The organism is Streptomyces harbinensis (assembly GCF_900116145.1).
Classification (GTDB): Bacteria; Actinomycetota; Actinomycetes; order Streptomycetales; family Streptomycetaceae; genus Streptomyces; species Streptomyces carpaticus.
The window spans coordinates 340,062-396,969 of sequence record NZ_FPAB01000002.1; the positions used below are offsets into that span (position 1 = coordinate 340,062).

Consider the following 56,908-nt stretch of genomic DNA (forward strand, 5'->3'; position numbering starts at 1 on the left):
TGGCGGTGCTCACCCTCAGCGTTCCGGACGGCCGCCGCGCGCTCCCCGTCTTCACCTCCACCGCAGCGCTCGCCCGCTGGCGGCCCGACGCCCGGCCGGTCGCCGTCACCGTGCCGCAGGCGCTGGGCGCGGCCGTCCAGGAGGGCGCGGGCACCCTGGTGCTGGATCTGGGCGGTCCGGTGGAGTACGAACTGACCGGCGCCGCGCTGCGGAGCCTGGCCGCCGGTGGCGGCCGGGAGGTGGCCCGTACCCCGGCCGTACGGGAGGCGGTGGCCGCCCTGCTGACGGCCGAGCCCGCCGTACGGTCCGCCCAGCTGGTGGCCGCCCCCGGTGCCGGCGCCGACCACGACGCCACGCTGGCCCTGCTGCTGGCGCCGGACACCGACCCGGCGCCGGTGGTGGGCCGGATCGCCCGGGCGCTCGCCGCCGACCAGGTCCTGCGTGCCCATCTGGTGCGCGGCCTCCAGCTCGCCGTCCTGCCGCCGGGCACCGCCCTGCCCGGGGATCCTCTGCTGCACCGCTGACACCCGGACGGCGCATTCGATGTGCGACGCGCCCGGTCTCTCGTCCAGACTCGCACAAAGATCCACCCAGGTACTGGAGGCGTCATGTCCGCGGAACCCCTGGAGACCGAATCCGAGCAGGCCGAGACCGAGGACGAGGCGCAGCTGTTCACGGCCGAGCTGATAGGCACCCTGATCCTGATCTTCTTCGGGGTGGGCTCCGCCGTGCTGGCCGGCGAGTTCGTGGGGTCCTTCGGTATCGCACTGGCCTTCGGCTTCACGCTGCTGCTGCTGGCGTTCATCATCGGGCCGGTGTCGGGCAGCCATCTGAACCCGGTCGTCAGCCTCGCGATGTTCCTGTCGGGCCGGATGACGTTCCGCAGGACCGTGATCTACTGGCTGGCCCAGTTCATCGGGGCCATCGCGGGCGCGGCGCTGCTGTTCCTGGTCGCGCGGCAGGTGCCGGGGCTGCGGACCAGCCAGGCGTTCGGCACCAACGGCTTCGGCTACCGCTCGGCGGTGGGCCTGTCCACCTTCGGCGCGATCGTCGCCGAGGTGATGCTGACCTTCCTGCTGGTCTTCGTCTTCCTGTCGGTGACGCACAAGGTCACCCTGGTCCCGCTGGCCGCGCTGCCGCTGGGGCTGACGCTGGCGGCGGTGCACCTGGTGGGCATCCCGCTGACCGGGACCTCGGTCAACCCGGCCCGCAGCTTCGCCCCGGCGATCTTCGCGGGCGGGCAGCCGTGGGCGCAGATGTGGCTGTTCTTCGTGGCCCCGATCGCGGGCGCGCTGCTGGCCGTCCTGGTGCGGTATCTGATCCACCCGCACGGCGAGCGGCTGTTCCCCGGCCTGGCCACGCTCTCCGCCGGCTCCGCCAAGGGCGGGACGGCCGGAACGGCCGGGACGACGGAGAGCGGTGGCGCGGGACCGCGGGATTCCTGACGGGGGACGGTCAGCCGAAGACGGGGCCGGTGAACTTCTCGCCCGGGCCCTGCCCCGGCTCGTCCGGCACACTGGAGGCCTCGCGGAAGGCCAGCTGGAGCGACTTCAGACCGTCCCGCAGCGGCCCCGCGTGGTACGAGCCGATCTCGGTGGCGCCCGCGGTCACCAGACCGGCCAGCGCGGTGATCAGCTTGCGCGCCTCGTCCAGGTCCTTGTGGTCCTCGCCGCCCTCGGCAAGGCCCAGATTGACCGCCGCCGAACTCATCAGGTGGACGGCCACGGTGGTGATCACCTCGACGGCCGGAACGTCCGCGATGTCGCGGGTGGCCTCGCCGGCGGCGGCCGGCTCTGCGGGGGCGGGGGTCTGGACGGAGTCGCTCATGGCGACCAGCGTAGGCGGCCGGGAAGCGTCCCTGTTCCCCGGCATCCCCGGGTACACAACGCTTGCACCCAGGGATGCCTGGGTGCAAGCGTTGTGTACCATAGAGAACGACCGGCTGGATACGCACGTGTCCGGCCCGCAAGTGGAGGCTCCGAACTCCCACCTGACCGGCATCCCGCCGGCAGGTCATTGGTCAGGCTGCGCCCCGCGGTGATCGCGGCGGTGCTCCGGTCTGTCAAGGAGCCCCGCCTGTGTGCCGTCCGGGGCGTTTTTCGCGTCCTGAGTGGGGCGGTGGTCACCCGCATATCCGTGCATGGCTGTCCGCCAGACAACCGTGCGGCGCAACCTAGGAGGCCCCATCAGCGCCGAGCCCCGCATCAACGACCGGATTCGCGTCCCCGAGGTGCGACTCGTCGGTCCCAGTGGCGAGCAGGTCGGCATCGTGCCGCTTGCCAAGGCACTGGAGCTTGCCCAGGAGTACGACCTGGACCTGGTAGAGGTCGCGGCGAACGCCCGGCCCCCGGTGTGCAAGCTCATGGACTACGGGAAGTTCAAGTACGAGTCGGCCATGAAGGCCCGTGAGGCGCGCAAGAACCAGGCGCACACGGTGATCAAGGAGATGAAGCTCCGGCCGAAGATCGACCCGCACGACTATGACACGAAGAAGGGTCATGTCGTCCGGTTCCTCAAGCAGGGGGACAAGGTCAAGATCACGATCATGTTCCGCGGTCGTGAGCAGTCCCGCCCGGAACTGGGCTACCGGCTGCTGACGCGGCTCGCGGAGGACGTCTCGGACCTGGGCTTCGTGGAGTCCAGCCCGAAGCAGGACGGCCGGAACATGATCATGGTTCTGGGCCCGCACAAGAAGAAGACCGAGGCCATGGCCGAGGCCCGGGAGGCGCAGGCCGCCCGCAAGGCCGAGCGCCTGGAACAGCAGGGACGCACCGCGTCCTGACGTATCCCGCCACCGCGCGTCGTCCGCGCGGTGCGGGGACGGGAAGCAACTGACGCGCCCGGCCGAGCCGACGAAACGGCTCCCGGGGGCGTCACCGACGAGGAGAGAGCGGCGACATGCCGAAGAACAAGACGCACAGCGGTGTCAGCAAGCGCTTCAAGCTGACTGGCTCCGGCAAGGTGATGCGCCAGCGCGCCGGTCGCCGTCACTACCTGGAGCACAAGCCCTCGACGCTGACCCGTCGCCTCGCCGGCACGACGGAGACCGCTCCGGCCGACGCCAAGAGGATCAAGAAGCTTCTCGGCAAGTGAGGCCGGGCCGTCCGCCCCACCGGGCGGCGGCGCAGGCCCGACGACCGGGACCCATCCGTTTCCGGGTCGCGTGAGGACAGATCCGCGACCCCCCGACAAGGAGTTCATACGTGGCACGCGTCAAGCGGGCAGTCAACGCCCACAAGAAGCGCCGGGCGATCCTCGAGCAGGCCAGCGGCTACCGCGGTCAGCGTTCCCGCCTGTACCGCAAGGCGAAGGAGCAGGTCACCCACTCCCTCGTCTACAACTACAACGACCGCAAGAAGCGCAAGGGCGACTTCCGGCAGCTGTGGATCCAGCGGATCAACGCCGCCGCCCGCGCCAACGGCATCACCTACAACCGCTTCATCCAGGGCCTGAAGGCCGCTGAGATCGAGGTGGACCGCAAGATCCTCGCGGACCTCGCGGTGAACGACCCCAACGCGTTCGCCGTCCTGGTCGAGACCGCCCAGAAGGCGCTCCCCAGCGACGTGAACGCCCCCAAGGCCGCCTGACACCCGTCCGCTGCCGCGCAGCGCACGCAGGCCGGCCGTCCCCGATGAGGGCGACAGTCGATGGACCCGCAGGCGGCACCGCCTGCGGGTCCGGTGCTTTCCGGCCCGGCGCTCCCGTACCCGCGCCCCGTATCCGCGCTGCCCGCGCCTCGCGCCCCGCGCGCGCCGTCCGCATCCGCACCGCCAGAAGTGAGCCGCCGCCCATGGCCCCCGCCGCCGAGCCGATCTCCCCGCGTTCCCCCCGCGTCTCCGCCGCCCGCCGGCTGGCCCGCCGCAGCTTCCGGGGCAAGGAACGCCGCTTCCTGGCCGAGGGCCCGCAGGCGGTACGCGAGGCCATCGCCCACCGCGCGGACGGCGAGGCCACCCTGGTGGAACTCTTCACCACCGCCGAGGCCGCCCAGCGGCACGCCGACGTGGTGGAAACCGCCCGGCGGGCCGGGGTACGGGTGCACCTGGCCGCCGACGAGGTGATCGCGGAGATCTCGCACACCGTCACCCCCCAGGGGCTGGTCGGGGTGTGCCGCTTCGTGGACCGGCCGCTGCACACCGTGCTGGCCGGCCGGCCCCGGCTGGTGGCCGTCCTCGCCCACGTCCGTGACCCGGGCAACGCCGGTACCGTCCTGCGCTGCGCGGACGCCGCCGGCGCCGACGCCGTCGTCCTCACCGACGCCTCGGTCGATCTGTACAACCCCAAGGCGGTACGCGCCTCGGTCGGCTCGCTGTTCCATCTGCCGGTGGTGGTCGGGGTCTCCGTGGAGGAGGCGGTCGGCGCGCTCGCCGCGGCCGGGGTACGCGTCCTGGCCGCCGACGGCGCGGGCGAGCACGACCTCGACGCCGAACTCGACGCCGGCCGGATGGGCGGGCCCACCGCCTGGATCTTCGGCAACGAGGCATGGGGGCTGCCCCCGGAGACCCGCGCCCTGGCGCACGCCGCCGTCCGGGTGCCCATCCACGGCCGGGCCGAGAGCCTCAACCTCGCCACCGCCGCCGCCGTCTGCCTGTACGCCTCCGCCCGGGCCCAGCGCGCGCCCGGCGGCTGCGCCGGCGGCTGACCGCTTCCGCCCGGTTCCGGGGTCAGGTGCGGCCTGGCCCCCGGCCGCCGGAGGAGGGGATTATTGACGCCGGTCCTAGTAAGGTGACGCGCAGGTGGGAGAGGGGCGATCACGGGGATGGACAGCGCAGCGGGGGCCGGGGACGTGGAGATGCGGCCGGACGACCTGCCCGACGGGCTGGTCATCGCCGACGAACTCGGACACATCCGCTGCTTCAACGCCGAGGCGGGCCGGCTGACCGGCTCCGTGCCCACCGCCATGCTGGGCCGCCGCATCCAGGAGGCGCTGCCCCTGGAGCACACCGACGGCCGCCGCTGGTGGCTGGTGACCGACCCGTACCAGGCCTCCGCCGGCCGCTCCGGTGAGCCGGAGCACCATCTGCTGCTGCCCGGCGGCAAGGAGGTGCTGGTCACCACCCGCTATCTGCGCACCGCCCCCGGCGGCCCGCTGCACCGGCTGGTCCTCGGCCTGCGGGACGCCGGTACCCGGCACCGGGACGAGCGCTCGGATGCCGAACTGATCGCCACCGTCGCCCACGAGCTGCGCTCCCCGCTCACCTCGGTGAAGGGCTTCACCGCCACCATGCTCGACAAGTGGGAGCGGTTCACCGACGACCAGAAACGGCTGATGCTCCAGACCGTGGACAGCGACGCCGACCGCGTCACCCGGCTGATCACCGAACTCCTGGACGTCTCGCGCATCGACTCCGGACGGCTGGAGATCCGCCGCCAGCCCGTCCAGCTCGCCGAGGCCGTGCGCCGCCATGTGGAGACCCTGGTCAACGGCGGCCTGCCCGCCGACCGTTTCACGGTGCGGGTCGCCGCAGATCTGCCCGGGGTGTGGGCCGACCCCGACAAGATCGACCAGGTGCTGGGGAACCTGCTGGAAAACGCGGTGCGCCACGGCGCCGGGACGGTCACCATTGAGCTGGACCGGGTCCCGCCCGGCGACCACCACCAGGAAGGTACGGCCGTGACCGTGAGCGACGAGGGCCCCGGCATCCCCGAAGAGGCGATGCACCGGGTCTTCACCCGCTTCTGGCGCGGCAGCGACCGCAGCGGCACCGGTCTCGGTCTGTACATCGTCAAGGGCATCGTCGAAGCGCACGGCGGCACCGTCACGGCGGGCCACGGCGCCCGGGGCGGCGCCCGGTTCCGATTTACCCTGCCCGCGGGCACCCCGGCCTTCATGGTCTGACGGCCCCCGCGGGCCACCTCACACGTCCAGGCGTTTCCGCCGCGCTGCCCGCTCCCCCTTAGACTCGACCCCTGGCACGCACGATGCCGTGGGGCGTCGCAAGGCACCGGGGCCATCCGCACCCCGGGCCGGGCCCCGGCGCGCAGCGCAGTGAAGCGCACAGCCACACGGAAACAATGGGAAGAGATGTCGGCACCCAATAAGTCGTACGACCCGGTCGAGGTCGAGGCACTGAAACCGGAAGAGATCGACCGGGCGCGCGAGGCCGCGCTCGGCGCGATCGCCGCCGCGAGCGACCTCGACGCGCTGCGGGAGGTCAAGGCCGCGCACGCCGGGGACCGCTCCCCGCTGGCGCTGGCGAACCGCGAGATCGGTGCCCTGCCCCCGCAGGCCAAGGCCGAGGCCGGCAAGCGCGTCGGCCAGGCCCGCGGCGCCGTGAACAAGGCGCTCAAGGCCCGGCAGGAGGAACTGGAGGCCGAGCGCGACGAGCGGGTCCTGGTGGAGGAGGCGGTCGACGTCACCCTGCCCTACGACCGCACCCCCGCCGGCGCCCGGCACCCGCTGACCACGCTCTCGGAGCGCATCGAGGACATCTTCACGGCCATGGGCTACGAGGTGGCCGAGGGCCCCGAGGTCGAGGCGGAGTGGCTGAACTTCGACGCCCTCAACATCGCCCCCGACCACCCGGCGCGCACCACCCACGACACCTTCTTCGTGGCGGACGCCTCGGGGACGGGCAAGGACGCGGGCGCGGAGTCCGGCGTCGTGCTGCGCACCCACACCTCGCCGGTGCAGATCCGCTCCATGCTGGACCGCGAGCCGCCCATCTACGTGATCTGCCCGGGCCGCGTCTACCGCACCGACGAGCTGGACGCTACCCACACCCCGGTCTTCACCCAGGTCGAGCTGCTGGCCATCGACGAGGGCCTGACCATGGCGGACCTCAAGGGCACCCTGGACCACATGGTGTCCTCGCTCTTCGGTCCCGGGATGCACACCCGGCTGCGGCCCAACTACTTCCCGTTCACCGAGCCGTCCGCCGAGATGGACATGGTCTGCTACGTGTGCCGCGGCGAGTCCGTGGGCAACCCGGACCGGCCGTGCCGGACCTGCTCCAGCGAGGGCTGGATCGAGCTCGGCGGCTGCGGCGTGGTCAACCCGCGGGTGCTGGTGGCCGCCGGTATCGACCCGGCGAAGTACAGCGGCTTCGCGTTCGGCTTCGGCATCGAACGGCTGCTGATGTTCCGGCACACGGTCGAGGACATGCGCGACATGATCGAGGGTGACGTGCGGTTCACCCGGGCGTTCGGGATGGAGATCTGATGCGGGCCCCGCTTTCCTGGCTGCGGGAATACGTCGACCTGCCGGCCGAGGTCACCGGGCGTGACCTCGCGGCGAAGCTGATCTCGGCGGGTCTCGAAGTCGAGACCGTCGAGCAGCAGGGCGCCGGCCTCACCGGCCCGCTGGTGGTCGGACAGGTGCTGGCCATCGAGGAGCTGACCGGGTTCAAGAAGCCCATCCGCTACTGCCAGGTGGACGTCGGCGACGCCAACGGCACCGGCGAGCCGCAGAACATCGTGTGCGGCGCGCGGAACTTCGCGGTCGGCGACAAGGTCGTGGTCGTCCTCCCCGGCGCCGTGCTGCCCGGCGGGTTCAAGATCTCCGCCCGCAAGACCTACGGACAGCTGTCCGAGGGCATGATCTGCTCCGCCGCCGAACTCGGCATGGGCGATGACCACTCCGGCATCATCGTGCTGCCGCCCGGCCACGAGCCCGGCACCGACGCGATCGAACTGCTGGAACTGGTCGACGAGGTGCTCGACATCGCCGTCACCACCGACCGCGGCTACTGCCTGTCGCTGCGCGGCATCGCCCGCGAGACGGCCACCGCCTACGGGCTGCCGCTGCGCGACCCGGCGCTGCTGGACGTGCCCGCGCCCAACGGCGAGGGCTACCCGGTGACCGTCTCCGACCGGGGCGCCTGCGACCACTTCGTGGCCCGCACCGTCAGCGGGGTGCAGCCGCAGGTGCCGACCCCGCTGTGGATGCAGCGCCGGCTTCAGAAGGCCGGTATGCGCCCGGTGTCGCTGGCCGTGGACATCACCAACTACGTCATGCTCGAACTCGGGCAGCCGCTGCACGCCTACGACCGCACCCGACTGCACGGCGCGATCGGCGTACGGCGGGCCGAGGCCGGCGAGAAGCTGACCACCCTGGACGGCACCGAGCGGGTGCTGGCCGCCGAGGACCTGGTCATCACCGACGAGCGGGGCCCGATCGGCCTGGCCGGCGTGATGGGCGGCGCGCACACCGAGATCGCCGACGGCTCCGGCACGGACACCGCCGCCGGTGACGGCGGAGCGGACAACGCCGGCACCTCGGAGATCGTCATCGAGGCCGCGCACTTCGACCCGGTGACCGTGGCCCGCACCTCGCGGCGCCACAAACTGATCTCCGAGGCGTCCCGCCGCTTCGAGCGCGGCGTGGACCCGCAGGCCGCCGCTGCCGCCGCGCAGCGCGCCGTCGATCTGCTGGTGCTGCTGGCCGGCGGCACCGCCGGGCCCGGCGTCACCCAGGTCTCGGTGCCGCTCACCCCGCGCACCATCAAGGTGGCCGCCGACCACCCGGACCGGGTCGCGGGCGTGGCCTACGGCCGCGAGACCGTCGTGCGCCGGCTCCAGGAGGTGGGCTGCGACGTCTACGGCTCCGACGAGCTGACCGTCACCGTGCCCAGCTGGCGCCCCGACCTCACCGACCCGAACGACCTGGCCGAGGAAGTCATCCGGCTGGAGGGCTTCGAGAACCTGCCGTCCACCCTGCCGCGCCCGCCGGCCGGCCGGGGGCTGACCCGGCGGCAGCGGCTCAACCGGCGGGTCGGCCGGGCGCTGGCCGGGGCCGGTTACGTCGAGGCGCTGAACTACCCGTTCATCGGCACGGCGGTGCTCGACGGCCTCCAGGTGCCCGCGGACGACGCCAGGCGCCGTACCGTCACCCTGGCCAACCCGCTCTCCGACGAGGAACCGGCGCTGCGCACCACGCTGCTGCCGGGGCTCCTGGCGGCGCTGCGCCGCAACGACGGGCGCGGCAGCCACGACCTGGCGCTCTTCGAGACCGGCCTGGTGTTCCTGCCGACCGGCAAGGAGAGCACCCCGGTGCGGCTGCCGGTGACCCGCCGCCCCTCGGCGGAGGAGATCGCGGGGCTGGACGCGGCGCTGCCCGAGCAGCCCAGGCACGCCGCCGTGGTGCTGGCCGGCGCGCGGGAGCAGGCCGGCTGGTGGGGCGGGGCGCGCCCGTCCGGCTGGCGGGACGCGATCGAGGCGGCCCGCACGGTGGCCCGGGAGGCGGGCGCCGAGCTGACGGTGACCGCCGCCCAGTACGCGCCGTGGCACCCGGGACGCTGCGCGGCGCTGTACGTGCGGGTCGACGGTGAGCAGGTGCTCGCCGGGCACGCCGGTGAGCTGCACCCGCGGGTGATCAAGGCACTGGGACTGCCGGAGCGCACCAGCGCGGCGGAGGTCGACCTGGACCTGCTCCAGCGGGCCGGTACGGAGGCGGTGACCGCGCCGCGGATCTCCACTTTCCCGGTGGCCACCCAGGACGTCGCCCTGGTGGTCGACGCGTCCGTGCCGGCCGGCGCGGTGGAGGCCGCGCTGCGCGACGGCGCGGGCGAGCTGCTGGAGTCGCTGCGGCTGTTCGACGTCTTCACCGGCGAGCAGCTGGGTGAGGGCCGCAAGTCGCTGGCGTACGCGCTGCGCTTCCGGGCGCCGGACCGCACCCTGACGGCCGAGGAGGCGACGGCGGCCCGCGAGGCGGCGGTCGCCACGGCGGTTGAGCGCACCGGGGCGGTGCTGCGCGGCGCGTGACGCGTGTCCCGTCCGGCCGGGGGCCGGGATCCGAGCGCTACGGCTCGGGTCCCGGCCCCCGTCGTGTGCGACGCCGTCAGGAGCCGGGGAGCGGGCGGGCGGCGCGGGGGTTGAGGAGGGGCGTCATCAGATCGCCGTGCGCGGCGAGGCGGGGCGGCAGATCGGGGAGGGTGAACGCCAGGTCGGCGGGGTCGGCGCAGTCGGCCACCTCCTCCCAGGTGACCGGGGTGGAGACCGCCGGGGTGGGCCGGGCGCGCAGCGTGTAGGGGGTGGCCGTGGTCTTGCGGGCGGCGTTCTGGCTGTGGTCGATGAACACCTTGCCCGGCCGCAGCCGCTTGGCCATGGTGGCGATCGCCAGCCCCGGCAGTTCGGCCGCCGCCTCGCCGGCCACCCGCTTCGCGTACTCCGACACCTCCCGGGAGTCGGCCGGGCGCAGCGGGCTGAGCAGGTGCAGTCCCTTGGACCCGGAGGTTTTGGGGTACGCCGCCAGGCCGTCCGCCGCCAGCCGCTCGCGCAGCCACAGCGCCACCTCGCAGCAGTCGGTGATGGTGGCCGGCGCCCCGGGGTCGAGGTCGAAGACCAGCCGGTCGGCGACCCCCGGTGTCTCGTACCGCCACTGCGGGGTGTGGAACTCGACCACCAGGTTCGCCGCCCAGACGACGCTCGCCAGATCCTGGAGCACCACCTGCCGCATGGTGCCGCCGCCGGAGCGCGGCACCTCGCAGATCTTCACCCAGTCGGGGGTGCCCTGCGGAACGCGTTTGGTGAAGAAGAGTTCCCCGTCCGGGCCGTCGGGGTAGCGCAGCAGGCTCAGCGGCCGGTCGCGCAGATGGGGCAGGATCGCGCTGCCGTGCGCGGCGTAGTAGTGCAGCACCTCGCCCTTGGTGGTGCCGTCCGGATAGATGACCTTCTCCAGCCGGGACAGCGACAGACGCCGCCCCTCCACCTCGACGACAGGCATAGCCTGAGGATGGCACGAAAGCGGATAAAAGGGGCGAATGATGCGATCACTGTGGAAGGGCACCATCTCCTTCGGCCTCGTCAGCATCCCGGTGAAGGTCGTCAGCGCCACCGAGAACCACTCGGTCTCCTTCCGGCAGGTCCACACCGCCGACGACGGCCGGGTCCGCTACCGCAAGGTGTGCGAGCTGGACGGCGAGGAACTCAGCGGCGACGAGATCGGCAAGGCGTACGAGACCGCCGACGGCTCCGTCGTCCAGCTCTCCGACGACGACCTGGCCGCCCTGCCGCTGCCCACCGCCCGCACCGTCGACATCCTCGGCTTCGTGCCGGTGAGCAGCATCGACCCGTACCAGCTGGACCGCTCCTACTACCTGGCACCGGACTCCGGGGCCATCAAGCCCTACGCCCTGCTCCGCGAGGCGCTGCGCCGCAGCGAGAAGGGCGCCATCGCCAAACTCGCGATGCGCGGCCGGGAGACCCTCGCGCTGCTGCGCGCCCTGGAGGGCGACAGCGAGGCGGTGCTGGGCATGCACACCCTGCTGTGGCCCGACGAGATCCGGCCCGCCACCGGTGTCGTGCCCAGCGAGAAGGTCACCGTGCGGGACGCGGAGCTCGACCTGGCCGACACCCTCATGGACACCCTGGGCTCGGTCGACATAGCCGACCTGCACGACGAGTACCGGGCCGCCGTCGAGGCCCTGGTGACCGCGAAGGTGGAAGGACGCGCCCCCGAGGAGATCACCGAGCGGCCGGCCACCGGCGGTCGGGTCATCGACCTGATGTCGGCCCTGGAGGACAGCGTGCGCACCGCCCGCCAGGCGCGCGGGGAGGGCGGAGGGGAAGGCGAGGAGGCCACCGTCACGCCGATCGGGAAGAAACCGGCCGCGGGGAAGAAGAAGGCGCCCGCCAAGAAGTCCGCCGGGAAGAAGACCGCGGCGAAGAAGACCGCGGCCGGGAAGGACACCACCAAGAAGAAGGCCGCCGCCAAGAAGACCGCGAGCCGCAAACGGGCCTCCTGACGGCGGCGACGCCCTACGCGTAGGCGTAGAAACCGGCGCCGCTCTTGCGCCCCAGGTGACCCGCCGAGACCATCCGGCGCAGCAACGGCGGCGGTGCGTACAGCGGCTCCTTGAACTCCTCGTACATGCTGTCGGCGATCGCGGCCACCGTGTCGAGCCCGATCAGATCCGCCAGCCGCAGCGGGCCCATCGGGTGCGCACAGCCCTGCTCCATGCCGTTGTCGATGTCCTCCCGGCTCGCCGCGCCCGACTCGAACATCCGGACGGCGGCGAGCAGGTACGGCACCAGCAGCGCGTTCACCACGAACCCGGAGCGGTCCTGGGCCCGGATGGCGTGCTTGCCCAGCACCTCCCGGACCAGCGCCTCCGAGCGCCGTACCGTCTCCTCCCCGGTGGTCAGCGCCGGAATCAGCTCCACCAGACGCTGCACCTGCGGCGGGTTGAAGAAGTGGATGCCGATGACCTGCTGCGGCCTGCCGGTGGCCACCGCCAGCTTCACCAGCGGGATGGAGGAGGTGTTCGAGGCCAGGATCGCGTCGGGACGGGTGACCACCTGATCGAGGACATGGAAGATCTCCGTCTTGACCGGCTCGCTCTCCACCACCGCCTCGATCACCAGATCACGGTCGGCGAACTCGCCCAGATCGGTGGTGAACGTCAGCCGCCCCAGGGTCGCCTCGTGCTCCTCCTCGGTGATCTTGCCGCGCTCCAGCGCCTTGTCCAGCGAGTTCACCAGCCGGGTGCGCCCCAGCTCCAGTGCTTCACCGGTGGTCTCCGCGACCCGGACGGAGAGCCCCGCCCGGGCGCACACCTCGGCGATGCCCGCGCCCATCTGGCCGCAGCCCACCACTCCGACGCGTTCGATGTCCTTCACACCGTGCCCCTTCGCTGGTCCGGTCCTGGTCGTCCATGGTTCGGTCGGTCGGCCACGACGTTACCCGGCGAGGGCAGGCGCAGCGGGACCGGCCGGTCCCGGAGGCCGTACCCGGCGGTGATTACGCGGTGTCGCCGTAGATCACGCCGCGGCCGTTGGTGGACAGATAGACCCGGCCGTACACCCGCGGGTCACCGGTGATGGCATCGCCGGTCCATGCCCACTGGTGCTGGTCGTCGTTGATCCGGGTCCAGGTAGCCCCGGTGTCGGTGGACCGGTAGATGCCGCGCACGCCGTTCACCACACCGCTGCTGTACAGGGCCTGGTACGAGGCGCCGGGCGCGGGGGCGCCGAAGCCGATGTTGTCGGCGTCCAGGGAGCCGATCCGGGTGAAGCTCGCGCCACCGTCCGTGGACCGCCACAGGCCGCCGCCGGCCAGCCAGATGTCGCCGGTGCGGCCGGGCACGGCCGCGAACCGTACCTCGCCGGTGGCCGGCAGGCCCTGGGCGGCGGAGGCGGTGAAGGTGGCGCCGCCGTCGGTGGAGACGTAGAACGTGCCCGCGTGGAAGCCGTAGAAGCGGCTCGGATCCACCCGGTCCGCCTCGACGCGGGCGCCCTGCGGGATGCCCTGGGACGCCGACCAGGAGTTCCCGAAGCCCACCGCGTAGTGCACCCCGGTGTTCTCCGGGCTCCACACGAAGCGGCTGCCGTCGGCCGCGGCGGCGACCGTACCGCCGGTGGCGCCGCCGGGGGAGGAGCCCGCCCACCAGTGGGCGCCGTTGTCGGTGGAGAAGCCGATCAGCGGATCGGTTCCCTCACCGACATGGTTGCCGACCCGGACCACGATGTTCGGGGCCAGCTCCGCGTAGTCCAGGCTGGTGGTGGTGCCGAAGCTGGGCTGCCGGAACATCATCGACGGCACCTGCGTGAGATCGGTGTGCCGGAAGCCGCCGATGTCGCCGAGCCCGCTCAGCAGCGGTGCGCCGGAGGGCGGCGAGATCAGGTCGAGGACCGCCGTCTCCTCGATGCCCTTGACGAACGGGCGGATGGTGAAGGTCTGGTTCCGGTCCCAGCGGGTGAGCTGGGTGGTGCCGTACACGGTGGCGCCGGTGCCGTACAGCAGCCGGTCCGGATCGAACGGGTCGATCTCCATGCCCTCGGTCATCCAGCCCAGCTTCGGGGTCTCCTCCGGGGGCTGCGGGTTCTCGCCGAAGGTCAGCCACGGCACCGAGGACACATCCATCGTGTACCGCTTGGTCCGCTCCGGGTAGTTGCCCCAGGACCAGGCCGCCGTCCAGGAGTCACCGCTGTCGGTGGACCGGAAGATCTGGGTGTCCGGCCACCAGGAGCTGTAGCCGGTGACCATCACGGTGCCCGGGTTCTGACGGTCCACCGTCAGACCGCTGAACCCGAATACGCGGTCACCGCCGGCCGGCACCGGGGACACGTCCGTCCACTGTCCGGTGGCGGTGTCCAGCCGCCACACCTCCCCGTCCGTCCCGGCGTACGGGCCGGGGTTGTCGGCGGTGGCGATGTACAGATCACCGGTCTGCTCGTCGAGCACGCCCTTGTGCGGCAGATAGCCGGTGGGCTGGCCGGGCACCGGGGCCCACGTCGCGCCGCCGTCGGTGGAGCGGTAGACGCTCTCCGCCAGGTCCGCGACGCCGGCGTACAGCGTCTGGGTGGGGGAACCGGGGGAGCCGGTGGCGGGGTCGAAGGTCACCCATACGACGCCGATGATGTCGCTCTCGTAGCCCGATGGGTCGTCGGGGTTGAGCACGTAGTCACCGGGGTTGGGGAAGGAGGTCACCTCCGACCAGGTGACACCGGCGTCCGTGCTGCGCCACAGGCCCTCGCCGCTGGGGGCGCCGAGATAGAGGACGTCGTTGTCGTTCGGGTCGACGACCAGGCGTTCGCCCATGCCCCGGCCCGGCATGTTGCCCCCGAGTTTGAAGGGGAGTTCGGTGTGCTGCCAGGTGTCTCCCCGGTCCGAGGAGCGCAGGACGGCGCCGTTCTTGGGGTCCCAGTCGTTGGTGTACGTGCCCACGGCGGCGTACACCCGGTCGGGGTCGACGGGGTCGCTGGCGATCGAGGCGACGCCCGTGTAGCCCCAGTCGTCCCAGCCGATGGAGTCGAGCAGCGGCACCCACTCCTGCGCGGGCTCGTTCCAGCGGTAGGCGCCGCCGATGTCGGTGCGGGCGTAGAGCAGGTCCGGCTCGGAGCGGTTGAAGACGAAGCCGGGAACGAAGCCGCCGCCGCCGATCTGCGCGTTCTTCCAGGTGTACGCCTCGGCGCCGGCGTCGTCGGCCGTGGCGGCGGGGGCGGTGGTGGTGAGCAGTCCTGCGGCCAGGGCCAGACCGGCCGTGGTCGCGATCACGGGTTTCCATCTGCGCACGTGGGCGCTCCTGTCCTGAGGAGACCGCCGGGAGGGCGGTGAGGGGAGTACAGGGACGTGATCAAGCGATGGGAGCGCTCCCAGAAGTGCGTGTCGCTGATGTTAACTGTCGAATGTTGTTCGCATAAGGGTGTGTCACGGACGGATGGCGGCAAAGATAGTGGACGAAGCTGGAGGTACCGTCGTCCGCGGACGACGGCCGGCCGAGCACGCACGACACACTCCTGGGGGAGCGCAGTGGGACGAGTCAGCCGCAGATTTTTCGGCACCGCCACGGTCGGGGTACTGGCCTCGGTGCTGACGTTCTCCCAGGCATCGGCGAGCGGCGGGCCGCGCGGCCGGTGGCGCGAGCGCGGGGCGTCCGGGGCGGCCGGGCCCGGCAACGCGGCCGGCGGGCTGCGCGGCATGTGGATCGCGACGGTCGCCAACATCGACTGGCCGGCGCGGCAGGGCCAGCCGGCCGCCGACGCGCAGCGGCAGCTGACGGACCTGCTGGACGCGGCGGCCGAGCTGAAGCTGAACACCGTCTTCTTCCAGGTGCGCCCCACCGCCGACGCGCTGTGGCCGTCGCCGCACGAGCCGTGGTCGCACTGGCTGACCGGCACCCAGGGGGAGGACCCGGGCTGGGACCCGCTGGAGTTCGCGGTCACCGAGGCGCACGCGCGCGGACTCGAACTGCACGCCTGGTTCAACCCGTACCGGGTGGCCATGCACGCCGACCTCACCGCGCTGGCCGGGGACCACCCGGCGCGTACCCACCCGGAGTGGGTGGTGACGTACGGCGGGCGGCTGTACTACAACCCCGGCCTGCCCGAGGTGCGCGCCTTCGTGCAGGACGCGATGTGCCACGCGGTCGAGCACTACGCCATCGACGGGGTGCACTGGGACGACTACTTCTACCCGTACCCGGTGGCGGGCGAGACCTTCGACGACGCCGACGCGTTCGCCGAGCACGGCGGGGACTTCGACGACATCGGCGACTGGCGGCGGCACAACATCGACCTGCTGGTGCGGGAGATGCGCGAGCGGGTGGCGGAACTGAAGCCGGGAGTGCCGTTCGGGGTCAGCCCGTTCGGGGTGTGGCGGAACAAGTCCACCGACCCGCTGGGCTCCGACACCCGGGGCGGGGTCCAGACGTACGACGACCTGTACGCGGACGTCCGCACCTGGGTCAAGGAGGGACGGCTCGACTACGTGCTGCCGCAGCTCTACTGGAACATCGGCTACGAGGCGGCCGACTACGCGACGCTGGTGCGCTGGTGGGCGGAGGTCGCCGAGGGCACCGGGGTGCAGCTGTACATCGGCGAGGCGCTGTACAAGGCGGGCGACACCGCCCAGCCGGACGCCTGGCAGGACCCGGCCGAGCTGTCCCGCCATCTGACGCTGTGCCAGGACTACCCGGCGGTCGGTGGCAACGCCTTCTACTCGGCCGCGCACGTGGTGCGCGACCCGATCGGGGCGATGACCCGGGTCTACGAGGACCACTACCGGGGCTAGGTGTATTGGCCGGGGCCGGGGCCGGGGCCGCCGGCCGGCCGGAAAACTGTTCGAGGCGGCGCCGGGGCGGGTGGCAGGGTGGCGCGCATGGCACCTCGTTACCAGATCCGCGCCGATCACGACGCCGCGACGATCGTCGTCTACCAGGCGTACTCGCCGGCCATCGCGGACGCGGCGCTGCGGGCGGGCCGTTTCGTGCCGCCGTTCTCGTTCCACCGCATGACCTGGATCAAGCCGTCGTTCCTGTGGCTGATGCACCGCAGCAACTGGGGCCGCAAGCCCGGCCAGGAACGGATCCTGGCGGTGCGGATGACGCGCGAGGGCTGGGAGGAGGCGCTGTCCCGGGCCGCGCTCACCACCGCCGACCCGGCGGAGGTCGCCCGGGCGGCCGTGCATGTGCAGTGGGATCCGGAACGCTCGCCGCGCGGGGCCGCGCTCAACCACTACAGCATCCAGGTCGGGGTGGGCCGCTCCGTGCTGCGGGCCTACACGGACGACTGGACGGTGAGCCTGACCGACCTCACTCCGCAGGTCCGCAAGGCCGCCGCGCTGCTGCGCGCGGGGCGGGCCGCCCAGGCGCGGCTGCTGCTGCCAGGGGAGCGCGTCTATCCGCTGCCCCGGGCGCTGGAGGACCGGCTCTGCTCAGCCGGCTGACCACGGGCCGCGGCGGCGCCGGGTCGCGCACCGGCGGCGGCCGGCCGCCGCCGGCATCCGGCCCGCGGCCCCGCCCGGGGGCCGCAGGGCGCGGCCGGCCGTCAGGACCAGGGTGGTGAGGAGGACGGCGGTGGTCAGGCGCCGCAGCGCGGTCCGCCGGCGCCCGTGCCAGCCCCCGTGCCGGGCGGCGCCGGCCGGCGGGTCGAAGACGTTGCCCCGGGTGTCGGGGGCCGCGACCGTCCGGGAGAGGTGGTGGCGGTCCATCTGGCGGGCCAGGAACCGCTCGGTGGTGGCGGGCACGAGGGCGGAGAGCACGGCGAGGGCTCGGGCGGCGGGACCGACGTACACCTCGCGCCGGGGCGTGCGCGCCAGGCGGACGATCCGGCGGGCCGCGCGCTCGGGAGTGTAGACGGGGGACAGCGGACGCACCGCCCGGCCGGAGTAGTTGGCGGCGTTCCCGAAGAAGGGCGTGTCCAGGGTGGCGGGCAGCACGGTGCACACATGGATGTCCCGGTGGCCGCTCAGCCGCAGCTCCTGCCGCAGGCTGCCGCCGAGGGCGCGCACGGCGCTCTTGGCCATCACATAGGCGCTGTTGTACGGCACGGGGGCGGCCCCGACGGCCGAGGAGATGTTGACCAGGGTGCCGCTGCCCTGCGCGCGCATCGCGGCCAGGGCCGCCCGCGCGCCGTGCACGTACCCCAGCACGCCGGTGTCCAGCACGCCCCGGACGACGGCCGGCGGGACCGACTCCAGTGGCCCGAACGCGGCGACTGCGGCGCTGTTGACCCACATGTCGATCCGTCCGTACTCCGCCAGTGCCCGGCGGGCCAGTTCGTCCACGGCGGTGGGGTCGGTGACGTCGGTGGGCACCGCCAGCGCCCGGGCCCGGCGGCGCCGGCGGCAGCGGCGGGCCAATTCCTCCAGTTCGGCGGCGCGCCGGCCGGCGAGGACGACTGTCCAGCCCCGGGCGGCGAACCGTTGTGCGCAGGCCCGCCCCACTCCGCTGCTCGCCCCGGTGATCACGACGACGTTGTTCCGCGTCCGCATGCGCGTGCCTTCCCGCAGGAGCCGGTACCGGTGCCGGTCGTGCGCCGGGTGGCGCCCGGGCTGCCGCGGTACCCGAAAAGTGTTTCCATCCATACAAGCAGCACATAAGACTCATATTCGGGAGGCGGGCGGGGACGGGGCCCGTCCTCGCCCGACGAGGCGATGGGACCTGCACATGGCCGTACGGCACCGACTGATCGCCCGCCCGCCCGCAGCGGTGTGGGACGTCCTGAGCGACCCCGTCCGGTACGCCGACTGGGTGGTCGGCACCCGGGAGTCCGCACCGGCCGAGGGCGAGTGGCCCGAGGTCGGCGCCGCGCTCGCCTACACCGTGCGGCTGGCCGGCAAGGACCTGCACGGACGCACCATGGTCCGGCGCTGCGAACCGCCGCGTGCGCTGGAACTGGAGGCCGACAGCGGCCCGCTGGGCACCGCGCGGATCGCCCTCGACATCCGCCCCTGGGGTGAGGAAACCCTGGTGATCATGGACGAGCACCCCCTGCGCGGGCTGGGCGGCGCGCTGCACAACGCCGTCCTGGACGCACTCCAGCAACTGCGGCACCGCGGCATGCTCAACCGGCTGGCGCGGCTGGTGGAGGACGCGGAACCCGCCGCACCGCAGGGCGCGCGGGGCGGGGGAGACGGCGGATGAGCGACGCCGTCGTGGTCGGCGCCGGCCCGAACGGTCTGGTCGCGGCCAATCTGCTGGCGGACGCCGGCTGGACGGTGACGGTCCTGGAGGAACAGCCCGAGCCGGGCGGCGCGGTACGCAGCGACCGGGCCGTCCACCCCGACTTCGTGAGCGACCGGTTCAGCGCCTTCTACCCACTGGCGGCGGCCTCCCCCGTCCTGCGGGCCCTGCGGCTGGACCGGGAAGGGCTGCGCTGGAGCCACGCGCCGCGGGTCCTCGCCCACCCGCTGGCGGACGGCCGCTGCGCCGTCCTCGACCGCGACCCCGTGGCGACCGCCGCCGGCCTGGACGCGTTCGCCGCCGGTGACGGACCGGCGTGGCGGGAACTGCACGCCCTGTGGGACGGCATCCGCGACGACGTGCTGTCCGCGCTCTTCACCCCGTTCCCGCCGGTGCGCGCCGCGACCCGGCTGGCGCTGCGGCTGCGTGCGGCGGGCGGACTGCGGGTGGCGCGGCGGCTGCTGCTGCCGGTCCGCCGGTTCGGCGAGGAGGAGTTCGCGGGGGAGGGCGGGCGGCTGCTGCTGGGAGGGAACGCCCTGCACGCCGATCTGCCGCCGGAGGCCACCGGCAGCGGCGGGTTCGGCTGGCTGATGTCGATGCTCGGGCAGACCTACGGCTTCCCCGTCCCGGTGGGCGGCTCCGGCGAACTGACGGCCGCTCTGGTGCGCAGGCTCCGCCGGCGCGGCGGGACGGTGCGCTGCGGGGAGCGGGTCACCGAGATCGTGGTGCGCGGCGGCCGGGCCGTCGGGGTACGCACGGCGGACGGCACGGCGATCGCGGCGCGGCGCGCGGTGCTGGCCGATGTGACGGCCCCGCTGCTGTACCGGGAACTGGTGGGCGCCGAGCATCTGCCCGCCCGGGTGCTGGACGATCTGCGACGCTTCCAGTGGGACTACGCCACCTTCAAGGTGGACTGGGCGCTCAGCGGGCCGATCCCCTGGGCGGCGCGGGAGGCGTCCGGCGCCGGAACGGTGCACGTGGCGGAGGGGGTGGACGGCCTCACCCGGTTCTCCGCCCAGCTCTCCATGGGCCAGGTGCCCGACCGGCCGTTCCTGCTGCTCGGCCAGATGACGACCGCCGACCCGGCCCGTTCCCCCGCCGGGACCGAGTCGGCGTGGGCGTACACCCACGTACCGCACCGGGTGCGGGGCGACGCCGCCGGGCAGGGGCTGACGGGCCGGTGGGACGAACGGGAACGGGAGGCCATGGCGGACCGGGTGGAGGAGCAGGTCGAACGGTACGCGCCGGGCTTCCGCGCGCTGATCGCGGCCCGCCGCGTGCTGTCCCCGCCGGTGCTGGAGGCGGCCGACGCGAACCTGCACGGCGGGGCGGTGAACGGCGGCACCACCAGCCTGCACCAGCAACTGGTGTTCCGGCCGGTGCCCGGTACCGGCCGGCCCGAGACCCCGGTGCGCGGGCTGTATCTGGCCTCGGCCTCCGCCCATCCCGGCGGCGGGGTGCACGGCGCCTGCGGCGCCAACGCCGCCCGCGCGGCGCTGCGCGCGCACGGCTCCTCCCTGGTACTGACGGCGGCTCAGCGGGCCCTGTCCCGGCGGTCGGCCGGGCGGGGACGGCTGCCGCCGGACCGTACGTGAGGGCGCCGGACCGTACGTGAGGGGTGGGTGGCGGGCCGGGCCGCCACCCACCCCTCCGGCGGGCCCCGCGTCAGCGGTCCGGGGACGCCTCCAGCGGACGGCACAGCGCCGAGCGCCCCGCACGCCAGGCCGCCAGCGTCCACCGGGCCAGCCGCTCCTCCAGATGGGAGGTGGCCCGGATGCCGAAGACCACGTCGGCGGCCAGCCCCGGCTCGTCCTCCAGCAGCCCGCCCACCACCTCGTGCCGCACCACCTGCTCGTGGACGGCGTCGGCCTCGACGTGCTCGTCGTGGAACCGCACCGCCGCCGGCCCGGCACCCAGCCGGCGCAGCGCGGCGGCCATCCGCCGGGACCCGGGGGAGGAGGTCACCTCCACCGCGGCGAAGTGGCCGACCAGCGCGCCCCGCAGCGACCGGTGCAGGCCGAGCAGCGACATCAGGTTGACGGTCGCCAGGGCGGGCGCGGGCGCGGCGTCCAGATAGCGGCCGTAGCCGGAGTCGAGCCCGAGGTCCCGCATCAGCGCCGCGAACAGTTCCGCGTGCACCGCCTCGGCGCGCCCCGCCCCGTACTCGTCGTACTCGATGGCGACCATCGCCGCCTTCGCCCGCCCCCGCAGCCGGGGCACCACCCACACATGCGGGTCGGCCTCCTTGAGGTGGTACGGGGAACGCAGCACCGTGTACTCCCGCACCTGCCACCAGGTGCCCTGCCGGTGCAGGTAGTGGCTGATGCTGTTCCCGTCGTCCGTCACCGGTTCGAGCAGCAGCTCGGCGAGCGTCCCGCCGACGTCGTCGCCGGGGGTCACCTCCCGCCGCAGCGCCGTCAGGAACCGGTCCTCGGCGGCGGCGCGCAGCCGCAGCAGCTCCGGGTCCCACTCGTACCGGTCGTCGACGTCCGCGAAGCCCCGGTAGTGCAGCTCGTAGAGCAGGTACAGGGCCAGCTGGAGGTCGGCGCCCCAGGGGTCGGCGCCGGACAGGTCCCGGGGCAGCGGGCGGCGGGCGCCGCGCAGGGCGGCGATCACCGCCGCCGACAGCTCACCCCGCGCCCCGGGAAGAGCGGGCCCGGCCGGCGGCGCGGCGACCCGTACCGGCAGTGTGGTCATGAGGACTCCTCCGTCTCCTCGCCCCGCGCCCGCGGCCCGCGCGGCCGGTTCCGCCCCTCCGCACGCACCCGTCGGCGGTGGCTGGTGTCGCACCAGGGGTAGTCACGGCTGCGGCGGCACACGCACAGCGCCACCTGGAACCGGTCGGAGGACCGCACACTGCCGTCCGGCAGGACGACCTCGACCGGGCCCTCCACCAGGACGGGACCGCCTTCGTCGAGCCGCAGCCGGCAGGGCCGCTCGGACGCACTGGGCACAGCTGATCACCCGCTCCTTCCGCTGTCCGGGGGTGAGGGCCGCTCAGCCCCGGTTGAGGCCCTTGAGGTCCGGGATGAACTCCTGGACCTTCTGCTTGATGCCCTTCTTCACGACGTTCTTCCGGTCGCTGTCCCCGCGCAGCAGCGCCTTGGCCGTGGACTCGGCCTGCTCCCAGGTGGCGTGCGGCGGGATCGGCGGTACGGCGGGGTCGGTGACGAACTCCAGGACGCAGGGCCGGTCGGCCGCCAGCGCCCGCTGCCAGGCGGGCTGTACCCCGCCGGGTTCGTCGATCCGGATGCCCAGCAGCCCGATGGAGCGGGCGAACTCGGCGTAGGGGACGTCCGGCAGATGCTGGGACGGCTCGAACTGCGGGGCGCCCGACATGGAGCGCATCTCCCAGGTGACCTGGTTGAGGTCCTGGTTGTTGAACACCGCGACGATCAGCCTCGGGTCGCTCCAGCCGCGCCAGTACCGGGCCGCCGTGATCATCTCCGCCAGCCCGTTCATCTGCATCGCGCCGTCACCGACGAGGGCGATCGCCGGCCGGTCGGGATGGGCGAACTTGGCGCCGATGACGTACGGGACGCCCGGCCCCATGGTGGCCAGCGTGCCGGACAGGGAGCCGCGCATCCCCGGCCGCATCCGCAGATGGCGGGCGTACCAGTTGGCGGCCGAGCCGGAGTCCGCCGCGATCATCGCGTCGTCCGGCAGCAGCGGGGACAGGGCACCGGCGACGTACTCCGGGTTGACCGGGTCGGCCTGGGTGGCGGCCCGCCGGTCCATCACCTCCCACCAGCGCGCGACGTTCGCCTCCACGCCCTTGCGCCACTTGCCGTGCTTCTTGCGCTCCAGCATCGGCAGCAACTCGCGCAGGGCGGTCGCCGCGTCGCCGATGAGATTGACCTCGTACGGGTAGCGCATGCCCGCCATGTGCGGGTCGATCTCGATCTGCACCGCCCGCGCCTGCCCGAACTCCGGCAGGAACTGGCTGTACGGGAAACTGGAGCCGATGGTCAGCAGGGTGTCGCAGCCCTGCATCAGCTCGTAGGAGGGCCGGGTGCCCAGCAGGCCGATCGCCCCGGTCACATACGGCAGGTCGTCGGAGAGCACGTCCTTGCCGAGCAGCGCCTTGGCCACCCCGGCCGACAGCACCTCGGCGATCTGCTCCACCTCCGCGCGGGCGCCGGCCGCGCCCTGGCCGACCAGTACGGCCACCCGCTCCCCGGAGTTCAGGATCTCCGCCGCCCGCTCCAGATCCGCCCGGGCCGGGACCGGCGCGGAGCGGCCCAGGCCCAGCGAGGAGGGCACCATCTTGAACGCGTGCGACGGCGCCTCGTACTCCAGTTCCTGGACGTCGGCCGGGACGATCACCGCGGTGACCGTGCGCCGGCCGTAGGCGGTGCGGATGGCCCGGTCGAGCACGTTGGGCAGTTGCTCGGGGACCGTGACGGTCTCCAGGAAGTCGGAGGCGACGTCCTTGAAGAGGTTCGCCAGGTCCACCTCCTGCTGGTACGAGCCGCCCATCGCGCTGCGGTTGGTCTGGCCGATGACGGCCACCACCGGCACATGGTCGAGTTTGGCGTCGTAGAGGCCGTTCAGCAGATGAATGGCCCCCGGGCCCGAGGTCGCCACGCACACGCCCAGCCGGCCGGAGTACTTCGCGTAGCCGACGGCCTCGAAGGCCGCCATCTCCTCGTGCCGCGCCTGGATGAACTCCGGATTGTCCGCAGCTCTCCCCCAGGCGGCGAGCAGCCCGTTGATGCCGTCCCCGGGGTATCCGAAGACGTGCTCGACGTCCCATTCCCGCAGCCGCCGCAGCAGGAAATCCGCCACCCTTTCACCCATGCGTGCGCTCCTCTTCCTCACTCGTGCCGGCGCCGGCCCGCGCCCCGCGGCGTCGCCGTACTGTGGGCCGAACGGGTGAAGCCGCAGGGGGCCGAGCGGTACTCGACGCTGGCGGGTACCCCGTCGCGAACGGTCCAATCACCCGGCTCGTCACCGCGTCGCCGACTGGACGGGGCCCGGGTTGGCGCGGTGCGCGGCCGGGTAGCCGCCTCCGCAACCCGGGGCAGGGGACGGCCGCGCCGAGATGTGGGTTCGGTGGCGAACCGGCAGACTTGAGCCCGGCAACGCATCCTCCCGGGGGAACAACCGCAGAACCGCGCTTTGGTCTCCGAGCTGGGAGAACGTCATGAACGGACCTGCCCGAGCCACTCCCGAACGCCGTCGCCGCCACGACGCCCCCGACACCCGGCCGCAGTTCGAGCGCATCGCCCGGCTGCCGCCCTGCCGGGAGCGCGAGGAACTGTACCGGGAGGTGGTCTGCGCCTGGATACCCATGGCCGACCGGCTGGCCCGGAAATTCCGGCACCGCGGGGAAGCGCTGGAAGACCTCGAACAGGTCGCCGCCGTCGGGCTGATCAAGGCGGTGCGCCACTTCGACCCGGAGCGCGGCGCCGCCTTCGAGAGCTACGCCGTGCCCACCATCGTCGGGGAGATGAAGCGGCACTTCCGGGACCACCTGTGGGACGTGCACGTGCCCCGGCGCACCCAGGAACTGCGCAACAAGGTGCGGGTGGCCGTCCGCGAGCTGAACCAGCGGACCGGCGACCGGGGCAGCGACGTTCCCCGGCTGTCGCGGCACACCGGGCTCACCGAGGAGGAGGTCGAGACCGGCCTGCGGGCCCTGGAGAGCTACAGCGCGCTGTCCCTGAACGCCGAACTGCCCGGCTCGGACGGGGACCACGCGCTCCAGGACACCCTCGGCGCGCCCGACCCCGGCTTCGACCTGGTGGTGAACCGGGAGGCGGTGCGCGCCCCGCTGCGATCCCTGCCCGAGCGCGAGCGCACCATCCTGTACCTGCGGTTCTTCCACGGCATGACCCAGAGCGGGATCGCCGGGCGGCTGGGCATCTCGCAGATGCACGTCTCCCGCCTGCTCACCCGGGCCTGCGAGCAGGTGCGCAAGGAGGTGGAGGACGGCGCGGACACCGCCGGGCGGCCCCCGGCCGGCAGCGGGTCCGGCTGACGGTGCGGGCGGCGGGCCGTTCCGTGCGGGCCGTTCCGGACGGTCCGGCGGGTCAGCGTCCGCCGGAGGCGGCGGAGCGCCCGCGGATGCCGTCCAGGAGGTACCGGGTGCGGCGGTCGTAGTCGTCCCGGGGCGGTCGTTCGCCGTGCTTGAGGACGAGGGCGTTGTCGACGACGAGTGCCTGGAGATCGCCCGCCGTGAACTCCGGCCGCAGCGCACCGGCGGCCCGCGCCGCCGCGACGAACTCCTCGTTGGCCTCGCTGCCGGCCCGGCAGATCTCCATGAGCTGCGGCGCATGCGGATAGATCTGCAACAGCACATCGTTGACGGCGGGCTGTCGGTACTGGAGGTCGCGGAGCGCCGTCAGGTAGGACGTGACGCGCTCGCCGGCGTCCTCGATGGTCCGCGCGCGGTCGATGACGGTGAACAGCTCCCTCGCCACGACCTCTTCGATGACGGCTTCGATGAGGCCGATCCGCCCGCCGAACCGGTTGAAGATCGTCGCCTTGCTCACCCCCGCCGCCTTGGCGACCTCCTCCATCGGGACTGTCAGCCCCTGTCCCCGGAAGGCGCCGATCGCGGCGGCGCGGATCTGTTCCGAATTGCGCCGGGCGTCGGCGCGCAGCCCGGATCCCGAAGGGGTCGCAGCGGCCATGGCTCCCACCGTCCTTTCTGTCCCGCCGTAATTTGACTCGGTGGGTCAGCTTACCTACGGTCGGAGGCACGGGTTAACTTGACCATGGTGGTCAGCTTATGAATCCGCTCCCGCGGGGCGGACGCCGTGGGTACTCAGAAAGGCCGAGAGCATGATCGTTGTCACCGGTGCCACCGGAGGGCTGGGCGGCGCCACCGTCGAACACCTCCTCGCCCGCGTGCCCGCCGACCGGATCGGGGTCAGTGTCCGCGACACCGGACGGGCGCGGCACCTCGCCGACCGCGGGGTGCGGGTGCGGCGGGGTTCCTACGAGGAACCGGCCACGCTGCGCGACGCGTTCGCCGGTGCGGAGCAGGTTCTTCTGGTGTCCGGCAACGATCCGGCCGCCGACCTGGTCGGCCTGCACCGCAACGCCGTCGAAGCCGCGGTCGCGGCCGGCGCCCGGCGGATCCTCTACACCAGCCAGCAGGGTGCGGTGCCCGGCAATCCGTACCGGCCATCCGACATCCACCTCGCCACCGAGGCGATCCTCCGCGACGCGGGAGTCGCCTGGACCGCGCTGCGCAACGGCGCCTACGGCCCGCTCGATCAGGTACTCGGCCCCTGGCGGCAGACCGGGGTGATCGCCCAGCCGGCGGACGGCCCCGTGCCGTACACCGACCGCGCCGATATCGCCGAGGCCACGGCGGCCATCCTGGCCGGTGACCGCTCCTTCGACGGCCCCGTCACCCTCACCGCGCCGGCCGCCGTCACGTTCGACGAGGTCGCCCAGATCGCCTCCGGCCTCACCGGACATACGGTCGAGCGGGTCGTCGTGGACGACGAGCGGTGGGTCGCCGACCGGATCGCGAACGGGGTGCCCGAGCAGCCGGCCCGGCTGCTGCTCACCTGGTACCGGGCCGCACGGAAGGGCTGGTTCGCCACGGCCGGCCCTGAGCTGGCCGAGCTCCTGGGCCGTGAGCCCCGCACGGTCGCCGACCGGCTCGCAGCCGGCCCCGCCGCCTGAAGCCGGGCGGCTTTCCGGGCCGTCACCGAGCGAGCCGGACAGGTCCTAGCCGCCGCGCCGTTCCGTCCGGTGCTCGACCACGGTGTCGGGGCCGGGGGACAGCACGCTTTCGTGGCCGTCCCGGGAGCGGACCCGGTACGGCGGCGCACCGTCGGAGCCCAGGACTTCCACCACTTCGCTGACCCGGTCCTCCCGGCCCACGGTCCTGCCGTGGGTCACCATCCGGTCGCCCGCTTTCGCTCGCATCGTCATCCCTCCCGTCGCCCGTGATGTCCTGGATGTGATGCTTTCGCCACTTTCCAGTCTAGGGCCGGGGCCGCGCCCCGGCGTGTGGGGACCGGGACGGGGTCAGCTGGGTGACCGCGATGCAGGCCAGCACGGCCAGCGCGGTGACCGGAGCGGCCCAGGTCATGCTCTCGCCCAGCAGCAGGGACGCCCACACCAGCGTGAGCAGCGGCTGGGCGAGCTGGAGCTGGCTGGCCCGGGCGATACCGGCCCGCGCCAGGCCCCGGTACCAGACCACCAGGCCGCCGAACTGGGACACCAGCGCCACCCACAGCAGCCCGGTGACGGCGCGCGCGGTCGGCTCGAAGGGCTCGGCGGACACGGCCAGCACCGCGGCGGGCAGGGCGAAGGGCAGCGACAGCAGCAGGGCCCAGGAGATCACCTGCCAGCCGGGCAGCTCCCGGGCCAGCCGGCCGCCCTCGCCGTACGCCGCGGCCGTGACCAGCAGGGCGGCGGCCAGGTAGAGGTCGCCCCGGGCGAGGGAGCCGCCTCCGGTGCCGAGAGTGAAGGCGACGACGGCGGCGGCGCCGGCCCCGGCGGCGGCCCAGAAGGTGCGGGAGGGACGGTGGCCGGAGCGCAGCGTGCCGTACACCGCGGTGGTCAGCGGCAGCAGGCCCACCACGACGGCGGCGTGCGAGGTGGAGGAGGTCTCCAGCGCCAGCGCGGTGAGCAGCGGGAACCCGATGACGGTGCCGGAGGCGACGACGGCCAGCCCCGTCCAGTGCCGGCGCGCCGGAAGCGGGGTGCGGGTGATGCGCAGGGCGAGGGCGGCGCCCACGGCCGCGAGCACGATGCGCAGCGCGGTGGTGCTCCAGGGGCCGAAGCCGTCCATCGCCCAGGCGGTACCGGGCAGGGTGAAGGAGAAGGCGAGGACGCCGAGCGCGGCGAGCGCGATCCCGCCGCGGTCCGTGACGGGCGCCGGTGGCGCGGCAACCGCTATCGGAGTGCGCTCGATAGCGCTACTGTCTACTCTCATGCACCAGAGTAGCAGTGAGCGGGAATTGGCCCACCTTCTGCGCGAGGAGCTGAACCGCTACTCACCAGGGGAGAAGCTGCCGTCCAGCCGGGCACTGGTCGAACGCCACCGCGTCAGCCCCGTCACCGTGTCCAGGGCGCTCGCTGCACTCGCCGCCGAGGGCCTGGTCGTCACCCGGCCCGGCGCCGGCGCCTTCCGGGCAGCGCCACGCCCCGTCGCCCCACCGCCCGGGGACACCTCCTGGCAGGAGGTCGCGCTGACCGCCGAAACCCCGGCCGACGGCGGGCCGCGCGGCGCCGACGCCACCGGCGTGCTGGCCACCCTCGCCGCACCGCCGCCCGGAGTCGTCGAGTTCAACGGCGGATATCTGCCGCCCGGCCTGCGCCCCGAGCAGGCCCTCTCCGCGGCGCTGGCCCGGGCGGGGCGGCGGCCGGGGGCGTGGGAGCGCCCGCCGATGGAGGGCCTGGAGGAACTGCGCGCCTGGTTCGCCCGGGAGATCGGCGGTCCGGGCGGCGCGGTGCCAGCCTCCGGCGTGCTCATCACGGCGGGAGGCCAGAGCGCGCTCACCACCGCGCTGCGCGCCCTGGCCCCGCAGGGTTCGGCCGTCCTGGTCGAGTCCCCCACCTACCCGGGGCTCCTCGCCGCCGCCCGCGCCTCCGGACTGCGCCCGGTACCGGTGCCGCTCGACCACGACGGGGTCCGCCCCGACCTGCTGGAACGCGCCTTCGCCGCCAGCGGGGCCCGGGTAGTGGTGTGCCAGCCGCTCTTCCAGAACCCCACCGGAGCCGTCCTGCACCCCGAACGGCGGGCGCGGCTGCTGGCCGCGGCCCGCGCGGCGGGGGCCTTTGTGATCGAGGACGACTTCGCCCGCTGGCTCGCCCACGACGACGCCGGGGCACTGCCGCCCGCCCTCGCCGCGGACGACCCGGACGGGGTGGTCGTGCACGTCCGCTCCCTCACCAAGATCACCTCCCCGAGCCTGCGGGTCGGCGCGCTCGCCGCCCGGGGCCCGGCCTTCGAACGGCTGCGGGCGATCCAGGTCGTCGACAGCTTCTTCGTACCGCGACCGCTCCAGGAGACCGCCCTGGAACTGATCAGCTCCCCGGCCTGGACCCGCCATCTGCGCACGGTGGCCGCCGAACTGCGGCTGCGCCGGACGGCCACCACCACCGCGCTCGCCGCCGAACTCCCCGAGGCGCCGCTGCCGTTCGTCCCCCGCGGCGGATACCACCTGTGGCTGCGGCTGCCGGAGGGCACCGACCCGGCGGCGGTGGCGGACGCGGCCCAGCGCGCCGGAGTGGCGCTCGCCCCGGGCGGCCCCTACTTCGCCGCCGAGCCGCCCTCCCCGCATCTGCGGCTGAGCTTCGCCCCGGCGGCCGGCGTCGGCGAGATCGGCGAAGGGGTGCGCCGGCTGCGGTCGGTGTGGCCCGGGCGGACGGGTGCGTAAAACCGCCGGAGATTTACGTCGCCGTAGTGGTGCGGTACACAGGTGGCTCGTACCATCGCGCCATGCTGGTCACGCTGATCGCCGCTGCCCGCACCTCCCCGCTCCTGGACACCCGCTTCGGCGACGACCGTCCGCTGGACGCCGCCGGCTGGCAGGCGCTGGAGAGGGCCGTGCCGGCGCTGGCGCCGCTGGCCGCGGCCGACCTGCGGTACTGCTCGCCCACCGCGGGCAGCCGGCAGACCGGCGAGGTGCTCGGCTACGCGCCGCTGGCGCAACCGGCCCTGCGGGAGTGCGACATGGGCCGGTGGAGCGGACTGACCCTCGCCGAGGTGACCGCCCGCGAACCGGCCGCCGTGGACGTCTGGCTGAACGACCCGCGCGCCGCGCCGCACGGCGGCGAGGCCCTGCTGTCGTTCATCGCCCGGGTCGGCGGCTGGCTCGACACCCGCCCGCTGGCGGACGACGGCCGGATCGTCGCCGTCACCGAACCCTCGGTGATCCGGGCGGCCATGCTGTACGCGCTGAAGGCACCGCCGCACGCGTACTGGCGCACCGAGATCTACCCGCTGTCGGTGGTCAGCCTGCACGGGGCCCGGGGACAGTGGTACCTGCGGCTGGGCTGACCCGGCGCACGAAGGGCCGGTCCCGGCCGGTGAACGCGGACAGCGGCCCGGCGGCCCGCAGGATGACCTCCAGCGCCCGGTCCGCGTCGGCCGTGTACCGGCCGCAGGCCCAGGCCGCGTTGGCCTCCACGACCGCCCATCCGCCGGCCGTACGGCCGACGTCGACGACCACGGCACTCGGCAGGGTGTCGCCGACCGCCGCGAGCAGCCGGGCGCCGAAGGCGAGCGCGTCGGGCCCCGGCAGCCGGGAGCCGTCGGCGTAGACCCGGGCGGGAACGGACTTGTCGTTGGGCGACTTGACGAACGCGGGGCGGCGCAGCGTGTACGCCTCACCGAGCGGCAGCGCCCGGATCTCGCGCCGGGTGAACGCCTGGGGCAGCGCCGGCAGCCAGTCCTCGGGCGCCTGGAGCAGGGCGATGCCCAACGCCGGGGCGACCGCGTCGGCGAACGTCGGCCCGGCGTGCAGATGACGTGCGCTCAGGCCCTGCGGCACGGCGGCGGACGGCAGGCTCACGGTCGGCAGCCCGCGCCGGTGGGCGGCGTCCCGGATGCTGCGGGCGGACGCGGTGAGCCGGGACGGCAGCACGAGGGTCATGGCACCCATCCTCGCCCGGCGCCCCGTCCCCGGGCCCGGGATTTCCGCCTCACCTCTCTCAGTAGGCGGTCCGGGTCGCCAGCACGGACAGCAACTGGAGCTTCTCGTGGCTCTCGCTGCCGGGAACGGCGGTGTACACCAGCAGCGAGTGGGCCTGCCCCGGGTCGATCAGCCGCTGGCAGTTGAGTTCGAGCGGGCCGAGTTCCGGGTGGACGAAATGCTTGACCTCATCGGGCCGGACCCCGACCTCGTGCGTGTCCCACACCGCCCGGAACTCCTCGCTGCGCTCGAGCAGCAGCTCGGCGAAGTGCGCCGCCCGGGAACCGGGGCCGCGCAGCGTGGCCAGCTCGCGCAGGCCCGAGGCGAACATCCGGGTGAGGAACGGATGGTCCTCGGGTGCGTAGAGCGCGCGGGTGGCGGGGTCGGTGAACCACCGGTAGCCGATGCTGCGGGCCGGGCCGCTGAACCGGGTCGTGTCACCGGTGAGGGCCACCCCCAGCGGGGACTGCCGCAGCGTCTCGCCGAGTTCGGTGACGATCTCCGCGGGCGTGTCGTCCAGCCGGTCCAGGATGCGCAGCAGGCCGGGGCTGATGTGTTCGCCGATCGCGCCGCGCGCGGGCGGGTTGTGCCCGGCCAGCCGGAACAGGTGATCGCGCTCGTCGAGCGAGAGATGGAGCCCCTGCGCGATGGAGGCGATCATCTGCTCGGACGGCTGCGGGCCGCGCTCCCGCTCCAGGCGCGCGTAGTAGTCGGTCGACATGTGGCACAGCGCCGCCGCCTCCTCCCGCCGCAGCCCCTCGGTCCTGCGGCGGCGTCCGCGCGGCAGGCCGACGTCCTCGGGCTGCAGCGCGGCCCGGCGGCGCCGGAGGAACTCCGCAAGCCCGGTCCTGTCGATCACCATGCGGTCCCTCCCTCGGTACTGCCCCCTTCGTACCAGCCGTGTGCCCCCGCAGCCACGGCCCGCCGATCCCCCCCTTCCCGGGCGTGGCGCTGCGGCCGGTTCCGGCCCGGCTTCCGTATCAGTGGATCGAGCGGCCCTGGATGGCGCCGCGGCCATGGCCCACCGTGGCACCGACGACCACCACCGCGAGGAGCGCGCCCATGTCACGTACCGCCATCGACATCACCCTGCCCGACCTGACCGGGAAGCGCGCCGTGGTCACCGGGGCCAGCGACGGCATCGGCCTGGGGATCGCCACCCGGCTCGCGGTGGCCGGCGCCGAGGTGCTGCTGCCGGTCCGGAACCCCGGCAAGGGCGAGACGGCGCTCACCCGCATCCGGCAGGCGGCCCCCGGGGCCGCCGTGTCGCTGCGCGCCCTGGACCTGTCCTCGCTGGAGTCGGTGGCGGTGCTCGGCGAGACGCTGCGGGCGGAGGGGGACCCGATCCACCTCCTCATCAACAACGCCGGCGTCATGACACCGCCCGACCGGCAGACGACGGCCGACGGCTTCGAACTGCAATTCGGCACCAACCACCTCGGACACGTCGCCCTGGTGGCGGGGCTGCTGCCGCTCCTGCGGGCCGGCCGCGCCCGGGTCACCTCGCAGACCAGCGTCGCGGCGGCCCGCGGCGCCGTCAACTGGCAGGACCTCAACTGGGAACGCTCCTACGACGGGATGAAGGCCTACCGGCAGTCGAAGATCGCGGTCGGGCTCTTCGGCCTCGAACTCGACCGGCGCAGCGCCGCGCACGGCTGGGGGATCACGAGCAACATCTCCCACCCGGGGGTGGCGCCGACGAGCCTGCTGGACGCCCGTCCGGAGATGGGCCGGGCCAAGGAGACCCGCGGCAGGAGGCTCATCAGCGCCCTGTCCGCGCGCGGCCTCCTGACCGGCACGCCCGAGACGGCGGGCTTCCCGGCACTGCGCGCCGCGACGGTCCCCGACGGGGAGCGGGCGCCGTTCTACGGTCCGAGCGGGCTGGGACACCTCGGCGGCGGCCCCGGTGAGCAGAAGCTCTATCCGCCGCTGCGCGACAACGCGGAGGCGGAGCGCGTCTGGCGGGTGTCCGAGGAACTGACGACGGTGCGCTTCCCGGCCGGCTGAGGGGCCGGGCCGTCCGGCCGGGGTGGGTGCCCCTTCCCGGACGGCGCCCCGGCCGGGCCGTTTCCCTGTTCCCGCCGCCCGCGGGGCGTTAGCGTGGGCCGGTGATCGTATGGCTCAACGGGACCCACGGGGTGGGCAAGACGACGACCGGCGCGTTCGTGCAGCGGCTGCTCCCGGATTCCCGGGTGTTCGACGCCGAGAAGGTCGGCGAGGCCCTCATGGACATCACCCCGGGGCTGCCCGCGACGGACAACTTCCAGCACTGGCCGCCGTGGCGCCCGCTCGTCGTCGAGACGGCCCGCCGGGTTCTCGACTACGCCGGCGGCACGCTGGTGATGCCCATGACCGTGCTCGTCGAGGAGTACTGGCGGGAGATCAGCACGGGCCTCGCCCGGCACGGCGTCCCGGTACGGCACTTCGTCCTCCACGCGGACCGGGAGACCCTCCGGGCCCGGATCGCGGGCGACACCGTGCTCGGCCCCGACTCCCCGTTCCGGCTGCGCTATCTCGAACCGTACGCGGAGGCGGCCCGCACCTGGCTGCACGCCGAGGCCGAGGTCGTCGACACCACGCGCCTCACGCCGGCCGAGGCCGCCCGGCGGATCGCGGAGGCCGTCAAGGGCTGAGGCCCGTCCGCCCTGCCGGGCCGGCGCGGGTATCCGTGCTCCGCGGCGGGTGCGCCCCGGCCGGTGTTACGCCATCCGAGTGATTGCATAAAACTGCCGCGCTACGTATAGTCATGCCATAGCTGATGAGGAGGCGATGGTGGCCATGCGTGCTGCGGTGGCAGGGGCGAGTGGATATGCCGGCGGGGAGATCCTGCGGCTGCTGCTGGGGCACCCGGAGACAGAGATAGGCGCCCTGACCGGCAACTCCAACGCCGGGCAGCGGCTCGGGGCGCTGCAGCCGCAGCTGTTCCCGCTGGTCGACCGGGTGCTGGAGCCCACCTCCGCCGAGGTGCTGGCCGGGCACGACGTCGTCTTTCTCGCCCTCCCGCACGGGCAGTCGGCCGCCGTCGCCGAGGAGCTGGGGGAGGGCACGCTCGTCGTCGACTGCGGCGCCGACTTCCGGCTGGCGGACGCCGGGGACTGGGAGCGGTACTACGGCAGTCCGCACGCCGGCACCTGGCCGTACGGGCTGCCGGAGCTGCCCGGGGCCCGGGAGGCGCTGCGCGGGGCGCGGCGGATCGCGGTCCCCGGCTGCTACCCGACCGCCGTCTCCCTCGCGCTCTTCCCGGCCTACGCGGCCGGGCTCGCCGAGCCCGAGGCCGTGATCGTCGCCGCCTCCGGCACCTCGGGCGCGGGGAAGGCCGCCAAGCCGCACCTGCTGGGCAGCGAGGTCATGGGCTCCATGAGCCCCTACGGCGTCGGCGGCGTCCACCGGCACACCCCGGAGATGATCCAGAACCTCTCCGCCGTGGCCGGCACCCGGATATCCGTGTCCTTCACCCCGACCCTGGCCCCCATGCCGCGCGGCATCCTCGCCACCTGCTCGGCCAGGGCGAAGCCGGGCGTCACCGGCGCCGCACTGCGCGAGACCTACGAGAAGGCACTGGCCGGCGAGCCGTTCGTCCGGCTCCTGCCGGAGGGCCGGTGGCCCGCCACCTCCGCCGTGTACGGGGCCAACACCGCGCTCCTCCAGGTCGCCCTGGACGAGGCCGCGGGCCGCATCGTCGTCGTCAGCGCCATCGACAACCTGACCAAGGGCACCGCCGGCGGCGCGGTGCAGAGCATGAACATCGCCCTCGGCCTCCCCGAGGAACTGGGACTTTCGACGATCGGAGTCGCGCCATGAGTGTGACGGCAGCGCAGGGATTCCAGGCGGCGGGCATCGCCGCCGGGATCAAGGAGAACGGCAACCCGGACCTGGCGCTCGTCGTCAACGAGGGCCCGCGCCGCGCGGCGGCCGGGGTCTTCACCGCCAACCGCGTCAAGGCGGCCCCCGTGCTCTGGTCCGAGCAGGTCCTCAAGGGCGGTGCGGTCTCCGCCGTCGTCCTCAACTCCGGCGGCGCCAACGCCTGCACCGGCCCGCTCGGCTTCCAGGACACCCACGCCACCGCCGAGAAGGTCGCCCAGGCCCTGGGTGCGGCGCACAGCGCCGGCGAGATCGCCGTCGCCTCCACCGGGCTCATCGGGGTCAGGCTGCCCATGGACGCCCTGCTGCCCGGCGTGGACACGGCCGTCGCGGCGCTCTCCCGGCACGGCGGCGAGAAGGCCGCCATCGCCATCAAGACCACCGACAGCGTGCACAAGACCGCCGTCGCCGAGGGCGAGGGCTTCACCGTGGGCGGCATGGCCAAGGGCGCCGGCATGCTCGCCCCCGGGCTCGCCACCATGCTGGTGGTGCTCACCACCGACGCCGACCTCGACTCCGCCACCCTGGACCGCGCGCTGCGCCAGGCCACCCGCACCACCTTCGACCGGGTGGACTCGGACGGCTGCATGTCCACCAACGACACCGTGCTGCTGCTGGCCTCCGGCGCCTCCGGCACCACTCCGGCGTACGACGCCTTCGCCTCCGCCGTCCACGAGGTGTGCGCCGATCTCGCCCGGCAGCTCATCGGGGATGCCGAAGGTGCCTCCAAGGACATCCGGATCGAGGTCGTCGGCGCCGCCGACGAGGACGACGCCGTCGAGGTGGGCCGCTCCATCGCCCGCAACAACCTCCTCAAGTGCGCCGTCCACGGCGAGGACCCCAACTGGGGCCGGGTGCTCTCCGCGATCGGCACCACCTCCGCCGTCTTCGAGCCCGACCGGCTGGGCGTCGCCATCAACGGCGTCTGGGTCTGCAAGGACGGTTCCGTGGGCGAGGACCGCGACCAGGTGGACATGCGCTTCCGCGAGGTCCGCATCACCGCCGACCTGGCCGCCGGGGACGCCTCCGCCGTCATCTGGACCAACGACCTCACCGCCGACTACGTCCACGAGAACAGCGCGTACTCATCGTGACCGAGCAGACCGAGACACTCACCCCGACCGCGCGCAAGCACACCGCGCTGCCCAAGGCCCGCATCCTCGTCGAGGCGCTGCCCTGGCTGACCCGCCACCACGGCAAGACCGTCGTCATCAAGTTCGGCGGCAACGCCATGATCGACGAGGAGCTGAAGGCCGCCTTCGCCCAGGACGTCGTCTTCCTGCGGCACGCCGGGCTGCGCCCGGTGGTCGTGCACGGCGGCGGTCCGCAGATCACCGCCCAGCTGGACCGGCTCGGCCTGGAGTCGGAGTTCAAGGCCGGGCTGCGGGTCACCACCCCCGAGGCCATGGACGTGGTCCGCATGGTGCTCGCCGGCCAGGTCCAGCGCGAGCTGGTCGGGCTGCTCAACCGGCACGGCCCGCTCGCCGTCGGGCTCACCGGCGAGGACGCCCGCACCATGACCGCCACCAAGCGCTACGCGCGGATCGACGGGGAAGCGGTCGACATCGGCCGGGTCGGTGAGATCACCGCCGTCGACACCGGGGCGATCGAGGCGCTGCTCGCGGACGGCCGGATTCCCGTGGTCTCCTCCATCGCCCGCAGCGCCGACGACCACCACATCTACAACGTCAACGCCGACACGGCCGCCGCCGCCCTGGCCGCGGCCCTGGGTGCCGAAACCCTGATGGTGCTCACCGACGTCGAGGGCCTGTACGCGGACTGGCCGGCCAGCGACGAGGTCATCAGCCGGCTGACCGTCAGCGAGCTGGAGCGGCTGCTGCCCGAACTCGCCAGCGGCATGGTGCCCAAGATGGAGGGCTGTCTGCACGCCGTCCGCAGCGGGGTGCGCACCGCCCGGGTCATAGACGGGCGGGTCCAGCACTCCATCCTGCTGGAGATCTTCACCGACGAAGGCATCGGCACGATGGTCGTGCCGGACCGAGGAGAGCCGACATGAGCAGCAACCAGGAGCTGACCGGGCGGTGGCAGGGCGCCCTGATGGACAACTACGGCACCCCCCGCATCCCGCTCACCCACGGCGCGGGCGCCCGGCTGCACGACGCCGACGGCAACGCCTACCTGGACTTCGTCGGCGGCATCGCGGTGAACTCCCTGGGCACCGGCCACCCGGCCGTGGTGCGCGCCGTCTCCGAGCAGATCGCACGGCTCGGCCACGTCTCCAACCTCTTCATCGCCGAGCCGCCCATCGAGCTCGCCGAGCGGCTGCTGGCCCTGGCCGGCCGCCCGGGCCGGGTCTACTTCTCCAACTCCGGGGCCGAGGCCGTCGAGGCCGCGTTCAAGCTCGGCCGGCTCACCGGGCGTCCGCACATGGTGGCCACCGACGGCGGCTTCCACGGGCGGACGATGGGCGCCCTGGCGCTCACCGGCCAGCCCGCGAAGCAGCGCGGTTTCCAGCCGGTGCCCGGCGAGGTCACCCATGTGCCGTACGGGGACGCCGAAGCGCTGCGCGCGGCCGTCACCCGGGACACGGCGCTGGTGATCATCGAGCCGGTGCAGGGGGAGAACGGGGTGGTCGTGCCGCCGGCCGGCTATCTGGCCGCCGCGCGGGAGATCACCCGCGCCACCGGGACACTGCTGGTGCTGGACGAGGTGCAGACCGGCATCGGCCGCACGGGCCAGTGGTTCGAGGGCCTGGCCCAGGGGGTGGAGGCCGATGTGGTCACCCTCGCCAAGGGGCTCGGCGGCGGGCTGCCGATCGGCGCCACGCTCGCCTTCGGTCCGGCGGCCGAGCTGTTCGCACCCGGTCACCACGGCTCCACCTTCGGCGGCAACCCGGTCTCCTGCGCGGCGGCGCTCGCCGTGCTGGACACCATCGAGTCCGAGGGGCTGCTGACACAGGTGCGGCGGATGGGCGAGCGACTGCGGGAAGGCATCTGGCAGTTGGGCCACCCGCTGGTCGACCGGGTCAGGGGCGCGGGGCTGCTGCTCGGTATCGTGCTCACCGAGCCGCTCGCCGCACAGGTGCAGCAGGCCGCCCAGGCGGCGGGCATCCTGGTGAACGCCGTCGCGTCCGACGTGGTGCGCCTCGCGCCACCGCTGATCATCGACGAAGCGGAGGTGTCGGAGTTCATCGCGGCGCTGCCCGGGGTGCTGGATGTCGCCGACACCCAGGCGAAGGCGGCCGTGAGCCACCGCTGACCGTCACCGACCGACCCGGAGAGGGAGCATGACCGATGACCGGCTGGGCAACGGCCCGTCCGTACCGCAGACCCGTACGGCCCGGCACCGCCGGATCGTCGACATCCTCAACCGGCAGCCGGTGCGCTCCCAGAGCCAGCTGGCGAAGCTGCTCGCGGACGACGGGCTGAGCGTCACCCAGGCGACGCTCAGCCGGGACCTGGACGAGCTGGGCGCGGTGAAGATCCGCAATGTCGGGGGTGAGCTGATCTACGCCGTGCCCAGCGAGGGTGGCTTCCGCACGCCCCGGGCGCCGCTGGGGGAGTCGGCCAAGGAGGTCCGCATGGCCCGGCTGGCCGGGGAACTGCTGATCTCGGCCGAGGCATCGGCCAACCTGGTGGTGCTGCGCACCCCGCCGGGCGCGGCGCAGTTCCTGGCCTCCGCCATCGACCAGGCGGAGGTGCACGACATCCTCGGCACGATCGCCGGGGACGACACCCTGTTGCTGATCAGCCGGGACCCGGTCGGCGGGCAGTCGCTGGCCGACCATCTGTTGCGGATCGCCCAGAAACAGCAGGAGTAGCAGGAGTAGGGGGTGGGGGCCGCCGGCCGGCCCTCACCCCCGGGGTCAGCGGTCGCGGTGGCAGGCGAGTTCGGCCAGCGCGGTGAGACGGGCGGCGGCCTCCGGTGCCGGCCGGGCCGAGCGGAGCGCGGCCAGTGCCCTGGCCAGCTCCTCCCGGGCGGTGCGTTCGGCCCAGGCCCGGCCGCCCGCGTCCTCCACCAGCCGGGTCAGCTCGGCGACTTCGGTCGACTCGGCCTCCGGGTCGCTGTACAGGGCGGCGAGCCGTTTCCCGGCCGGGGTGTCCGAGTCCAGGGCGGCGACCACCGGCAGGGACTTCTTGCGGCTGATCAGATCGGCGCCGGCCGGCTTGCCGGTGACGGCCGGGTCGCCCCAGATGCCCAGCAGATCGTCCGTCAGCTGGAAAGCCATGCCCAGGTGCGTGCCGAACCGGTGCAGCAGATCGGCCTGTTCCAGGCTGCCGCCGCCCCACAGGGCGCCCAGCGCGCACGAGACGGCGAGCAGGGCGGCGGTCTTCTGCTCGGTCATGGCCAGGCATTCGGCCAGGGACACATGGGAGCGTTCCTCGAAGCCGATATCGGTCTGCTCACCCTCGATGAGCCGGGTGGTGGCCTCGCTCAGCCAGCGGATACCGGTGACGGTGTGCGGCTGCGGAGGACCCTCGCACAGCACCCGCCCGGCGTGGATGAGCAGCGCGTCCCCGGCGAGCAGCGCGGCGGAGGAGCCGAACACCGTCCAGGCGGTGGCCCGGTGCCGGCGGGTGGTGTCGCCGTCGAGGATGTCGTCGTGGAGCAGCGAGAAGTTGTGCACCAGCTCGACCGCGACGGCCGGCGGCAGGGCGGAGGCGGCGGTGCCGCCCACCGCCTCGGCGCAGGTCAGCACCAGGGCGGGCCGCAACGCCTTGCCCTGGGGAGCGTTCTCGGGCCGGCCCGCGCTGTCCACCCAGCCGAAGTGATAGGCCGCGACCCGGGAGACGGGCGCGGGCAGCCGCTCGGTCCAGGACCGCAGGGCGGGGTCCAGGAGCTCGCGGGTCCTGCTGAGGGTGTCCTGGGCGGTGTGCTGCCCTGACACCAGATCGGGGACGGGGGTCATGGACGGGCTCTCCCTTTCCTCGGCTGACGGATGACCGGGGACGGCCGCCGGACGGCGGGGGCCGTCCGGCAGTGACGCGTGGCGCTGTCAGCTTGACCGCTTTTCGGACAGGGCGGAACAGCGCATTCCGGATGGAATTCACGCCGGTTGCGCTCCTGTGCGCCCGCTTGAAGCGCCGCCGGTCGGCTGACCTGCGGGCTCGGTGCCTCGCGCCCCCGGTCGCGGTGTGGGCGGAACGCGCCCCGATCTTCTGTTCCCCGGAAGGAGCGGGAGGGGTTTTGACGGACCATGCGGCGGGATGCATACTTATTCGGGACCGCGCATGCATTCAAGGGAGAGGCCCGTGACCGACACCGCACCCAACGACGTCAAGCTGTGGGGCGGCAGGTTCGCCGACGGCCCGGCCGCCGCCCTGGAGAAGCTGAGCGCCTCCGTCCACTTCGACTGGCGGCTCGCGCCCTACGACATCGCCGGGTCGCGCGCGCACGCCCGGGTGCTGCACCGCGCCGGGCTGCTCACGGCCGATGAGCTGGAGCGCATGCAGGCGGGTCTCGACCGGCTGGCCGCCGATGTCGCCGACGGCTCCTTCACCGGCACCATCGCCGACGAGGACGTCCACACCGCCCTGGAACGCGGCCTGCTGGAGCGGCTCGGCCCCGAGCTCGGCGGCAAGCTCCGGGCCGGCCGGTCCCGCAACGACCAGGTCGCCACCCTCTTCCGGATGTATCTGCGCGACCACGCCCGGATCATCGGCGGCCTGATCGCCGACCTCCAGGAGGCGCTGATCGGGCTGGCCGAAGCCCACCCGGACGTCGCCATGCCCGGCCGCACCCACCTCCAGCACGCGCAGCCGGTGCTCTTCGCCCACCATGTGCTGGCCCACTTCCAGGCCCTGTCGCGCGACGCCCAGCGGCTGCGGCAGTGGGACGAGCGCACCGCCGTCTCGCCCTACGGCTCGGGCGCGCTGGCCGGCTCCTCCCTCGGGCTCGACCCGCAGGCCGTCGCCGAGGACCTCGGATTCGAGGGCGGCTCGGTCGCCAACTCGATCGACGGCACCGCCTCCCGGGACTTCGTCGCCGAGTTCGCCTTCATCACGGCGATGATCGGCGTCGACCTCTCCCGGATCGCCGAGGAGATCATCATCTGGAACACGAAGGAGTTCTCCTTCGTCACGCTCCACGACGCGTTCTCCACCGGCTCCTCGATCATGCCGCAGAAGAAGAACCCGGACATCGCCGAGCTGGCCCGCGGCAAGTCCGGCCGGCTCATCGGCAACCTCACCGGCCTGCTGGCCACCCTCAAGGCGCTCCCGCTCGCCTACAACCGCGATCTCCAGGAGGACAAGGAGCCCGTCTTCGACTCCTGCGACCAACTGGAGATCCTGCTCCCCGCCTTCACCGGCATGCTCGCCACCCTGACCGTCCACCGGGAACGGATGGCCGAGCTGGCGCCCGCCGGCTTCTCGCTCGCCACCGACATCGCCGAGTGGCTGGTCAAGGAGGGCGTGCCGTTCCGGGAAGCCCACGAGACCGCAGGCGAGTGCGTCAAGGTGTGCGAGGCGGCCGGCATCGAGCTCGACGAGCTGACCGACGAACAGTTCGCGAAGATCTCCCCCCGGCTGACCCCGCGGGTGCGCACGGTCCTCAATGTGCCGGGCGCCCTCGCGGCCCGCGACGCCCGCGGTGGCACCGCCCCCTCGGCCGTCGCCGCGCAGCTCGCCGAGGCCAAGGCCGACCTGGCCGTCCAGCGCGCCTGGAGTGCCCCCGCCGGCGACTGACCGGCGGCAGTGACGGGGCGGCCGGCCGGTGCGGGGACACCGGCCGGCCGCCCGCCGTACCCGCTACTCGCCGGGGAACCGCAGCCCGATGCGCTCCCGCGCCGCGTCCAGGGTCCGCATCACCGCCAGAGTGCCCTCCAGCGGCACCAGCGGCGACTCGGTCTCACCGGCCCGCAGCGCCCGCATCACCTCGGCGGCCTGATGGGCGTACGTCTGGTGCGGGCCGAAACCGTCGAACTCCTCCGGCTCCGCCCCCTCCCGGTGCAGCGTGAACCGCTCCGGGAAGAAGAACCCGCCCGGCAGCTCGATTCGGCCCGCCGAGCCGGTGACCGAGGCGCTGTTCGCGGTGCCCGCCACCAGCGAGCAGGTCAGCGCCGCCAGCGCCCCGCTGTCGTAGCCGAGCAGCAGCCCGGTGTTCTCGTCCACGCCGTCGCTCATCCGCGCCCACGCGGTCACCGCCTGCGGCTCCCCGAGCAGCAACTGGGCGAAGGACACCGGGTACACGCCCAGATCCAGCAGCGCCCCGCCGCCGAGCGCCGGATTCCGCAGCCGGTGGTCCGGCGGTATCGGCCCTGCCAGCCCGAACTCGGCGTGCACCGAGCGGATCTCACCGATCGCCCCGTCCCGCACCAGCTCGGTGAGCCGGCGGATCGCCGGATTGCAGTACATCCACATGGCCTCCATCAGGAAGAGGCCGCGCTCCCGGGCCAGCGCCACCAAGTCCTCGGCCTCGGCGGCGTTCAGCGTGAACGGCTTCTCGCACAGCACCGGCTTCCCGGCCAGCAGGGCGGTCCGCACGGCGGCGTGGTGCGCGCTGTGCGGCGTCGCCACGTACACGACGTCCACCTCCGGGTCCTCGGCCAGCTCGCGCCAACTGCCGTACGCCCGCGGCAGCCCGAACCGCTCGGCGAACCCCCGGGCCGCTTCCGGGGTGCGCGAGCCCACCGCGACCACCTCCGCGTCGGGCATCGCGACGATGTCCGCGGTGACCGCCGCGGCGATCGAACCGGTCGCCAGAATCCCCCATCTGACGGGGGATATCGGACCCTGCGTGGCCTCGCTCATCAGGCCTTCCTCCACGTTGCTGACCGGCCCGGGGCCGGATTGTCAGTGGCACTCCCTAAAGTTCGATCATCGTAGGCACGGAGCGGCCGTGCCGACAGATCCGGGCCCGATCCGGGCGGCTGGACGCTGCCTTCGGGCGACCACAGGGGAGATGGTGATGGGGTGGATCAGCGCGGGCGCCTATGAGGTGGCGCTCGACGACGGCGGCAAGGTCATCTGCCGCAACGCGAAGGGCCGGCAGCTGAAGACCGTGCCCCCGAAGATCGCGGACGACCCGGCGGTCGTCGGACTGCGGCAGCTGACCGAATGGCTCGACCGGCACCAGCGCGAGTGCCTGGCCACGGTGGAGCGCTGGATGATCCGCTCCCTGCCCGTCCCCACCGCCGCCCTCGTCGCCCTGTGGCCGGACACCGCCTGGCAGGCGGCGCTGCGCGACCTGGTCATCACCGACACCGACGGCACGGTGGCCGGTTACCTGCGCGACGCCGACGGAGTCCGTGGCCTGGGCCTGGTCGACCTGGACGGCGACAGCGTCCGCATCAGCCCCGACCGGGTCCGGGTGCCCCACCCCGTCCTCCTGGACGACCTGGACGAACTGCGCGACTTCGCCACCGAACTCGACCTGCGGCAGGGCGTGCAGCAACTGCACCGCGAGGTGTTCCGGCGCACCACCGAGGACCCGCGCGCCTCGTCCGTCGACACCTACGCGGGCGGCGTCTACCAGCGCTTCCGCTTCCTGGCCGGCCGCGCCGTCTCCCACGGCTACCGGGTGCGCGGCGGCCAGGCCGTCCTGTCCGTCGTCGAGGACGGCCGCACCATCGAGGCCCGGATGTGGCTCGGCGACGCCGGCTACGACGAGGCGGAGACCGGCCCGCTGGGCTGGACCACCGAGGACGGAACCGCGCTGACCCTCGGCGACGTGGGCCCGGTGGCCTGGTCGGAAGGCATGCGCATGGCCGCGGACCTCTACGCGGGCCGGGACATCAAGAGCAGCGAGGAGCGGGCATGAGCGGCAACGACACCACCATCACCACCCCGGCCACCGGCGAGGAGCGGGCCGCGGCCCTGCTGGAAGCCGGCGCCATCCTGCCGCCCGCCACCCTCACCGGCGACGACACCGACACCCTGACCGCCCGCAGCTACCGCCATCCGGTGCTGCCCGGCCGCACCGTCGTCCGCCTGGTCCCCGGCACCCTCGGCGAGGCCGAGGACCTGGCGCTGGACTTCCTCGGCCTGACCCGGGAGCCGGACGCCCCCACCATCGGCCAGGTGCGCCGCGAAACCCTGGGCTTCCCCGCCTGGGCCCTGGTCAACGACCCGGCCAACGGCCACCACGCCCTCGCCCTCGTCCAGGACATCGAACGGCTCGCCGCCATGGCCGCCACCCGGGCCGGCGCGGCCAAGGACGGGTTCGACGCGCTCGGCACCCGGCTCGACCGCTCCGCCCCGCACTTCCTGCCCACCTTCTACGAGCAGGCCGCCCGCGTCTTCCTCACCCACGACAACACCCAGTACGCCGCCGCCTTCTTCGGCAAGGCCCGCGCCGCCGAGCGCGTGCACTCCCTGGAGATCGACGAGGCACGGCAGCGCGCCGTCTTCCTGGAGTTCGCCTTCGCGGGCGCCCTCACCGTCAAGGCCCTCAAGGAACACCTCAAGGACCTCACCGCCCGGCTGTCGCCCGACGCCGCCTGGGCCGAGTTCCGGCAGCTGACCGTCGAGCGCTGCGCCGCCGGCCTGCCCCCGTACGCCTCGCTCCCGCAGGATGCCCGCGCCCTGCTGCGCGCCGCCGGGCTCGACCAGGCCCGCGAGGAACGGGACCTGCTGCGCGAACTGCTGGCCTCCCCGGCCGTCGTGCGCGCCCCGCTGTCCTTCTGGCAGTCCTACCGGGAGCCGATCGTCGCGCTCGCCGCCGACGAGCCGGCCGTCCGGCGCCGGCTGCTGGAGTTCATCCCCGCGACCGCCACCGACGAGGCGGCCGACACGCTGTGGCTGAGCCTGCTCGCCGACGCCGGCGCCCAGGACCTGCTCACCGCGCCGGACACCGGCGGCGGGGCACCGGGCGTGGACGCGGCCGACTGGCTCAGCCGCTGGGCGGCCCACCTGCGCAGCGGCTGGCAGCGCACCGACCGCTCCCCGCTCACCTACGCCCTCGTCGTGCGGATGGCGCCCCGGCTGCGTACAGCGGGCCGGCCCACCACCATCGCCGCCGCCGGCCGCTACGGCCGCACCGATCTCGAACTCCTCGACGTCGCCCTCGCCAACGGCATCCCGGTCGCCGCCCCCGAGGGCTCCGGCGGCTGGAGCCGCGACCTGGAGCAGTGGCTCGCCCAGCCGGCCGGCGAACGCCGCGACCTGGCGGCCGTCGCCGCCGACCCGCGCTTCGCGCCACTGCTCTCGACGGCCGTCGGCGACCTCGGCCGCCACCGCGACTCCCGGCGCCGGCTCGAACAGATCGCCACCCACCCCGTGCTGCGCGTCGTGCTGCACGACTGGCTGGCCGCGCGCGCCGAGGAGTTCACCCGATCCCCCGGCCTCCCCGGCGCCGACGCCGTGCTCAGCACCCTGCAATCCTTCCGTACGGTGGCCGCCGAGGTGAACCCGCGGGCCGTGGCCCGGATCGCCGGCCACCGCACGGCCCCCGTGCTCGCCCACACCCTGCGGGCCGGCATCATCGACGAACTCGGCTGGCCCGCCCTGGACAAGGCCGTACGCCGGCTGGACGCCACCGGCCGGTCCACCGGCAAGAACGGCTGGTTCGCGCTGGAGGACTCCTCCTGGCCGGTGCTCATCCTCGCCAACCCCGAGCGCGCCCTGGTCGTGGGTCCCGACGAGATCCTGCTCGACCACCCGCTGCGCATCCCCGACCGCATCGACAGCTGGTACACCCCGGACTTCCGCTACGTCGACGGCGAACTGTTCGTCCAGTGGCGGCAGGACGGCAAGCTCCGTGCCTACTGGTCCAGCCGCCCGGCCGAGATCTTCACCCCCACCTACCGCGGCTCCGCCCACTGGCGCACCGCCCCCGCACCCACCTCGCACCCGCTGCCCGGCGGCGGCGCCGCCACCGGAACCGGCACGCTGCGCGCCGGCGACACCCAACTGCCGACCGTGCGCTACGTGATGAGCGACGGCACCGGACACTGGCGGCTCTCGCACCGCAGCCGCCCGGTGTGGACGGAGTACGACCCGCACACCGGCGAGGGCGGGCGCGCCTCGCTCCCCGCGTTCCTGGCGACCGCCGCCGAGGGCCCCGGCGAACTCCGTCAGGAGAACTGCGCCCTGGTGCCCCTGGCCCCGGGCCTGGAGAACACCCCGCTGGGCACCGACGGCGCCCTGCTCGGCTGGTGGACCCGGTACGACGCCACCACCGGCGACGTCCGGGCCGGCGGCACCGACGGACGCACCGTCAGCCTGACCGACGCCGGAGAGACCTCCGGGCCGATGCCGGTCGGCTCCCTGCTGCTGCCCGGCGGCGCCCGGCCCGTGGTGGCCGTCCAGGGCGACAGCGTCAGCCTGTACGACGACGGCGCCCCGCAGGCCACCGGCGCGCTCGGCCGGGCCCAGAAGGGCCGCCGGCACCAGGACTACGCCGCCGGCACCCCCCTCCTGGCCCCCCTTCCGCACTGGCACGCGCTGCGCCCCCGCGACACCGCCGGCTCGCTCGCCCTGCGCGCCCTGACCGACGAGCAGGCCGCCGATCTGATCGCGGCCGTCACCGAGGCCCGCGAGCAGCACGAACAAGCGCTCGCCACCGCCCGCAGCGGCGGCACCCTCACCCCCGAACAGCAGAAGGAACGGGACCGGGGATGGCAGCAGACCCTGGCCGCCGTCGTCGCCCGCGCCCTGCCGGACATCACCGACCCCGCGCTGCGCAAGGGCGTGGCCGGCGTCGTGGTCGTTACCGAACGCCTGTGCCGCTCGCTCGAACGCTTCGTGCGGCCCCCGCAGCCCGCCGAGGTCCGCCGGGAGCAGGAGATGTTCGAGGACTACCGCCCGGAGCACGGCGAGGACCGCACCATCGCGGCGGCCGTCACCGGGCTCGTCACCGGCTCCGGATCCGTCTACCACCCCCAGAAGTCCTGGCTGACGCTCCAGCAGATCCGCGCCGTCCAGCAGGTGATCGCCGGCCGGCCGGCCACCGGCCGCCCGCTGATCAAGCGCCACCGCGAGGAGACCCTGGCCGGCGGCTGGACCACCGACGAGGGCACCGCGCCCGGCGGCGGAGGCTGGCCCCGGCTGCTCCCCGCGCTGCCCGCCCTGTGCCACCGCGCCACCGCCCCCGCCACCGGCGAGAGCGCACGCGAAGCGCTCCTCCTGCTGCTCTCCGCCCTCGCCGAAGGGCCGCTCACCGGAACCCCCGGCACCGTGCGCACCGTGCTGCTCCGCGCCGAAGGCCGCGACCAGCGCCGGGCCGGACAGGTACTGCGCCACGGGGAGCGCACCGTCGTCATCCTCGGCAGGCAGCCGGGCTGCCACGACCGGGACCACGCCTGCTGGATCGCCCTCGACCGCGACCCGCAGGGCGTCTTCGGCCCCGTCGCCCAGTTCACGCACAGCGACGAACAGCCCCTGGACACCACGGTGACCGCCGAGCGGGCCGCCGAACTCGTCGCCCTGGTCCGCGAGCGCGGCCCGGCGCCCTGGCGCCCGGAAGCCGTCGACGCGCTCGCCGCCGGCACCGGCGCCGGCCCCGCCCGCGCCGCCCTGCTGCTGGCCGCCCTCCCCGACGAGCCCGGCGCCGCCACCGCCGCCACCATCGGTCTCAAGGCCGGCACCGCCAAGATCGCCGGGGAACTGCTGACGGCCCTCAGCCGCCACGGCGATCTCTCCGAGGTGACGGGCGCCCTGCTCCCCGCCGACCTTCCGCAGCTGTGGGAGACCGGCCCGGACACGGCAGCCGCCATCGCCCGCTGGCAGCACCACTTCGGCGGCCTGCGGCTGCCCGCCGAGGACACCATGACCGAACTCGGCCAGGGCGAGGCGTCCTCCGCGCTCACCGTGCTCAACCCGGGCCGCGTGCCCTGGATCACCCGCACCACCACCCAGCGCCCGGTGTCCCAGAAGCAGCACCACCACGAGTACACCGAACTGGCCGCCGACGACCCGGCCGCCATACCCGCCCTCGGCGACCTCAGCCGCGCCGCCCAGACCCTGCTGAACCTCGCCTACGTCCTGCCGTACGGCGACCCGCTGCGCGCCGCGCTCCCCGACGCCCTGGCCGCACTGCGCCACCGGCTCACCGACCCCGGGCTGCTGCTCGCCGTGGGCTACACCTGGCTGCCCGACGGCCGGCAACTGTCGGCCGCCCTGCGCCAGGCGCACGGCCTGCCCGAGACGGGCGGCGCGGACCGGGACGGCTTCACCCCGGTCGGCGAGGTGTTCGTCCTCATCCCGTCCTACGGATCCAGCGAGACCGTGCTGGTGCGCCCGGCAGCCCTCAAGGGCGCCGACGACCCGGCCTTCGGCCTGCTGACCGGGCTCACCGGCCCGGGCGGCTACAACCCGCTCTGGTCGGTGAGCACCCTCCTCGGCGAGGGCATCACCGAGGCCACCGCCGCCGGCCTCGGCCCGCAGCCGGGCACCGGCCACGCCCAGGACCCCGAGTTCTCCGTCCCCGACCTGGTCACCGAGGCCGCCACCGCGCACGGCCTCGGCCGGGACGCCGCCGCGCTCTACCTCCAACTGCTCGCCCTGCCCGACCCCACCGACCGCCGGCTCACCCACTGGACCGGCTGGAAGCCCGCCCGCAGCAAGCGCGCCAGAGCCGAACTCGCCGCCACCGGCCTGGTGGTGGAGGCCAAACGGCCGCGTGCCGGCCGCACCCTGTTCCTGCCCGGCGGCTGGCAGCCCCACCAGGCACCCCGGCTCCCCATGGAGATCTGGAAGGAGAGCCTGTACGACGGCTCCGCCCGCTCCCGCCCGGTGCCGATGGGCTCCGTGCCCGACCTGTTCCGGCGCGCCTGGGCCCGCACCACCGAGGGCGACGCCCCCGCCTACGAAGAACTCACCACCCGCGCCACCAGGAAGGGCCGCCGATGACCACCGCCGCCACCGCCACCCCGCCCGCCGGGGACACCCGGCAGATCGTCCCGCCCGAGGACCGGTACGCCACCGAACTCGCCTTCCTCGCCGCCCACGACACCGGCCCCCGCCCGCCCGGCTGGCGGCTCACCCCGCACGCCGTCGTCACCTTCGTGATGGGCAGCGCCGGAGAACCGCTCGCCCTGCCCGCCGACGCCGAGGCCCCCGGCGGACTGCCCCGCCGCCTCGTCATCGAGCAGAAGTTCGTCGGCGAACGCGCCCTCGTGGAGCGCTGCGTCATCACCCTGGCCGGTGAACGCGGACTGCTGCTCGTCGGTGAGCCCGGCACCGCCAAGTCCCTGCTCTCCGAACTGCTGGCCGCCGCCGTCTGCGGCACCAGCGCGCTGACCGTCCAGGGCACCGCGGGCACCACCGAGGACCAGCTCAAGTACGGCTGGAACTACGCCCTGCTGCTCGCCCAGGGCCCCAGCCGCACCGCCCTGGTGCCCTCCCCGGTGCTCAGCGCCATGACCACCGGAGCCGTCGCCCGCGTCGAGGAGATCACCCGCTGCCTGCCGGAGGTCCAGGACGCACTGGTCTCCCTGCTCTCCGAACGGCGGGTCGCCGTCCCCGAACTCGCCGGCGGCCCGGACGCCCAGCTGCACGCCGCCCCCGGCTTCGCCCTGATCGCCACCGCCAACCTCCGGGACAAGGGCGTCTCCGAGATGTCCGCCGCCCTCAAACGGCGCTTCAACTTCGAGACGGTGGGCCCCATCGCCGACCTCGACACCGAGACCGCCCTGGTACGCCGCCAGGCCCGGGCCGCCGTCGAACGCACCGGCGCCCGCTACGGCGTCGACGACACCGTGCTGGAAGTCCTGGTCACCGCCTTCCGCGAACTGCGCGGCGGGCGCACCGCCGAGGGCTGGGAAGTGGAGCGCCCCTCCACCGTGATGAGCACCGCCGAGGCGGTGTCCGTGGCCACCGCACTGGGCCTGGCCACCGCCTACTTCCCCGCGGGACGCGACCCGCTGCGGCTGCTCCCCGGCCATCTGCTGGGCGTCGTCCGCAAGGACGACCCCGCCGACGCCGCCCGGCTGCTCGGCTACTGGGACGGTGCCGTCCGGCGGCGGGCCGAGGCCGGCGCGACCACCTGGCGCACCCTGTGGGACCTGCGCGCCGTACTGGAGGACTGACCGATGACCCGCACCGTGGACCCCGGTCCCGGGGCCGACACCGAACGGGCCCGGGCGGTGCTCGGCGAGCTGACCGACCCGGCCGGCGCCCTGCTGATCGGGGTACGGCACCACGCGCCGTCCCTGGCCGCCGCCCTGCCCGCCCTGCTGGACGCGGCAGGACCCGAGGTGCTGTACGTCGAACTCCCCGCGGACCTCCAGGACTGGCTGCCCTGGCTCGCCCACCCGGAGACCCGCGCCCCCGTGGCGCTGGCGGCCGTCCCCGCCCACCCCGAGGACGGCACGCAGCTCACCGGGCCGGCGTTCTACCCCTTCGCCGACTTCTCGCCCGAGCTGGTGGCCCTGCGCTGGGCCGCCCGCCGCGGCGTCCCCGCCGTCGCCGCCGACCTGCCGCTCGGCGACCCCGCCTGGCGCCGGCCGCGCCGCACCGGCGCCCGGCCCCCCGGCCTCGAACACGCCATGCGGGCCCGGCTCACCGGCCGCGACGGCGACGACCTGTGGGACCGGCTGGTCGAGGTCGGCGCCCCCGGGTCCGGGCCCGAAGCGCTGCGCCGCGCCGCCCTGCTGGCCGGCTGGGCGCTGCGCCGGGACGCCGAGACCGGCGGCGGCGTCGACCCGCTCGACCTGCGCCGGGAGGCGTGCATGCGGGCGCACCTGGCCACGGCGGCGGCCGGGGGACGCCGGGCCGCGGCCGTCATCGGGGCCTTCCACGCGCCCGCCCTCACCGTCACCGCCCTCCGGGAACCGGCTCCCGAGCCCGCCCCGGAGCCGTCACCCGCCGACACGCCGCCCTGGACGGTCTCCCTCATCCCGTACACCTACGCGCTGCTCGACGAACGCTCCGGCTACCCGGCCGGCATCCGCGACCCCGAATGGCAGCACCAGGTCCTCGCGGCGGCCGGCGACCCGGAACGGCTGACCGAGGCCCTCACCCGCACCGCCGTCCGCATCTGCGCCGGGCTGCGGGCCCAGGACCACCCGAGCGGTCCCGCCGACGCCCGCGAGATCGTCCGGCTCGCCACCGACCTCGCCCGGCTGCGCGGACTGCCCGCGCCGGGGCGCGGCGAACTCGTCGAAGCCGTCCAGAGCACCCTCGCCCAGGGCGAACCCCTGGGCCGGGGCCGTGCCGTCTCCCGCGCCCTGGAACGGGTCCTGGTCGGCGACCGCACCGGCCGACCGGCCCCGGCCGCCCCCCGCGGCGGGCTGGCACCGGCCGTCGAACGGGAACTCGCCGCACTCGGCCTGCCCGGCCCGGACGGCGGCCGGAGAGCCGGGACCGAGCGCGAACTGCGCCTGGACCCGCGCCGCTCCGAGCGCGACCGGCGCCGCGACGTCCTGCTGCGCCGGCTCACCGTCTGCGGCATCCCCTACGCCACCGAGGGCGAGGTCAGCGCGGCGGGCGGCGCCGAGGCGGTCACCACCCGCTGGCAGGTGGCCTGGACCCCGGCCACCGCCGCGATGCTGGAGGCCGTGGGGGTGCGCGGGGTCACCGCCGCCCAGGCCGCCGAGGGCACCCTGCGCGGCCGGCACCGCGGTGAGCGGGAGGCGGGCGGCCCCACCGCCGCCCAGGTGATCACCGGCCTCGCGGAGGCCGCCGCGTGCGAACTGGACGCCCTGGCGGGCGAACGGCTCGCCGAGCTGGCCGCCGTGGTACCCGCCTCCGGCACCCTGCCCGAACTCCTGGCGGCACTCACCCTGCTGGACCGGCTGCGCGAGCCCGCCGCCCCGACCGCCCCCACCGTCGCCCTGCTCACCGACGCGGCCGTGCGGCAGGTGGACGGCCTGACCGGCTCGGAGGACCCGGCCGACGCCCGGGCCCTGCTGGAGCTCGCCCACCGCGCCGACGCGTCCGGCGGCCTCCGCCTCACCGACGCGCTCACCCGGCTGGCCCGCGACGGCTCACCGCTCATGTCGGGCGCGGCCCACGCCGTACGGGTCCTGCTCGGACAACAGCCGCCCCACGCCCTCGGGGAGCGGGTGGCGTCCTGGGTGGACAACGCCACCACCCCGGACGCCAGGACGGCGCTCGGCGCCCGGCTGACCGGCCTGCTCACCGCGGCGGGGCCACTGCTGGAGACCGCACCCCAGGCGCTGGCGCCGCTGCTGGAGCGCGTGATCCACCTCCCCGACCGCCGTTTCCTGGAGCGCCTGCCCGCGCTGCGCGGCGGCTTCGACACCCTCAGCCCGGCCGCCCGCGACCGCCTGCTGGCCACCGTGGAGGACACCCTGGGCGCCCCGTTGACCGCGGTGTCCGACACGGACGCCACCACCCTGGCCCACTGGACGACGGCGGACCTGACGGCCCGTGAGCACCTGGCCGCCCTCGGCCTCCTGCCCCCACCGCACAGCACCTCCCCGGCCACAGCGCTGCCGCCGGGACCGGACGCGGCGCGCGGTGGCGCGCAGCCTGCCGGCCCCACCGGAACGGACGCGCCCCGGCCGACCGGGCGCGGCGCATCCCCGACCGGCGATCGTGCCGCGGACCCGGCCGGCGCGGAGGCAGCCCCGGACACCGGACGAGCGGCCGAGCCGGCCACCCGCCCCTGGCCCACCGGCGCCCCGGCCGGCACCGCGCCCGCCCCCCATGGGACGGCCCCCGGCGGCGCGGACGGCCCGGACCGCGCTGCACCGCCCGTCGGTACGGAGTCCGCCCCGGACGCCGGGGGAGTGGGTGGCCCCGGGCCGCTGGGCGGGGAGATCTCCGCTGCGGGTTCGGGGGACCGTTCCGGCGTCGGCCGGGTTCCGGTCACCGGGGGAGTGGATGATCCGGCATCGCCGGGCGGGGAGGTCTCCGCGGCGGGTACCGCTCCCGGCGCCGCGGCGCGGCCCGTACCCGCGCAGTGGGGAGGCCCGCCCGACAGCGCCGGGCCGAACCCCCTCCGCACCGGGCCGGACGACGTGGCCGACCGGCTCATCGGGCCGCAGGACCGCTGGCGGCTGGTGCTCGGACGGGGCACGGAACGGCTGGCCGACCGGGCGCGGCCGATCGCCACCGCGCTGGACGAGCTGTACGGAACCGGCCGCGGGGAAGGCGCGGGCGGCGACCTGGTGGGCGCGGGCAGCGGCGGCGGCCGGGAGGCCGCCTACCCCGGTGTGCGGGAGTGGGCCGGTGAACTGGCCGCCCTCTTCGGCCCCGGCATCCGCGAAGAGGTACTGGCCGCCGCCGTCGCGGCCGGCCGCACCGATGCCGTCTTCGCGCTCGACCCCGACCGGGCCAGGCCCTCCGTCGAACTGCTGCGCACCGTCCTCCAGCACGCCGGGGGCCTCCCGGAGGCGAGAATGGCGGCCCTGCGGCCCCTGGTGCGGCGCCTGGTGGACGAACTGACCCGGCAGCTCGCCACGCGGCTGCGGCCCGCCCTCACCGGGGCCGTCCAGCCCCGGCCCAGCCGGCGGCCGTCCGGCGGGCTCGACCTGTCCCGAACGGTGCGCGCCAACCTCGGCACCGCGCACCACGGTCCGGACGGGCAGCTGCGGCTGGTGCCGGAGCGCCCGGTGTTCCGCAGCCGGGCCCGGCGCTCCGCCGACTGGCGGCTGATCCTGGTGACGGATGTCTCCGGCTCCATGGAGGCGTCCACCATCTGGTCGGCGCTGACCGCCTCCATCCTGGCCGGGGTACCCGCGCTGAGCACGCACTTCCTCGCCTTCTCCACCGAAGTCGTGGACTTCACCGGGCAGGTGCACGACCCGCTCGCGCTGCTGCTGGAAGTGCAGATCGGCGGCGGCACCCACATCGCGGCCGGGCTGCGGCACGCCAGGTCCCTGGTCACCGTTCCCTCCCGCACGCTGGTGGTGGTCGTCAGCGACTTCGAGGAGGGCTATCCGCTGGGCGGCCTGCTCGCCGAGGTCCGGGCACTGGTCGACTCCGGCTGTCACCTGCTGGGCTGCGCCAGCCTCGACGACAGCGGACGACCGCGCTACAGCACCGGCACCGCGGGCCGGCTCGTGGCGGCCGGGATGCCCATCGCCGCCGTGAGCCCGCTGGAACTCGCCCGCTGGGTGGGGGACCGGATCCGCTGACCCGCCCGCCGCCGCACCCCCGCCCGATCACTCCCGCCCCGCACACCCGGAAGCAGATGATGACCGATACCGCCGCCGACTCCGTCGCGCTGCCCCCTGTCGCGCCCGAGGTCACCGCCGAGCTGGCGCGGGCCCTCAGCCCCCGGCTGCGCAAGCGGCTCGACGCCGCCGCCGCGAAACTCGCCGCCCGCCCCCGCAGCACGGACGGCGCCACGGTGCGGATCGCCGTCGACGACGACACCACCCTCGAACTGCACGCTCCCACCGGGGCGGTGGCCACGGCGGACGCCATCCGCTGTGGCTGTCTGCTGGCCCCCGACTGTGTGCACCGGGCGGCCGTCGCCGCGCTGGCGCCGGTGGCCGAGGAGCGGCCGGAGGACGAGTCGAAGGCGGCGGCAACGGCGGAGGCGGCGGATACCCCGGGCGGTCCCGATGACCCGGACGCACCGCCGGCCGCCCCCGTACCCGACACCTCCGCGGTTGCCTCCGCCCCGGCCGGCCCGGACCGGTGGGCCGCGGCCACCGCTCTGTGGCAGGCCGGCGCCGCCGTGCTGGAGAGCGGCATCGAGGGAGCGGGTGCGCTGCTCCAGGCGGAGCTGCTGCACGCCGCCCACGCCGCCCGCCTCGCCGGTCTGTACCGGCCCGCCGCCCTCGCCGTCGCCACCGTCAACGGGCTGCGGGCCGCCCGGGCCGCTGATCCGGGACACCGGCTGGCCGAGCTGACCGCCACCGTCCAGGAACTGCTGCTGGTCTGCCACGCCCTGCGCCGCCCGCCCGCCCCCGGTGGCCCCGACCACGCCGCCCTGCGCGGCACCGCCCGCCGCCCGTACACCCCCGGCGGTTCACTGCGGCTGTACGGGCTGTGCTGCGAGCCGGTCCTCGCCCGCAGCGGCCACGCCGGGGTGGTGACCTGGACGGTGGACGCGGACGGAGCGCTGTTCGCCCTCCCGGACGTGGCCCCCGGCGGCGCGGCCCGCGCGGCAGGCGCGGCCCGGCGCACCGTCCGGCTGGGCGACGCGGCCTGCACCCACCATGAGCTGGCCAGGGGCGGACTGATCGTGTCCGGCGCCACCGTCTCCCCGGACCGGCGGCTGGGCGCCGGACGCGGGGTGCGGGCGGTACGGGCCCAGGGCGTGCCGTGGCACCAGGAGCCGGCCGCCGCCCTGTGGCGTACCCCGCTCGATCAGCAGATCGCCCGCGCCCTCGACACCGCCGAGCCCGGTTCCGCCGCCGGACTGATCTTCACCGACCTCACCGTGCTCGGCCCGGTCCGGGAGCCGGGCGCCCCGGACGTGCTGGCCGCCGCGTGCGCGGGCCTGACGGTGCGGATCGCCCCCGCCGACGAACACCAGGACCTCGCCCACCGGCACAATCTGCGGTGGCTGGCCGCCACCCCGGGGCTGCGGCTGCGCGTCATCGCCCGGCTCGTCCCGGCCGGCCACCCCCGGCTGCGGCTGCTCGCGGCCGGCCCGGTGCCGGGGACGGAACCGGGCCCCGGGCTGCGCGCACCCGTGGACCTCGGCTACCACCGGCTCCAGCACGCGGACCTCACCGGTACGGACCTCCCCGGCCCCGCCGCCTCCCACGCCTCCAACACCACCCCCGCCCCACCCGAGCCCGCCGCCGCCCCGCTGCATCTGCTGCGCCGCCGCACCCAGGCCGCCCTCGCCGCGGGCCGGCCCGCCCTGGCCCAGCCCGGCAGCGTCGAGACGGACCGTCAGCGGCTGCGGCACGCCGGGCTGTCCACCGCCGCCGACCTGCTGGACGAGCTGCACCGGGCCGCCGCCGACCGCACCCGCGACGTGTTCGGCCGGCTGCGCCCCGCCGACGCCGAGCGGTTCGCCCTCGCCTGGCTGGCCGCCGACCACTACGGCGACCGGGCGGCCCGCGCGCTGTGCGCCGCCGCCTGGGCGCTGCCGGATCCGGCCCGGGTAGCGTGAGCCGCATGGCGTTCTCCCGTTTCAGCCCCGACGCGACCCCGGCCGCCCGGATCGGCCTCGGCCTGGCCGCCGTCGGCCGCCCCGGTTACATCAACCTGGGCCGGGCCGCCGACCTGCCCGCCGATCGCACTGTCGACGCCCTGCGCGAGCGCAGCCACCAGCTGCTGGACGCCGCCCACGCCGCCGGTGTGCGCTATCTGGACACGGCGCGCTCCTACGGCCGGGCCGAGGAGTTCCTGGCGGAGTGGCTGCGCGAGCGCCCCGCCGTCCGCGATGTCGTCGTCGGCAGCAAGTGGGGCTACACCTACACGGCCGACTGGCGCAGCGACGCCGACACCCATGAGGTGAAGGACCACAGCGCCGCCACCTTCGACCGGCAGTACGCGGAGAGCACCGCGCTGCTCGGCGACCGGCTGGACCTCTACCAGATCCACTCGGTGACCCCGCAGAGCCCGGCCCTCACCGACCCGGCCGTGCTGGAGCGGCTGGCCGGACTGCGGGCGGCGGGCGTGGACGTGGGCCTGTCCACCAGCGGCCCCGCCCAGGCGGAGGCGATCCGCGCGGCGCTCGCGCTGCGGTACGAGGGAGGGCCGCTGTTCCGCACCGTGCAGTCCACGTTCAACGTGCTGGAGCCCTCCGCGGGTGAGGCGCTGGCCGAGGCGCACGCCGCCGGGCTCACCGTCATCGTCAAGGAGGGGATGGCGAACGGCCGGCTGGCCGGTGCGGCCGCCCCGCCGGTGCTGCGGGAGATCGCCGGCCGGTACGGCACCGGGCCGGACGCCGTGGCGCTCGCGGCGGTGCTGCACCGGCCGTGGGCGGGGATCGTGCTCTCCGGCGCGGCCACCGTGGCCCAGCTGACGGGCAATCTGGCCGCCGCCGGGCTGCGGCTCGATTCGCGCGACCTGGCCCGGCTCACCGAACTGGCCGTCCCCGCGCAGCGGTACTGGGCGGAGCGCTCCGCGCTGCCCTGGAGCTGAGCCGGTCCGGCCCGCCCCCGTGCGGCGCGGCCGTCAGGCGGCCCGCGCCTTGGTGGCGTACATGTCGACGTACTCCTGCCCGGACAGCCGCATCACCTCGGTCATCACCTCGTCGGTGACGGCCCGCAGCACGTAGCGGTCGCGGTCCATGCCCTCGTACCGGGAGAAGTCCAGCGGCGTGCCGAACCGGACGGTGATCCGCCGTCCGCGTCCGATGCGCGGCAGCCCCTTGCCGCCGGGCTGCACCCGGTCGGTGCCGATCATCGCGAACGGCACCACCGGCGCGCCGGACATCAACGTGAGCCGGGCGATGCCGGTACGTCCCCGGTACAGCCGGCCGTCGGGGGAGCGGGTGCCCTCCGGGTAGATGCCGAAGACCTTGCCCTGCTCCAGTACCCGCAGCCCCGTCATCAGCGCCGCCACACCGCCGTGTCCGCCGTCCCTGGCCACCGGGATCATGCCGACGCCGGTGAAGAACCAGGCCATGATCCGGCCCTTGAGCGAGCGGCCGGTGACGTACTCGTCCTTGCCGATGAAGTGCACCTGGCGCTTGGAGATGAGCGGCAGGATGACCGAGTCGATGAACGTCAGGTGATTGCCCGCCAGCACCACCGGGCCCTCGCCCGGGACGTTCTCCAGACCCTCCACGCGGGGGCGGAAGAAGAGCCTCAGCAAGGGGCCGAACAGCGTCTTCAGCAGCACGAAACGGGACAAGGTTCCCTCCGGTCGGGTGGTG

At 74.4% G+C, this 56,908-nt stretch carries 48 protein-coding genes (1 of these 48 running past the window's edge); 32 read left to right on the forward strand and 16 right to left on the reverse strand.

Annotated features, from left to right (window positions below):
* Nucleotides 1–524, forward strand: partial view of an SseB family protein gene (locus BM385_RS05800; RefSeq protein WP_093842368.1) — the 3' portion only. It extends 220 nt beyond the left edge of the window; only the last 524 of its 744 coding nucleotides appear in the window; the start codon falls outside the window, past its left edge; it ends in the stop codon at nt 522–524.
* An 84-nt stretch (nt 525–608) separates the two neighbouring features.
* Complete coding sequence (locus tag BM385_RS05805) at nt 609–1,445, forward strand: MIP/aquaporin family protein (RefSeq protein ID WP_093842369.1); 837 nt, start codon at nt 609–611, stop codon at nt 1,443–1,445.
* A 10-nt stretch (nt 1,446–1,455) separates the two neighbouring features.
* Here the strand turns inward: BM385_RS05805 and BM385_RS05810 are convergent, their stop codons facing one another.
* Nucleotides 1,456–1,827: a DUF1844 domain-containing protein gene (locus tag BM385_RS05810; protein ID WP_019435016.1), complete on the reverse strand. Its 372-nt coding sequence runs from the start codon at nt 1,825–1,827 to the stop codon at nt 1,456–1,458.
* Nucleotides 1,828–2,140: 313 nt separating this feature from the next.
* Between BM385_RS05810 and infC the strand changes: the two genes are divergently transcribed.
* The 7 genes from infC (at nt 2,141) to pheT (ending at nt 9,699) form a co-directional block, all read left to right on the forward strand.
* On the forward strand, nt 2,141–2,782 hold the full coding sequence (gene infC / locus BM385_RS05815) for a translation initiation factor IF-3 (RefSeq protein WP_078576292.1): 642 nt from the start codon (nt 2,141–2,143) through the stop codon (nt 2,780–2,782).
* Nucleotides 2,783–2,898: 116 nt separating this feature from the next.
* Nucleotides 2,899–3,093 carry a 50S ribosomal protein L35 gene (gene rpmI / locus BM385_RS05820; RefSeq protein ID WP_019435018.1) on the forward strand — a complete coding sequence of 65 codons (195 nt, stop codon included), beginning with the start codon at nt 2,899–2,901 and terminating at the stop codon, nt 3,091–3,093.
* A gap of 110 nt (nt 3,094–3,203) precedes the next feature.
* Entirely contained in the window at nt 3,204–3,587 is a 384-nt protein-coding gene (gene rplT, locus BM385_RS05825; protein WP_019435019.1) for a 50S ribosomal protein L20, read from the forward strand.
* A 203-nt stretch (nt 3,588–3,790) separates the two neighbouring features.
* Complete coding sequence (locus BM385_RS05830) at nt 3,791–4,639, forward strand: TrmH family RNA methyltransferase (protein ID WP_093842370.1); 849 nt, start codon at nt 3,791–3,793, stop codon at nt 4,637–4,639.
* A 117-nt stretch (nt 4,640–4,756) separates the two neighbouring features.
* Entirely contained in the window at nt 4,757–5,836 is a 1,080-nt protein-coding gene (locus BM385_RS05835; protein WP_093842371.1) for a sensor histidine kinase, read from the forward strand.
* 186 nt (nt 5,837–6,022) lie between these two features.
* The gene (pheS, locus tag BM385_RS05840; RefSeq protein WP_019435022.1) at nt 6,023–7,159 is read left to right on the forward strand and encodes a phenylalanine--tRNA ligase subunit alpha; all 1,137 of its coding nucleotides are present in this window, start codon (nt 6,023–6,025) and stop codon (nt 7,157–7,159) included.
* Nucleotides 7,159–9,699, forward strand: coding sequence for a phenylalanine--tRNA ligase subunit beta (pheT, locus tag BM385_RS05845; protein ID WP_093842372.1), 2,541 nt, complete (start codon nt 7,159–7,161; stop codon nt 9,697–9,699). The genes pheS and pheT overlap by 1 nt, the downstream gene beginning before the upstream one ends.
* A 76-nt stretch (nt 9,700–9,775) precedes the next feature.
* Here pheT and ligD read toward each other — a convergent pair whose 3' ends face one another.
* Nucleotides 9,776–10,660: a non-homologous end-joining DNA ligase gene (gene ligD, locus BM385_RS05850; RefSeq protein ID WP_093842373.1), complete on the reverse strand. Its 885-nt coding sequence runs from the start codon at nt 10,658–10,660 to the stop codon at nt 9,776–9,778.
* Between the two features lie 40 nt (nt 10,661–10,700).
* On the opposite strand from ligD, the gene ku reads away from it, so the two are divergent.
* Nucleotides 10,701–11,681: a non-homologous end joining protein Ku gene (gene ku / locus BM385_RS05855; protein WP_093842576.1), complete on the forward strand. Its 981-nt coding sequence runs from the start codon at nt 10,701–10,703 to the stop codon at nt 11,679–11,681.
* Between the two features lie 13 nt (nt 11,682–11,694).
* Here the strand turns inward: ku and BM385_RS05860 are convergent, their stop codons facing one another.
* Nucleotides 11,695–12,555 (reverse strand): 3-hydroxybutyryl-CoA dehydrogenase, encoded by an 861-nt coding sequence (locus tag BM385_RS05860; RefSeq protein WP_019435026.1) that lies wholly within the window; start codon nt 12,553–12,555, stop codon nt 11,695–11,697.
* 121 nt (nt 12,556–12,676) lie between these two features.
* Entirely contained in the window at nt 12,677–14,932 is a 2,256-nt protein-coding gene (locus tag BM385_RS05865; RefSeq protein WP_093842374.1) for a beta propeller repeat protein, read from the reverse strand.
* 255 nt (nt 14,933–15,187) lie between these two features.
* On the opposite strand from BM385_RS05865, the gene BM385_RS05870 reads away from it, so the two are divergent.
* Both BM385_RS05870 and BM385_RS05875 read left to right on the forward strand, forming a co-directional pair.
* Nucleotides 15,188–16,447, forward strand: coding sequence for a glycoside hydrolase family 10-like protein (locus BM385_RS05870; RefSeq protein ID WP_019435028.1), 1,260 nt, complete (start codon nt 15,188–15,190; stop codon nt 16,445–16,447).
* An 87-nt stretch (nt 16,448–16,534) separates the two neighbouring features.
* Nucleotides 16,535–17,101, forward strand: a complete 567-nt coding sequence (locus BM385_RS05875; RefSeq protein ID WP_093842375.1) for a DUF4291 domain-containing protein — start codon at nt 16,535–16,537, stop codon at nt 17,099–17,101.
* Here BM385_RS05875 and BM385_RS05880 read toward each other — a convergent pair.
* The gene (locus BM385_RS05880; RefSeq protein ID WP_093842376.1) at nt 17,090–18,148 is read right to left on the reverse strand and encodes an SDR family oxidoreductase; all 1,059 of its coding nucleotides are present in this window, start codon (nt 18,146–18,148) and stop codon (nt 17,090–17,092) included. The genes BM385_RS05875 and BM385_RS05880 overlap by 12 nt on opposite strands.
* A 175-nt stretch (nt 18,149–18,323) precedes the next feature.
* Between BM385_RS05880 and BM385_RS05885 the strand changes: the two genes are divergently transcribed.
* Nucleotides 18,324–18,800 (forward strand): SRPBCC family protein, encoded by a 477-nt coding sequence (locus BM385_RS05885; RefSeq protein WP_019435031.1) that lies wholly within the window; start codon nt 18,324–18,326, stop codon nt 18,798–18,800.
* On the forward strand, nt 18,797–20,434 hold the full coding sequence (locus tag BM385_RS05890) for a phytoene desaturase family protein (RefSeq protein WP_019435032.1): 1,638 nt from the start codon (nt 18,797–18,799) through the stop codon (nt 20,432–20,434). The genes BM385_RS05885 and BM385_RS05890 overlap by 4 nt, the downstream gene beginning before the upstream one ends.
* 70 nt (nt 20,435–20,504) lie before the next feature.
* Here BM385_RS05890 and BM385_RS05895 read toward each other — a convergent pair whose 3' ends face one another.
* The 3 genes from BM385_RS05895 to BM385_RS05905 are packed head-to-tail and all read right to left on the reverse strand — an operon-like array spanning nt 20,505 to nt 23,639.
* Complete coding sequence (locus tag BM385_RS05895; RefSeq protein ID WP_093842377.1) at nt 20,505–21,536, reverse strand: iron-containing redox enzyme family protein; 1,032 nt, start codon at nt 21,534–21,536, stop codon at nt 20,505–20,507.
* Complete coding sequence (locus tag BM385_RS05900; protein ID WP_093842378.1) at nt 21,533–21,793, reverse strand: CDGSH iron-sulfur domain-containing protein; 261 nt, start codon at nt 21,791–21,793, stop codon at nt 21,533–21,535. Before BM385_RS05900 ends, BM385_RS05895 begins: the two co-directional genes overlap by 4 nt.
* Nucleotides 21,794–21,836: 43 nt before the next feature.
* Nucleotides 21,837–23,639, reverse strand: a complete 1,803-nt coding sequence (locus BM385_RS05905) for a thiamine pyrophosphate-requiring protein (RefSeq protein ID WP_026047639.1) — start codon at nt 23,637–23,639, stop codon at nt 21,837–21,839.
* Between the two features lie 346 nt (nt 23,640–23,985).
* On the opposite strand from BM385_RS05905, the gene BM385_RS05910 reads away from it, so the two are divergent.
* Nucleotides 23,986–24,822, forward strand: coding sequence for a SigB/SigF/SigG family RNA polymerase sigma factor (locus tag BM385_RS05910; RefSeq protein ID WP_093842379.1), 837 nt, complete (start codon nt 23,986–23,988; stop codon nt 24,820–24,822).
* Between the two features lie 52 nt (nt 24,823–24,874).
* Here BM385_RS05910 and BM385_RS05915 read toward each other — a convergent pair whose 3' ends face one another.
* The gene (locus tag BM385_RS05915) at nt 24,875–25,477 is read right to left on the reverse strand and encodes a TetR/AcrR family transcriptional regulator (protein ID WP_019435037.1); all 603 of its coding nucleotides are present in this window, start codon (nt 25,475–25,477) and stop codon (nt 24,875–24,877) included.
* A 151-nt stretch (nt 25,478–25,628) separates the two neighbouring features.
* On the opposite strand from BM385_RS05915, the gene BM385_RS05920 reads away from it, so the two are divergent.
* On the forward strand, nt 25,629–26,483 hold the full coding sequence (locus BM385_RS05920; protein ID WP_093842380.1) for an NmrA family NAD(P)-binding protein: 855 nt from the start codon (nt 25,629–25,631) through the stop codon (nt 26,481–26,483).
* A gap of 45 nt (nt 26,484–26,528) precedes the next feature.
* Here the strand turns inward: BM385_RS05920 and BM385_RS05925 are convergent, their stop codons facing one another.
* The gene (locus BM385_RS05925; protein WP_026047640.1) at nt 26,529–26,729 is read right to left on the reverse strand and encodes a DUF1918 domain-containing protein; all 201 of its coding nucleotides are present in this window, start codon (nt 26,727–26,729) and stop codon (nt 26,529–26,531) included.
* Nucleotides 26,730–26,787: 58 nt separating this feature from the next.
* Nucleotides 26,788–27,744 carry a DMT family transporter gene (locus BM385_RS05930; protein ID WP_078576293.1) on the reverse strand — a complete coding sequence of 319 codons (957 nt, stop codon included), beginning with the start codon at nt 27,742–27,744 and terminating at the stop codon, nt 26,788–26,790.
* Here BM385_RS05930 and BM385_RS05935 point away from each other — a divergent pair.
* Nucleotides 27,743–29,191 (forward strand): aminotransferase-like domain-containing protein, encoded by a 1,449-nt coding sequence (locus BM385_RS05935; protein ID WP_093842381.1) that lies wholly within the window; start codon nt 27,743–27,745, stop codon nt 29,189–29,191. The two genes, BM385_RS05930 and BM385_RS05935, sit on opposite strands and share 2 nt — an antisense overlap.
* Before the next feature lie 62 nt (nt 29,192–29,253).
* Nucleotides 29,254–29,814: a histidine phosphatase family protein gene (locus BM385_RS05940; protein WP_019435042.1), complete on the forward strand. Its 561-nt coding sequence runs from the start codon at nt 29,254–29,256 to the stop codon at nt 29,812–29,814.
* Here BM385_RS05940 and BM385_RS05945 read toward each other — a convergent pair.
* On the reverse strand, nt 29,768–30,409 hold the full coding sequence (locus tag BM385_RS05945) for an ATP-grasp domain-containing protein (protein WP_093842382.1): 642 nt from the start codon (nt 30,407–30,409) through the stop codon (nt 29,768–29,770). The two genes, BM385_RS05940 and BM385_RS05945, sit on opposite strands and share 47 nt — an antisense overlap.
* Nucleotides 30,410–30,467: 58 nt before the next feature.
* A complete protein-coding gene (locus BM385_RS05950) occupies nt 30,468–31,310 on the reverse strand; it encodes a helix-turn-helix transcriptional regulator (RefSeq protein ID WP_217650938.1) in 843 nt (280 codons plus the stop codon).
* Between the two features lie 200 nt (nt 31,311–31,510).
* Here BM385_RS05950 and BM385_RS05955 point away from each other — a divergent pair, with 200 nt between their 5' ends.
* From BM385_RS05955 to BM385_RS05985, 7 genes are all read left to right on the forward strand, one after another.
* Complete coding sequence (locus BM385_RS05955) at nt 31,511–32,455, forward strand: SDR family oxidoreductase (protein WP_093842383.1); 945 nt, start codon at nt 31,511–31,513, stop codon at nt 32,453–32,455.
* A 101-nt stretch (nt 32,456–32,556) separates the two neighbouring features.
* Nucleotides 32,557–33,081, forward strand: coding sequence for a P-loop nucleotide/nucleoside kinase family protein (locus BM385_RS05960; protein WP_026047645.1), 525 nt, complete (start codon nt 32,557–32,559; stop codon nt 33,079–33,081).
* A gap of 139 nt (nt 33,082–33,220) precedes the next feature.
* Nucleotides 33,221–34,249 carry an N-acetyl-gamma-glutamyl-phosphate reductase gene (gene argC, locus BM385_RS05965; protein ID WP_093842578.1) on the forward strand — a complete coding sequence of 343 codons (1,029 nt, stop codon included), beginning with the start codon at nt 33,221–33,223 and terminating at the stop codon, nt 34,247–34,249.
* Nucleotides 34,246–35,403, forward strand: a complete 1,158-nt coding sequence (argJ, locus tag BM385_RS05970) for a bifunctional glutamate N-acetyltransferase/amino-acid acetyltransferase ArgJ (RefSeq protein ID WP_019435048.1) — start codon at nt 34,246–34,248, stop codon at nt 35,401–35,403. Before argC ends, argJ begins: the two co-directional genes overlap by 4 nt.
* Nucleotides 35,400–36,326: an acetylglutamate kinase gene (gene argB / locus BM385_RS05975; protein WP_019435049.1), complete on the forward strand. Its 927-nt coding sequence runs from the start codon at nt 35,400–35,402 to the stop codon at nt 36,324–36,326. The genes argJ and argB overlap by 4 nt, the downstream gene beginning before the upstream one ends.
* Complete coding sequence (locus tag BM385_RS05980; RefSeq protein WP_019435050.1) at nt 36,323–37,528, forward strand: acetylornithine transaminase; 1,206 nt, start codon at nt 36,323–36,325, stop codon at nt 37,526–37,528. Before argB ends, BM385_RS05980 begins: the two co-directional genes overlap by 4 nt.
* A gap of 28 nt (nt 37,529–37,556) precedes the next feature.
* Nucleotides 37,557–38,090 carry an arginine repressor gene (locus BM385_RS05985; protein ID WP_019435051.1) on the forward strand — a complete coding sequence of 178 codons (534 nt, stop codon included), beginning with the start codon at nt 37,557–37,559 and terminating at the stop codon, nt 38,088–38,090.
* A gap of 45 nt (nt 38,091–38,135) precedes the next feature.
* Here BM385_RS05985 and BM385_RS05990 read toward each other — a convergent pair whose 3' ends face one another.
* Nucleotides 38,136–39,179, reverse strand: coding sequence for a polyprenyl synthetase family protein (locus tag BM385_RS05990; RefSeq protein ID WP_093842384.1), 1,044 nt, complete (start codon nt 39,177–39,179; stop codon nt 38,136–38,138).
* A gap of 322 nt (nt 39,180–39,501) precedes the next feature.
* On the opposite strand from BM385_RS05990, the gene argH reads away from it, so the two are divergent.
* Nucleotides 39,502–40,956 (forward strand): argininosuccinate lyase, encoded by a 1,455-nt coding sequence (gene argH / locus BM385_RS05995; RefSeq protein WP_093842385.1) that lies wholly within the window; start codon nt 39,502–39,504, stop codon nt 40,954–40,956.
* 63 nt (nt 40,957–41,019) lie between these two features.
* Here argH and BM385_RS06000 read toward each other — a convergent pair whose 3' ends face one another.
* Nucleotides 41,020–42,021, reverse strand: coding sequence for a Gfo/Idh/MocA family protein (locus tag BM385_RS06000; protein ID WP_019435054.1), 1,002 nt, complete (start codon nt 42,019–42,021; stop codon nt 41,020–41,022).
* Between the two features lie 157 nt (nt 42,022–42,178).
* On the opposite strand from BM385_RS06000, the gene BM385_RS06005 reads away from it, so the two are divergent.
* Genes BM385_RS06005 through BM385_RS06030 form a run of 6 tightly spaced genes read left to right on the forward strand, consistent with a single transcriptional unit; the run spans nt 42,179 to nt 56,172 of the window.
* Nucleotides 42,179–43,030, forward strand: a complete 852-nt coding sequence (locus BM385_RS06005) for a DUF4132 domain-containing protein (protein ID WP_093842386.1) — start codon at nt 42,179–42,181, stop codon at nt 43,028–43,030.
* Nucleotides 43,027–48,060: a hypothetical protein gene (locus BM385_RS06010; protein ID WP_093842387.1), complete on the forward strand. Its 5,034-nt coding sequence runs from the start codon at nt 43,027–43,029 to the stop codon at nt 48,058–48,060. Before BM385_RS06005 ends, BM385_RS06010 begins: the two co-directional genes overlap by 4 nt.
* Nucleotides 48,057–49,238, forward strand: a complete 1,182-nt coding sequence (locus tag BM385_RS06015) for an ATP-binding protein (protein ID WP_019435057.1) — start codon at nt 48,057–48,059, stop codon at nt 49,236–49,238. The genes BM385_RS06010 and BM385_RS06015 overlap by 4 nt, the downstream gene beginning before the upstream one ends.
* A gap of 3 nt (nt 49,239–49,241) precedes the next feature.
* A complete protein-coding gene (locus BM385_RS06020; RefSeq protein ID WP_093842388.1) occupies nt 49,242–53,255 on the forward strand; it encodes a vWA domain-containing protein in 4,014 nt (1,337 codons plus the stop codon).
* A 56-nt stretch (nt 53,256–53,311) separates the two neighbouring features.
* Nucleotides 53,312–55,195 (forward strand): hypothetical protein, encoded by a 1,884-nt coding sequence (locus BM385_RS06025; RefSeq protein ID WP_093842389.1) that lies wholly within the window; start codon nt 53,312–53,314, stop codon nt 55,193–55,195.
* A 5-nt stretch (nt 55,196–55,200) separates the two neighbouring features.
* A complete protein-coding gene (locus tag BM385_RS06030) occupies nt 55,201–56,172 on the forward strand; it encodes an aldo/keto reductase (RefSeq protein ID WP_093842390.1) in 972 nt (323 codons plus the stop codon).
* Between the two features lie 33 nt (nt 56,173–56,205).
* Here the strand turns inward: BM385_RS06030 and BM385_RS06035 are convergent, their stop codons facing one another.
* Nucleotides 56,206–56,886, reverse strand: coding sequence for a lysophospholipid acyltransferase family protein (locus BM385_RS06035; protein WP_093842391.1), 681 nt, complete (start codon nt 56,884–56,886; stop codon nt 56,206–56,208).
* Nucleotides 56,887–56,908: the final 22 nt, after the last annotated feature.

Excerpts from the sequence above, each read along its gene's own strand:
- BM385_RS05805 (WP_093842369.1), top strand. The coding sequence starts at position 609 with ATGTCCGCGGAACCCCTGGAGACCGAATCCGAGCAGGCCGAGACCGAG.
- BM385_RS05810 (WP_019435016.1), bottom strand. The coding sequence starts at position 1,827 with ATGAGCGACTCCGTCCAGACCCCCGCCCCCGCAGAGCCGGCCGCCGCC.
- infC (WP_078576292.1), top strand. The coding sequence starts at position 2,141 with ATGGCTGTCCGCCAGACAACCGTGCGGCGCAACCTAGGAGGCCCCATC.
- rpmI (WP_019435018.1), top strand. The coding sequence starts at position 2,899 with ATGCCGAAGAACAAGACGCACAGCGGTGTCAGCAAGCGCTTCAAGCTG.
- BM385_RS05830 (WP_093842370.1), top strand. The coding sequence starts at position 3,791 with ATGGCCCCCGCCGCCGAGCCGATCTCCCCGCGTTCCCCCCGCGTCTCC.
- BM385_RS05835 (WP_093842371.1), top strand. The coding sequence starts at position 4,757 with ATGGACAGCGCAGCGGGGGCCGGGGACGTGGAGATGCGGCCGGACGAC.
- pheS (WP_019435022.1), top strand. The coding sequence starts at position 6,023 with ATGTCGGCACCCAATAAGTCGTACGACCCGGTCGAGGTCGAGGCACTG.
- pheT (WP_093842372.1), top strand. The coding sequence starts at position 7,159 with ATGCGGGCCCCGCTTTCCTGGCTGCGGGAATACGTCGACCTGCCGGCC.
- ligD (WP_093842373.1), bottom strand. The coding sequence starts at position 10,660 with ATGCCTGTCGTCGAGGTGGAGGGGCGGCGTCTGTCGCTGTCCCGGCTG.
- ku (WP_093842576.1), top strand. The coding sequence starts at position 10,701 with ATGCGATCACTGTGGAAGGGCACCATCTCCTTCGGCCTCGTCAGCATC.
- BM385_RS05875 (WP_093842375.1), top strand. The coding sequence starts at position 16,535 with ATGGCACCTCGTTACCAGATCCGCGCCGATCACGACGCCGCGACGATC.
- BM385_RS05880 (WP_093842376.1), bottom strand. The coding sequence starts at position 18,148 with ATGCGGACGCGGAACAACGTCGTCGTGATCACCGGGGCGAGCAGCGGA.
- BM385_RS05885 (WP_019435031.1), top strand. The coding sequence starts at position 18,324 with ATGGCCGTACGGCACCGACTGATCGCCCGCCCGCCCGCAGCGGTGTGG.
- BM385_RS05890 (WP_019435032.1), top strand. The coding sequence starts at position 18,797 with ATGAGCGACGCCGTCGTGGTCGGCGCCGGCCCGAACGGTCTGGTCGCG.
- BM385_RS05895 (WP_093842377.1), bottom strand. The coding sequence starts at position 21,536 with ATGACCACACTGCCGGTACGGGTCGCCGCGCCGCCGGCCGGGCCCGCT.
- BM385_RS05905 (WP_026047639.1), bottom strand. The coding sequence starts at position 23,639 with ATGGGTGAAAGGGTGGCGGATTTCCTGCTGCGGCGGCTGCGGGAATGG.
- BM385_RS05910 (WP_093842379.1), top strand. The coding sequence starts at position 23,986 with ATGAACGGACCTGCCCGAGCCACTCCCGAACGCCGTCGCCGCCACGAC.
- BM385_RS05915 (WP_019435037.1), bottom strand. The coding sequence starts at position 25,477 with ATGGCCGCTGCGACCCCTTCGGGATCCGGGCTGCGCGCCGACGCCCGG.
- BM385_RS05920 (WP_093842380.1), top strand. The coding sequence starts at position 25,629 with ATGATCGTTGTCACCGGTGCCACCGGAGGGCTGGGCGGCGCCACCGTC.
- BM385_RS05925 (WP_026047640.1), bottom strand. The coding sequence starts at position 26,729 with ATGCGAGCGAAAGCGGGCGACCGGATGGTGACCCACGGCAGGACCGTG.
- BM385_RS05935 (WP_093842381.1), top strand. The coding sequence starts at position 27,743 with ATGCACCAGAGTAGCAGTGAGCGGGAATTGGCCCACCTTCTGCGCGAG.
- BM385_RS05930 (WP_078576293.1), bottom strand. The coding sequence starts at position 27,744 with ATGAGAGTAGACAGTAGCGCTATCGAGCGCACTCCGATAGCGGTTGCC.
- BM385_RS05940 (WP_019435042.1), top strand. The coding sequence starts at position 29,254 with ATGCTGGTCACGCTGATCGCCGCTGCCCGCACCTCCCCGCTCCTGGAC.
- BM385_RS05945 (WP_093842382.1), bottom strand. The coding sequence starts at position 30,409 with ATGACCCTCGTGCTGCCGTCCCGGCTCACCGCGTCCGCCCGCAGCATC.
- BM385_RS05950 (WP_217650938.1), bottom strand. The coding sequence starts at position 31,310 with ATGGTGATCGACAGGACCGGGCTTGCGGAGTTCCTCCGGCGCCGCCGG.
- BM385_RS05955 (WP_093842383.1), top strand. The coding sequence starts at position 31,511 with ATGTCACGTACCGCCATCGACATCACCCTGCCCGACCTGACCGGGAAG.
- argJ (WP_019435048.1), top strand. The coding sequence starts at position 34,246 with ATGAGTGTGACGGCAGCGCAGGGATTCCAGGCGGCGGGCATCGCCGCC.
- BM385_RS05980 (WP_019435050.1), top strand. The coding sequence starts at position 36,323 with ATGAGCAGCAACCAGGAGCTGACCGGGCGGTGGCAGGGCGCCCTGATG.
- BM385_RS05985 (WP_019435051.1), top strand. The coding sequence starts at position 37,557 with ATGACCGATGACCGGCTGGGCAACGGCCCGTCCGTACCGCAGACCCGT.
- BM385_RS05990 (WP_093842384.1), bottom strand. The coding sequence starts at position 39,179 with ATGACCCCCGTCCCCGATCTGGTGTCAGGGCAGCACACCGCCCAGGAC.
- argH (WP_093842385.1), top strand. The coding sequence starts at position 39,502 with ATGCATTCAAGGGAGAGGCCCGTGACCGACACCGCACCCAACGACGTC.
- BM385_RS06000 (WP_019435054.1), bottom strand. The coding sequence starts at position 42,021 with ATGAGCGAGGCCACGCAGGGTCCGATATCCCCCGTCAGATGGGGGATT.
- BM385_RS06005 (WP_093842386.1), top strand. The coding sequence starts at position 42,179 with ATGGGGTGGATCAGCGCGGGCGCCTATGAGGTGGCGCTCGACGACGGC.
- BM385_RS06010 (WP_093842387.1), top strand. The coding sequence starts at position 43,027 with ATGAGCGGCAACGACACCACCATCACCACCCCGGCCACCGGCGAGGAG.
- BM385_RS06015 (WP_019435057.1), top strand. The coding sequence starts at position 48,057 with ATGACCACCGCCGCCACCGCCACCCCGCCCGCCGGGGACACCCGGCAG.
- BM385_RS06020 (WP_093842388.1), top strand. The coding sequence starts at position 49,242 with ATGACCCGCACCGTGGACCCCGGTCCCGGGGCCGACACCGAACGGGCC.
- BM385_RS06025 (WP_093842389.1), top strand. The coding sequence starts at position 53,312 with ATGATGACCGATACCGCCGCCGACTCCGTCGCGCTGCCCCCTGTCGCG.
- BM385_RS06030 (WP_093842390.1), top strand. The coding sequence starts at position 55,201 with ATGGCGTTCTCCCGTTTCAGCCCCGACGCGACCCCGGCCGCCCGGATC.